Below are 54,612 nucleotides of genomic sequence, written 5' to 3'. Positions count from 1 at the left end.
CGCTGGTCGAGGCCAGGAGGTCGTCGACGATGTGCTGGCTCCGGCCGAAGAGGAAGTCCACGGTGGCGTCGCCGCGGCGGCTCGGGTCCCGTCGCCCGCCGTCCGCCTGCCAGAGCCCCCCTTGGGAAGCGGCGAGGACGGCCCGGGCGGCCGCGTCCCGACGCTCCTCCCAGTCCTCCGGCGAGCACTCGAACTGCAGGGTCAGCGTGTCGCCGGTCAGCGCCGACGGCATCGCCCGGACGTAGCCCCGGGCGCGGACGGTCGCGGTCGCCATCGTGCCGTCATCGGACACGACGAGGGCCACGCCGCGACGCTGCCCGGGCGCGAGGATCCCCCAGCCCGGGTGGGCCATCTCGACCTCCAGGGCGGGCAGCGCGCCGCGCTCGCGGGTCAGGGTCCCGCTGAGGATCTGGTCGTTGCCCTCCTCCATCGCCGTCGCGAGGTCGGCGTCGGTGATCGGGTCGAGGGCGTCCTCAAGCCAGACGAGGTGCTGGATGCTCATGTGCGGTCCACCAGGGTGAGGCCCCAGCCCTGCGTCCCGGAGCGCGTGTCGGTCGTCCCTGGACGGTAGTCGGTGACGACGCACGGGCGGATGGCCCGGTACTGCACGGAGACGTCGACGTCCTGGGCCTGCAGGAGGGTCACCACCTTGCCGGCGACGGTCACCGGGATGCGGGTCTTCTCGCCGTCGCGATGCGCCAACACGGCGTAGCCCCACGGCTTGGATGGGTCCGGGACGGGCGGCCGCCGCAGAACCACGCTGAGCATGCCGGCCGGGATGCGGGCGGCCTCGAACCGGGCGGAGTGGAGCTCGACGAGGTCCCTCACGTTGACGTCGTCGAGGGTCGGTCCCCAGCGCGTGCCGTCGGCCGACAGGGTAATGACGTGCCGGTGGTCGTCGCGCGGACCCTGGATGATGGGGCGTCCGTTCCACGAGCGGGCGGTCGTGTTCGACGCGAACCGGGCGTGCTCCTCCTGAATTCCCCAGTCGGCGCCGGCCGGGATGACGATCCCGGAGAGGCCGATGCGGAGGTGGCGGCGGTCCATGAGCGGCATCGTCAGCGTCCGAAACGTTGGAAGTCCCGCAGGGAGCGGGCGTACTCGTCGTCCGTCTGGCTGGCGTTGATGGTGCCGGCCCCCGGGATGTTGATGATGAGCGGGTTGCGGGGCGCGGCCTGGCCGCCGAGGTTGGGCTGCGGCATCGCCGCCAGGCGCGAGCGCTCGACCTCAGCCGCGACCTGGCGCGTCGCGTCGAGTTGCTGCTGGGCGATGGCCGCCTGCTGGGCCGACCACTGCGGCCAATCGGACGGCTGGTAGAGGCCCGCCCTGACCTGGATGCCGAACTCCTGCTGGGGGGACAGGGAGGCGTTGGCCTGCCGGATGGCCTGCTGCCCCGGCGAGTTGTCCCGGTCGTTGACCCACGATTCGAACTGGCCGATCCACCTATCGATGGCGGTCCCCTTGAGGACGCTCGCCAGGGCGGTTCCGCCGGCGACGCCGCCGATGATCGCCATGACCAACGGGTTGGCGGCGAGCCCCGCGATGGTGGCGAGCGCCGTCCCAAGCGTGCCGAAGGCAGCCGCCAGGCCGCTCACCGCGCCGGCCGCGCCAGTCGCCGCTCCGATGCCGGTGATGAGCCCGAGGGCGCCCCGGAGCAAGGGCATGAGTACCCGCATCGTTCCGGTGAACGTCAGTATCGCAACGAAGAAGACGATGCTCTCGAAGTTTAGGCCAGTAGTATAGCGCACGAAATCAAAGATCGTGTCGTAGACCTTCCTGAACCAACCCCAGGCTTCCTTGGCCGCGTCGGCCATGAACCAGAAGCCGTCGGCCAGTGGCTTCATCCAGGCAAAGTTGAAGGCCGTGTCCTTCTCCGGATTGCCGATCTGCTCCCAGACCTTGGCGATGTCCGCGCCCAGGAGCTTGAACCACGCGACCCACTCGTCGATGTACGCGCGCGCGGCCTTGAAGCCCTCCAGCATCCCGACGAGCATCTTGGCCGGGCCGGTGGAGACCGTCGCGTCGGTGCCGCCATTCCACACGGCCATGAGATCGCGCCACGCCAGCTTGGCGTACTCGACGACCTCGACGATGCCGTCCCGGATCGCGGTGAGCCACGGGAACCTGGTGGAGACGTTGTAGTCCTGGAAGGTCGAGAGATAATAGATGTCGGTGAAGAACTGCTTGACCAGCGTATAGGTGTAGGTGAGCCCGTTGCGCAGGGAGATGAGCCACGGGAACTCGACCACGTTCTGGTCCTGGCCCATGATCGTGTAGTAGGCCTCCCGCATCAGGCGGCCGGTGGCCATGGCGACCGTCCCAAGGATGATCAGGCCCTCGCGGACCGGCAGGAGCCAGCGGTTGGCGATGGAGCCGTCGTACTGGCGCCCCCCGAAGATCATGATGCCGATGTCGCGGGTCAGGCTGTAGAAGGTCTGGAACGCCATCCGGAACGCGTTCGCGATGGCCACGCGGTTGCGCCCGAGGTCGGTCGCCGCGGCCCCCAGCATGCGGGACACGTCCGGGCCGACGGCGGCCATGATCTCCAGGGAGACGCCCTTCCACGCCTGGGCCATGTCGTCGACGGCCTGCTTGTAGAAGCGCGCGCGAGTGAGATCCCCCTGCGTCAGGGAGGAGCCGAGCTCGCGCTGCCGGAGCCCCGTCTGTGCGAGGAGGTCCTCCTGCTCCATCAGCATCTTGAAGAACGGCACGAGCTTGCCCGTGTCGTCCTCGCCGAAAAGCTGCATCATCGCGCCGAGCTTCTCGGTCTGACCCAAGCCCTCAAGCTTCATCAGGACCGGAAACAGTAGTTCGTCAGTAGTCTTGAGTTGACCGTTCGCCTTCTTCAGGTCGATGCCCATCTGGGCGAAGACCTTGCCGATGTCGCTGTCGGGCGAGATCGCGGCCGAGCGCACCTGGCCCTGGAATTGGAGGAGCGAGGCTCTCAGGTCGTTGACGTCGATGTCCGCCTTCTTGGCGGCCTCGGCCACGATCTGGAACGTCGCCGGGTCGAGGCCCGTCGAGAGCGACGTGTTGTAGGTCTCGCGGGCGTAATCCGACCCCGTCGCCGTGGCCTTCCCCGCGAGGCCGCCGATGCCGGCGCCTGACGCCCCGCTGAGAAGTCCCCCGGCCGCGCCGCCGAGCGCGATCTTGCCGATGCCGCCGAGGGCAGCCCGGAGCTTGCTACCCATCGTGCCGAACGCGGTCGCGACCGTGCCTGCGGCCTTCACCTGGTCACCGAGGGATGTCGTGGTCGCGCGCACCTCCCGGCCGACCCGGGCCTCTGCGGCGACGCGGTCGACGGCGCCACGCGTGGCGGCCTGGCCCGCGGTCCTGGAAGCGCGCTCGGCGTCGCGGCGGCCGCGCTCCGCCTCCCGCTCGGCCCGCAGGTCGGCGGCCACGCGGGTGCGGATATCGGCGAGCTCGCGCCGGGCCTGCTCCCGGGCGCGACGCTCGCGCTCGCGCTGGATGCGGGTCTCGGCCGCGGCCTGGCGCGCGAGATCGGCCTGACGCTGGGCGGCCGCTGCAGCCTCGGCGGCGGCCGCCTCCCGGGACTGGCGCAGGCGTTCCACCGCGTCCCGGGCGGCCTGCCTCGCGGCCGCGCGCTGGGCAATCGAGGTGGCCCGCATGGCGGAGAGCGCGGTCCGGGCCGCGAGCTCGTCGGCCTGGGCTTGCGCCCGGAGGGCGGCGAGCCGTTGGGCGTCCGCCGCGGCCTGCTGCTGGGCGAGCTCGCGCAGGGCCCTGACGCGGGCGGCCACGGCCTGGGCGTCGGCGCGGATCTGTGCCTGCCTCGCGGCGGCGTCGGCACGGGCCTGGGCCTGGCGCTGCGCCCCCTCCTGCCGGATCAGGGCGACGCGGGCGGCGGCATCGGCGGCGTCGCGACGGGCCTGCTGGCTCGCGGCCTCGGCGGCGGCGCGTGCGGCGGCCTGCGCGGCCTGCATCTGGCGACGGCCCTGCCGGTCGGCCTCGGCCGCGCGAACGCGGGCCTGGCGGATCTCGTCCTGGAGGTTCCGCGCCGCGGCCCTGGCCCGGTCGGCCGCCTCCCGGGCCTGCTGCCTCGCGGCGTCCTGCGCCGCCCGGGCGAGCGCGGCCTGGATCGCGCCCATGCCGGCGGTCGGGCCGGCGACGGCTCCGGCGCGGCGGGCCGCGGCCTCGGACTCACGCTGGGCTTGGTTGGCCGATTCGCGAGCCAGCCGGATGCGGTCGGCCGCCTGCTGGCGGGCGATCTGGGACTGGCGCTGCGCGGCCTCCTGCGCGATGCGGACTTGGTTCTGGGCAGCCTGCGCCGCGGCCTGGACCTGGGCGCGCGCGGCCTCGGTCGACCGGCGGGCGGCATCCTGCGCGGCCGCGCCCGAGCGTCCGGCGAGGTCCCCGGCCTGGCGGGTGATGCGGGTGACGCGGCCGAGCGTCTCGGCGGTCGAGCGGAAGGCGGCCTGGACCGCGTCCAAGCCCACGACGGCGAAGCGGGTCCGGATATCGGCTACCTCGCGACGCACGGTCTCACTCCTCTCCGGTCATGGCGCGGACCCAAGCGGTCCACTTCTCGGGGGCGGCGCCCATCCCCATGCCCATCGCTTGCGCCATGCGGACCGAGGCCTCGTTCTCCCGGTGTCGCCGCAGGCGCATGCGGTACCGGACCGAGGCGATGCTCAGGTCCCATGCCGCCGGTCCCATCCGCTCCTCCAGGAGGAGGACCTCCTCGATCAGCGCTACGAGGAGGCTCAGCCGCGGGCGGCTCGGGCCTTCGGCTTGCTCGACTGCGCCGCCCGCCGGGCCTGCCGGTTCGAGTTGCTCGTCGGGCTGGTCCTCGCCTTCGAAGGCGTCGGGGTCGACGTAGTCGTCGCCTGGTCCTTCGCCTGGCTGGACGCCTGCATCACCGTCAGGGTCCGGCCCCTGATCTTGCGTCCCACCCGGGCGAAAAAATCCTCGGGGTCGGCGCCCCAGGTCCCTTCCTCGATGATGGCGAGGGCGGTCATGAGCTCCTCGTCGTCGCCGCCGAGGAGCCAGGCCTCGACCTCCTCGTCGCCCGGGAAGCCGATGCCGCAGGCGATGAAGGCCATGTTGGCGGCGGCCGCGTCGGATGCCTGGGCGTCGAGGTAGCCCTTGCGGTCGACCAGCGCGTCGAGGGCCTTCACGTCGTCGACCGTGGGCTCGCGCCCCTCGGCCTCGACCTGGTCGATGCCTTCCTTCGCCACCGCGATCTGGGCGCCGAGCACGTAGAAGCTCTTGGCGCACTCGAACCGGCCGAGCACGTACTGGCAGTAGTGCCCGACGGAGAGCGGGAACCACGGGACCTGCTTGCCGAACAGCGTGACGGTCCCGCCCGCCGCCGGGGAGACCCCGGCGATGGCGCGGAACTGGTCCTTGGTGAGGAGGTTGCGGGACATCCGTCAGACCTCAGACCAGGTCGACCATGTAGCCGTACTCCATGCCCGGGGGCTGGGAGTAATCGGCCTCCATGGTCGCCGAGGTGGTGACCTTGGTGATGTCGTTGCTGTCCGCGATCCAGGCGACGTCGCCGCTCTCGCCGCCGAAGTTGAGCGTCGGGATGACGATCTTGCGGTTGGTGCCGCGCAGGTTGTTCTGGCGGAGCACGAAGCGGCCGCGCAGGGACAGGAGCTGCAGGAGCTCGATGACGCTGCGGCCGGCCGAGGCGGCGACCGCCGGGGCCGAGAAGCTCACGACCACGTCCTCGTTGAGGGACGCCTCGGCCGGGAACATGATGACCTGGACGATGCCCGACTTGCTGTCGTGGCGGTACTGGGCGGGCGTGAGGGCCTCGCCGCCGACGGTGACCGAGGTGACGGAGGTGTTCACCAGGCCGGCGGACGCGGCCTCCTCGGCGGCGTCGTCGCCGGCCTTGAGCTCAAGCCACTCGTTGACCATGGCGCCCGGGAAGGTCTGCGACTTGGCGGCGACGATGGCCTGGGTGAAGGGGCGGACGTTGGCCATGTGGGACAGGCGCAGGCCGAGCACGTTCAGCGTGCCGAACTCGACGTCGACCATGCCGGTGAGCTCGGAGTAGTCGGTCGCGATGATCGGCCGGCTGGGGTCCTCGGGGGACCGGGTCTCGGTCTTGGTCTCGGACTTCTTGAACATGCAGGTCGCATGGCCGAAGGGGACGAGCGCGGTGGTGCCCTCAAGCTGGAAGGCGCACTGGCCCGACGGCTTGTTGAGGAGGCGGGCGTCGAGAGGCTTGAAAACGGCGGCCATGTTCAGACGAGCTCCGAGGTGTCGTTGAGGGGTTCGAACCGGTCGGGGGTGGCCTCGCCGGTGATGAAGGTCGCGACGAACGCGAGGTGGAAGCCGCCCTGGCTGCCGGCCTCGGACGCGAAGGTCTGCGGCTTGGCGCCGACGAGCTTGAAGTCGTCGATGGGCAGGCCGAGCACGTGCGGCCCGGAGAGGATGGCCCGCACCTGGTTGGCGAGCGCCCTGGCCAGACGGCTGAAATCGGCGATGCCGGCGTCGAGGATGACGAGGACGTCGACTTGGACGGTCCGCTCGATGAGGCGGTCGCCGCCCTCGTTCCCGAGGTAGGTCGGGGCGCTCTCGTCCCCGATGTCGACCGCGAGGGCCGGCAGATGGGCGGCCTTCACCGGGAACTGCTCGGGGCCGAGGACGCGCTTGGCCAGCGTCGCGTTCGCCTCCAGGGCGGCGCGGACGGCATCCTCAAGCTGGGTCAGGCAGTCGACGTCTTCGGACAACGGGCTCTCGCTGGCGTGCGAGAGGGAGTGTCAGGGGTCACCCGTGGCCAGTTCCAGGCCACGCCGACCGCCGGAAATGCGGCGGCCCGGGCCTGCGGGAGTCCCGCTAGTCGGCGACCGGCGGACGCGGCCGGACGGGCACGATGCGGTCCTCCGGCAGGTCGGGGTATAGCTCTCGGAGGAATGCCATCCGCTTCGCCCGGTAGCCTTCGGGGTCCAGCGCGAGGAGCGACATGCGCTTGATCTCGGCGTAGCGGCGGATGAGCAATATCGTGACCAGCAAGATCATGGTCAGGCCGAAGGCGCGGATGGTCCACGCCTTGGCGCCGAAGAAGACCGCCGCCACGTCGAGGGGCTGCCCCGCCGGGCGCCTGGCCCCCTCGATGACGAGGACGATCAAGTCGAGCGAGTACCCCATCAGGCTGACGATGATGTAAGCCGCGACGCCCCAGGTGAACATGGCCTGCTGCGCGATCATGACGGGGATGATCGCGCCCCTGTTGTAGGCCTCTACTTGCTCGTTGAGGGTTTTGACCTGGCGGTCGAGGGCCTTCTTGCTGGACGCCGCGTCATAGGACGACCACAGGGCCACGACGCGCGGCGTGAGGAGGTTGCCGATGACGCCAAGGGCCAGGCTGCCGATGATGGCTAAAGGGTAGGCGACGAGGAAATCCCACATGCGGGGACGATGCAGGGCGCGTCCGATGCCAGCAAGGGCAGCGGACCGCTGTCCACACTACTCGGGCGTGAGGCAGTACCTGCGCAGGCCGCCCGCGGGCCAATCCCTGGGCGTCCCCACCGTGTAGGCGGTGCCGTCCACGTCGACGACGTCGCTCCGGCGCAGCACCCCGGCCGCGGCCAGCGCGACGAGGGGACCGCCGCTGTCGGCATCGCCGGCGACGTAGACCGAGAGATTGTCCCCCTCGAAGGACACGTCCGCGCGCTGGGCAGCCACAAGCTGCAGGGTGACGCTGCCCGCGGTCGCGAGCGGGGAGCGCACGTGCCAGAGCTTGCCGTCCACGTGGACGAGGTCGCCGATCTCCACGCCAGGCGCGGCCGCCTCCTCGATGACGACGAGGCTCTCCGCGTCGAGCATGGGGACCTCCCCGTTCAGCCGGTCGCGCACGAGCTCGCGCCGCGTGAAACCCCCGCGTGTGACGACGGTCCCGTGGGCCACGGTCTCAAGGACGCACGCCTCGGACAGCGACGAGGCCGCCAGGGTCCGGGCGAGGACGAGCGCGAGGACGGAGGTCACGGGTGAGCCTGGACGTAGGCCTCCAGCGCCGCGACGCGTTCTCTTAGGTCCTGCAACGTAGTGGAGAGCAACAGGTTGTTATAGTTCTCATACACGCCAGAATAGATTGAAGAACCGTCGCGGTACAGCAACTGAGCGAGAACGTGCTGCAGGTCTTTGGCATAGAAGTACACGCCCTGGCCTGAGAGCGGCTGCGTATCGACGGAAACCTTTGCGGCGGGTACGAATTCGTTGGAAAGTTCGAGCGTGCCGAACGTGGCAGGCAGCCCGAACAGCGCCGCCAGGTCGCCGGTGAGGTCTGCGTTGCCTGGGACAGGATTGATGCCGCCCCAAACAAGCCGGAGCGCCACCGTCCCCTCCGGGAACGTCGCGACTTCGAGGTTCGTGGCAACGCTCCCGCCGACGACCGCCGCGCTGAACCGCAGGTCGTTGAAGGTCATTCCGGCGACGTAGGTGTACGTCGAGCTATGTCCGGGGTTTTCGACGCTGGTCGCGATTAGCTGCATCCCGTCCTGGATGGCGGGGAAGTAATCGGCAATCGGGACCAGATACGGGTCGGGTGCTGACGAGGTATTCGGACTGATGCTACCCGTGAAGTAGTTGTAATCGTAGCTCACAACGGACGTCGTCAGGTCGTCGAGCCTGTCGGCCGCACCATCGGACGCACCGCCCGTCGGGCGCGCCGCGAGCTCGGAGAGGGTCGCCCGGTCCTGGGCGAGCGTGAGATGCAGCGGCATGCCCCTGGCCGGGTCGTAGACGTTGGGCGTGGCCACGTCGTAGGGCAGCCCAAGCTCGGCATAACCCTCGTCGACCACGGCATCCCGGTAGAAGCCCACCCACTGGTAGACGGCGTCGGACGAGGCGCTGAGGTCGAGCAACTGGCCGGCGTTTCTCGCCGTGACGACGAGCTTGCCCTCGAACGCCTGTGCCACGACCGGCCGAGGCGCGCCGTCCTCCAGCCCGCCTAGCGGACCCTCGTTCAGCGCCTCGACGAGTGCGTCGAGCGACGAGATCTGGTCGAGCCCGACGAGCGTCAGCGTCACGTCGACCGTGGCGTCGAACCGTCCACGGACGGAGAGTATCAGCGGATCGGTGGGGCCTGGCGTCGACACGAAATTGTTTGAGGGCACGATGACCGCGAATGGGGGCAGCCCAGAGTTCGGGAGCCCTTCAAACGCAGGACGCGCCGCGAGCTCGGCGATGCCGCCCTGCACGGTCTCGGCCTGCAACCCGGTAACCGGGGCGAGCGCGACCTGCCCGGCGGCGGGGGCGGCCGCGGCGGACGCGGCGGGGACGAAGGTCTGCATGTCAGGCGGTCCCGTCCACGGTGGCGGCGGCGAGGATCTTGAGGGCGAAGTCGGCGTCGCCGAGGAGCCGGAGCACGGCCTGGCCGGCGTCCGTCACGGCGACGGTCCAGGTCCCCGCGCGCAACGGGAACATGACCGCCCGGGCCGCGGCGCCCTGGAGCGCACCGACCTGGGCGGCGTGTCCCGCGTAGAGGACGCGCCCTTCCGGGACGTCGAGCATGAAGAGGCTGCCCGCCTCGGCGACGATGCCGTCGAGCGCGACAGGGGCGTCCCCGTCCACCGGCAGGGAGTAGACCCGGCCGCCCAGCGGGAAGGCGTCGGCGGTCTCGGCCCGGGCGAACACGGCTCCGGCGATTACCTTGTCTGCCACGAGAAGCTCCTGTGAGAAGGGCCCGCCCGGGGTTCGGACGGGCCCTGATGTCGGCGCTGGTCGGGAAGCCGCCCTTACTTGAGGGGGGCGTGCGCCCTGAGGCTCTTCTGGCCGATGACCCGGACCTTGATGACGGCGCGGGGGCGAGCCATCAGGTTGAGGAAGCAAGCCTGCAGGAGGACCTCCTCTCCCTTGCCGTGACGGAGCGACTCCACGCTGGCGTAGAAGTCGAGGGGGTTGCCCCAGAACTCGGTCATGTCGGACGGGCCGGTGATCGACCGGGCCTGGCCGGCGCCGACGGGGGAGAAGTACATGAACTCGTCCGACACGAAGCCGTCGGTGGTTCCGTCGGGCTTGGTGTACCGGGCGCGCCCGTAGGACGCGAGGTCGACGCTCTCCGACATGCGCACGCCCTTGCGCTTGTCGATGGACTGCTGCTGCACGTTCAGCGGGTTCTGGGCCTGCGCCTCGACCTCCTTGTTCAGGCGGAGGTTGGCGTGGGCGTTGCGGCCGGCGATGGCCACGTAGCGGTCGGCCGCCATGGCGCCGAGCTCGTCCTCGGAGGCTTCCATGAGCTCGATGAACGCCTCGGTCGCGTTGAACTTGGCGTCCGTCAGGTCCCACTCCAACTCGATCTGCTCCTCGCCGAGGCGCTGATAGATGTCGAGGACGAGGGAGCCGTCGTCGTCGAGGACCTTGCCCTCAAGCCAACCCTTCGCGCGCTGGAAGCCCTTGGTGTGGACCATGGACTGGACCATCGGCATGACGATGCTGTCGCGGTAGGCCTGCAGCATGACGAGGTTGGTGCCGCCGGTCTCGCGGCGGTTGAGGACCTCGCGGTTGTGGATCGTATCCCGGAGCTCGTAGACCGGAATCGGGATCTTGACCGTGTGGCGCTTGGCGCGGTCCTGGGTGGCCGCCTCGCCGCCGCGGGCGGTCACGGGCACCAGGCGCACGGTGCCCTGCTCGATGTCGATCTGGATGTCCTCGGTCACGGAGGTGGTCTCCGTGGCGGGGATCAGGGTCTGGATGCCCGGGTCGACGTAGGGCATCTTGTTGACCGCATCGGTCATCGAGACGTTCGAGAACGGGTCGTTGCTGAACACGTCGGACATTGCCGTAGCTCCTGTTTCGGCCGCGCTCAGCGGGTCCGGAAGATGATGCCGCGGGCCTCGGCGGCCGCGACGATGACCGCGTGGATGGCGGCGGTCTGGTTGGCGTCCACGCCCTCGGGGAAGGCGATGCGGGACTCAGCGACCTCGGCCTCTCGGATGAGGAGGGCGCCGATCAGCTTCTCGCCCGGGGCGCCGCCGCCGACCTCGCCGACGAGGAATCCCGCGAAGACCTGGGCCCCGGTCAGGAGGCCCGCGCCGGCGGGGACGGCGGTGGTACCGGCCGCGGCGTAGGAGACCGTGACGGTGAAGGTGTCGCCCGCCGCGAAGTCGGTCGCGCCGTCGGCGATGGTGAAGTTGACCGGGCCGTCGAAGGCGGCGCCGACCTGGGCGATGCCCACGGGGACGCCGGCCGGGCTGGAGACCTCGAAGGTGCCGCCGTTGGCGGCCGGCTCGATGCAGATGACGGTGTAGGCGCCGGCCTTGGCCGAGGCGTCCGCGGTCAGGGCGCCGAGGGCGCCGTTGCCGACGTTGCCAGCCTTGGCGACCGAGGCGACCGACTGGGCGCCGGCCGGGAACGCCAGGGGGGTCGAGGCCTCGTAGTAGGTGACCGGGGCCACCTTCACGTTGCCGTAGGAGCGGTCGCCCACGGCGTGGAGGATGAACTCGGCGTCCTTGCGACGCTCGGAGATGCGGTAGGTCTCGACGGCCATCGGTCAGGTCCTCAGTTGGCGGCGGCCGCGCGGTGCGCGGCGTAGGCGTTGCGGGTCAGGAGGGGAGCCTCGGCGCGGCCGCCGCTCACCGGGGCGGCCGCGCCGAAGATCTCGCCGCCGGTGGTGGCGATGGCGGCGACGCACACGGACCGGAGCTCGGCGACGGTGGCGCCGGTGCCGGCGAGGGCCTCGAACTCCTTCGAGACCTTCTCGCCGCGGCCGCGGGCGACCTCCCGGAGGGCGGCGACGTGCGCGGTGCGCTCGGCGTCGGCACCGGTGACCGGGGCCTTAGGGGCGGCGGCGGCGCGGGAGGCCAGGGTGGCTTCGGCCTTCGCCAGGGCGGACCGGGCGGCCTCGACCTCGGCCGTGGCGGCCTCGACGGTCTCGGTGGCAGCGGGAAGGACGGGGGCCGTCACGACGGCGGCCGCCTCGGGCTCGGCCTCGGAACGCTGGCCGGCGGGGGGCGGGACGATCTTAGCTTGGGGCACGTAGGGCTCTCCGGAACGGATGCGGGCGGAAGGGTCGGCGGGCACGGGGACGACGCTCGCCTCGCGGGGGCGCCACTTGGTGATGGTCACCAGCGGGTCCTGGTTCTCGCGGACGGTCAGCGTCTCTTCGATGATGTCGAAGCCGCCGCTCATGCTGCGGAGGATGCCGTCGGCGATGTCCTGGGCGATTGGCTCGACGTCGGGGCGGCGGGACAGGCGCGCCCGGCAGTTGAGGGCCTCGCCCTCGACCTCGGCAGACTCGATGACGCCGATGACGCTCTCGATGTCCCAGTAGCGATGGGAGTTGAGGACGCTGGACCCGACGAGCTCGACGAGGCCGACGGCGCCGGCCATGTCGAGCTTCTCCTCGACCCGGGTGTAGGCGGGCCAGCGGTCGCCGTCGGTGAGGACGTAGCGGTAGGAGTTGCAGGACCGCGAGGTGAGGAGCGTGAACTCGAAGGTGCGGGCCTCGGCGTCGAAGGTGCCCGACGCCGGGGCGCCGTTGACGGCCGCCCGGGTGCGGATCTCGCCGGCGCGCAGGCCGCGCGTCAGCCGGTGGGCGACGGGCGCCTCGGCCTTGTCCTGGTCCTGGGTAGCGGCCTGCGGCACGCGGGGTCTCTCCGTGATCTGCGGAGAGTGTCCCCCCTCACCCGTGACCAGTTCCAGGCCACGCCGCGCGCCTCAGTCGTCGTCCCGGTCGATGGGCCCGTCCTCCGTGGAGGACGACTCGACGATGTCCCTCTCGCGGGATTCCTCCGCGATGGCCTCGGCGAGGATGCGGGCGGCGGCCTGCGCCTCCGGACCCCAGGCCGGGGCGCCGGTCTTGAAGCCGAGGGCCTGGTTCCGGGCCGCCGCCTTTGCGGCGCGACGGGCGCGGACCTCGGGGCGCATGCCGAACATGCTGGTGGTGACCGTGTCCGGGTCGATGACCTCGGCCTTGATCGCGCCGACCAGGCTGTTGAGCTCCTGCGACATGCGGGTGATCTGCATCGCCGGCCACTGCCAGTCGCAGAGGTAGGCCTCCCACAGCGGCCGCCCCGGGGGCGGGGTCCAGAGGCCGGTGGCGACGCAGGCGTCGACGAAGGACCGGCGCATCCGGTTGAGAACCTGGTGCTCGACCCGGGCGTGCTCGATGTCCGCCTTCCGGCGGAGCGAGATGCCGGCGAAGCTCATGGCCCGTTCGGTGATGGTCTCGTAGTCGCCGGTGACCTCGTGGACCGGCGTGCCGATGCCGGCGCAGACGTAGAGGAGGTTGAGGCGGATCGTGGGGCTGAAGTTCGGGTTGGCCGGGGGCGACCGCATGTTCATCTTCATCCCGGTCGGGGCGCGCCCGATCATCCCCGGGGACAGCATGATGCTGTCCATGAACTGCTGCTTCTCGGCCTCGCTCGGCCCGTCCTCGCCATCGGGGAGGTCCTCCTCGAACATGATGGACATGCAGGTCGCGTTGCGCGCGATGACGGCGTTGGCGTCCTCGAACTCGGCGTTCTTGAGGGAGCGCAGGACGCCGGCGGCGAGCGGCACCTCGGGGCGCACGGCGCCGGTCTCGGACGGGACGTGGAGGTGGTGGAACTCGTCGGCCGGGACGCGGGTCTGCCCGGGCACGCTCCAGCCATTGGGGTCGCGCGGGTGGCGCTGGTAGGGGTGGTAGGCGACGCGGCGCTCCAGCGCGTCGAGCTCGACGCCGTTCACGATGCGGCCGCCGCCGTCGAGGATGCGGTTGTGGCCGGTCGGCAGGAAGTGCGTGCCGAGGGACTGCCACTGCAGGGGGACGAGAAGCCCCGCCTCCGGGACGAAGGTCCCGTCCACCAGGCGCTTCGCGCGCCGGGCCCGGCGCCGGACCATGGCCTCGCCGTCGAGGCTGTAGTCCCGGTACAGGTCGTCCCGGAGCCACCCGCCGAGGTCGCTCACGCCGCGTGAGTCGAACTGCCCGGACGCGGCGCACCACAGGTCGTCGAGCTCGGGGAACTTGGACACCGGCACGGGGCCGGTCGACATCATGAGCTCGCCGGTCTTGTTGACCAGGCTCCGGACCCAATTGTCGTTGCGGTACTGGTGCCGGACGAGCCGCTGGCAGGGCCGGAAGAACTTGACCGCGTCGAAGGGGCCGAGCTCGGCGACCTGCGGAACGGACGAGCGCTGCGAGGCCGCCATGTAGGCCGGCAAGGTGCGGCCGGCGCCGCCGGTAGAGAAGCCGTCGCCGGAGCGCCTGCCTCCCGCAGCGAAGGCGCCGCGCAGGCCGTGGGCGACGCGCGCCAGGAGGCCCGGGGGATGGGCGGCCATGTCAGTAGCCCCCGTCGTACTGGACGAGGAAATTGCGCATCCTCAGGCGGCTGCGGTCGTTCCTCGGCGGGGGCGCGGGACGCTCGGTGCCACGGATCTCGGCGAGCCGGCAGCGCAGTTCCCAGATGATGAGGCGGCCCTTCTCGGCCGGGGTGAGGTTGGCGTAGCCGGACCCGTTGAAGCCCATGATCTCGGCGCCGGCCGCGATCTGGGTCTGGATGTGGTCGATGGACTTGAGGCACCGCGCCTCGTCCCATTCGGCGAACGTGTTCCAGGTCGTCATGTCACCATCCCCGGCCGAAGCCGTGCTTGACCCCGAACCGGCGCGGGGCGTTCCCCAGGGCCTGATCGGCGACCGGGGCCGGAACCGCCGCCCGGCCGCCGGCGCCGGAAATGCGGCGCACGCCGGCGAGCGGACGGCCCTCGTTCGGGAGAGGGTCCACCCCGGGGCGTGACCCGTTCAAGGCCACGGGAGCGAGCGCCGGATTTCCGGCGGGGACGGGGCGCGCCTCAAGCTTGATGGCGGACGCCTCGCGGACCCGGCGGCTCTTAGCCTTGCGCAGGCAGAGCGCGGCGTAGGCGTAGACGAGACAGTCGAGTGCCTCGTTCGAGGTGCCCGGCTTGGTGACGTCCCACCAGGTCCGGCCCTTGTCGTCGGTGTGCAGGCTCTCGGCCGCCAAGTGGTCCCACAGCGCGTCGCGGCGCAGGTGCTCGGGCGCGTGGATGCTCTCGGCCCCGCCGACCTTGTAGCCGAGGCGGCGGTAGACCGTGTCCTTGGCGCTCTGGGTGCCGATCGGCTGGAACTCGTAGCCCGACTTGGAGACGCTGGCCCGCTTGGTGATGATGGGCATGCGCGAGCCGTGGGCCTCGCGCCGTCCCTTCCCGGCGATGACCTTGCGCTTGCGGCTCTCGCGATGGTGGCAGAAGGCCAGGGCGCGGTTCATGTCGTAGCCGACGTCGACCACGACCGCCTCGGGGCGCAGGACCTCGCCGTCGGCGGTGACCCAGTCGCGGTCGAGCGCCGCCCAGACCGCCCGGGCCGCGTCGGGCGAGAACGGCTCCAGGTCCTCCATGACGGGCTTGCCGTCGCGGTCGACGCCCGGGACGCCGTCGATGACGACGCGGTCGAGGATCCACGACTCCTCCCCCTCGCCGTAGCCGACGAAGACGATCTCGTGCCGGGGCTTGCCGTTGCGGCCGCCCTCCTGGGTGTCGACGCCGGCGGTCACGGTGAGAACGCCGGCCGGCATGTGCCCGTCCGGATACGCCTCGCACCGGTCGGCGAGGGTGTGGGCGTCCACGGTGCCCGGACCCTCGGGCTGCCAGGGGCGCGCCCGCACCAGGTTCATGAAGGGCTGGCGCTGGTCCGGGTCCTTGATCTGGGCCTCGTTGTCCCGGACGATGTGCATCCACGTGCACTGCGGGTCGGTCGAGTAGGCCGCCCAAGCCCAGAGGCCGAGGTGCCCCTCCTCGCCGGTGGTGACCTGCGGGACGATATCCCCCGCATCCATCATCGAGACCTTGTCCGTCTCCTCGATGGCGCCACCGCAATGGGCGCACTCGTACCAGACGTCGTTCGGCCGGCCGGTGGCGTCGTCGCAGGTGTACCGCAGGCCCTTGCCCAGTCGGACGTCCCGGCTGTCGACGCGCTGGATGTCGTCCCAGAACTCCTGCACCTCGCCCGGGCAGCACGGGCTCGGCATCATGAAGAGGCCCTGATCGGACTTGGCGTACTCCTCCGAGGTCAGGCAGAAGCCGACGACGGTGGGGGTGCCGCCGACGTAGACGATGGGGTCGTTGAACTCCTGGGCCCGGCGCTTGATCAGGGCGAGCTTCGACCCCTCCCCCTTCTTGCCCGCGGTGCCGGCCTGGTACTCGGGGGACGACGCCTCGTCGACGGCGATGAACATGCCCTTCACGGCGCGCATCGAGCCGTTCGTCATGACGCCGCGAAGCTGGATGCTGGCGCCGGTCGTCAGGATGCGGTCCATCCACGCGTCCTGGACGCCCGAGCGGGTGTCGGCCCGGAGCAGGTGCGCGAGCTCCGGGCTCTCCGTGAGCATCGGGTAGAGCTTCTTGTCGTGGAAATCCTGGGCGTCGCCCTCGGTGCGCTCGTAGAACAGGGTGTCGGCGCCGACGTGGCCCGAGAAGAAGATGACGCCGCCGCCGTTGAGGAGGGACGAGCCGAACCGGGGCGGCTTGACGAAGTCCATCTGGCGAACGCCGGGCCGCTGCCAGCGCCGGGCGACGGCGGCCTGGATCGGGTTCAGGACGAGGGGCCCGGCCCGCTCCGAGATCGCGTAGGGCAGCCGGACGTTGTCCCGGAGCCAGTCGACGATGTCGACGTGCGGGTTCGGCACCAGGGCGTCGGCCGAGGCCGCGCTCCCGCGGTTGAACAGCGCCGTGCCCTTCGCCGAGATGTCGAGGTAGACCGCGTCGATGCCCGGCTCCTCGGAGACGCAGGTCGGGAGGACGAGGTCGGGACCGTGGTCGGAGACCTGCTTCAAGCGGCCGCCTCCGATGCCAAGGGCGCCGGCGCGGCCGCGGCGGACTCAGCCTCGGCCGCGGCGAACTCGGCGGCCTCCCGGATCTGGTTGGCCGCCTCGGCGAGGGCCTCGTAGCAGTAGCCCTTGGCGCTGCGGCGCCACTCGTCGACGCGCTCTTGGGGGAATCCCACCATGTCCCGGGAGAGGCGGTCGGGGATGGCCATGACGGTCTGGCGCAGGATGCCGTAGGCGCGCTGCATCGCGGCCTGCATGGGGGCCCGGTGCACCAGGGCCTTCTCGCTCTCGCCCATCCGGACGAAGCGGTCACGCGCCATGATGGCCTTGTAGGGGTCGGTGATCCCCATGAAGGAAAAGGCGCCGGTGACCGGGGCGTTCTTGATCGCGTCGGTGCGGATCTGCTCCTCGCGCCATGCGAGGTAGGCCCGGATGTCGACCTGGTAGGCGACGCCGTGGCGGCCGCCGCGGACCGTGGGCATGCCCTTCTGGACCCAGGCGCTCAGCGTGTCCCGGTGGACCCCTGTCAGGTCGGCGAGGTCGACGAGGGAGAACAGCCGGCCGAGCGCCGGATTTCCGGCGGGGGTCTGGTCGAGGTCGGCGGGCGTCGCGGCGTCGGTCATCGAAGGGTGCGTTCCGCATTCGGCGGACCCCTATCCCGCTGGCCGGTCTGGCCTTTCGCCCGATGCGAATGCGGAATGCGGAGCCCTCTCAAAAAAATTCACAAGTCGCGCGGACCTGGGGGCGAATGCCTCCCCGCAGGTTCTCCTGGCGTCCAGGGGACCCCATCCCCTCGGCCCGCCAGCTAGGCAGCGGGCCTCGCCTGATGCCCTCGCGTTCGAAGGATGGATGGTGGCCCGCCTCGGCATGCACGACCGTCATCGAGCCTCCCTGGGCTTCGGTCTCTCAGAGCTTCTTCATGGCCGGCCTCCGGGCAGCGGTGGCACCCCTCCCCCCATTGGGGTGGGTCGATGCCCGAGAGGGTGCGCGTGCGCCCGTCACCAGTTCCAGGCCACAACGGGAAGGAGCGGCCCCCTGGTGGAGGCCGCCCCTGCGGTAGGCTGGGATGGTGGCCCCGGGGTGCGCCCGGGGCCGGTGGGCTCAGTATCCCTTGTGCTGCCGGTCGTAGGCCAGCATCCCGATGGCCCGCTCCCGGACACGCCCGTCCCGGGCGACGCGGTCGGTGCCGGCGATGAGGTCGTAGCCGGCCTCGGGGGAGAGGGGAGCGTACCGGTCGTCAAGCTGGACGGCGGTGGCGACGGTGCGGGCGGCGGTCTCGACGGCCCAGTCGAGGTCGATGACGATGGTCTCGCCGCCGGCCTGGTACTCGAAGGGAGCCTCGAAGAAGTCCCAGTCCCCGGTGGTCGCGGCTTCGATGATCTTGGTGCTGTCGGTGTTCATCTTGATCTCCTGCGGGTCTGTGCTGCCGATGAAGGTATAGTGCCACATCTAAGCTTTATCTGCAACAGGCGAGCGCAAGTATTCTTCAATAAAGCGCACACGCGCCCAAGTATTCGCTGGCGCGCCTCGGGGCTGGCGCGACGGGCGCCGTAAATGCGGCGGCCGGCCTAGCGCTGGGAGCGGCGAGCCCGGGTCGCCATGTAGCCGATGGCGTCGGCGAGCTCGTCCTCCATGAGGGACGGGATCAGGGCGAGGGCCTCGTTGACGGCGCGGTCGTAGGGCTCCTGCATGACGGGCTGGTAGCTGGCCTGCTGGATCGCGACGAGGAGGGCCCGGGGCCTGCCGAGGTTCACGAGGATGCTCCGCCCGTTCTTGCCGACGGGGGCGCGGTCGCGGCCGGGGCGCGCGATGAAGCCCATGAGGCGGCTGCCCCCGACCTCGATCTCGCCCCGGTAGACGCCCCACCGGCCCGCGACGCGGCGCTTGGCGACGGTGCCGGAGGCCTCGCGGGCGAGCCTGGCGGCGACCCCGCCGGGCAGGTTGCCGTACCGGTTCCGGCTGATGCCCTGCGTCGCCTGCAGGTTCTTCCAGTGCGGCACGTAGATCTTGCCCGACGCCAGGCCGACGTCGCCCGGGCGGCGGACGTTGGGGTTGTCGCCCATCGCGTACTTCATGACGATGGACTGGTCTGACCGAGTGTAGAGGCTCGCCTCGACCGCGTCGCCGCGCCGGTTCAGGGCGCGCGTGTAGCCGAAGGCGCGCCGCATCCACGGCGTGGGGTTTTCGAAGGCCTCGTCGATGGCCGAGGTCGCACCCTTGCTGGCGGCCTTGGCGACCTCGGACGCCGTCCACGCGCAGGCCCGGCGGTAGCGGTCGAGCGAGGACTCGCTGATGAAGGCGTCCTGCCAGGCCGCGACCTGGTCGAAGATGTCGGAGGTGAAGTCGATGCCGGCCATGCCCGGGACGATGCATCCTCGGGCGTGGCGGGTTCCAGGCTACGCTGGGACGGGCTGGTATGGCAGAAGGAAGTCCTGGAGGTGCTCTTCCCATTCGCGAGCCGCGGGCGTCATCTCGCTCTGCCAGCCCGACGCACGATGGATCTCGTACTCCACGAGCCCGACCTCTACGACCTCCCAGTCCTCGGACGGCTCGTGGTACCGTATCCAGCCAGGGCCCTCACGGCGGTAGCGGCGTTCGTCAAGGATGATGTCCCCTGACGCGTCAACGCCCGCCGGGTCTAGGACCGCAGCGGGCGTCTTGTTCGTAGACGTGAGGTGCACGGCGTGAACGGGGCCATTGTAGCCCGCGCGGCCCCCGGCCACAACTTGCGCGGCCTCCCGATCAAGGCCGGTCGATGCGGAGATAGACCCGTACGAACCGCGAGGGTTATTTCCGGTCTGGGCAGGCTGCTTCCGGGGTCTGCCGACCTTAGCCTTGCCCTGCGGCCTGCCGATGGCGTTCACGGCGCGGGCCTCACGCATGGCCTTCTCGACCCAGGTCTTGGAGCCCATGCCGTCGAACCGGGCACGCGCCTCGAAGACGAGCTCGTCGACGATGACGCCGGCCTCGCGCCGCTCCAGGGCGTAGCGCCCGAACTCCAGCCTCGCTGCCTGTGTGACGCGGCGGTCCTTGGCCCCCGCCAGCCGCCGGTTCCTCTCGGCGCGCTTGGCCTCGCGGGCGACCTTGAGGGCCGGCGGGACGAGGAGGCGAAGGTCGAGCTCCGTGGCCTCCTCGACGGTCACGCCGTGGGCCTTCGCCATCAGCGCGGGGTTCGTGCGGTAGAGGGGGACGACGGGGCGGCCCATGTAGGTCACCGTCTTCCCGTCGGCCGCGGCCTTGGCCTTCCTGAGGACGGCGCCCATGAGCGTCAAGGCTCGGCGCTGCGTGAGGCCGCAAAGGGGGGCCAGGCGCTTGACCTCGTCGCGAAGGGCGTCCGGGGGTAGGAGCCACGAGGCGGCGACGGTCAGGTCGTAGAGCCAGAGGTCGCGCTGCCCCTTCTCGACGGGCCGTCCCTGGAACCTGGCGTCGAAAAGCTTCTCAAGGTCGGCCATGACGGCACGCTGGAACGTCTCGCGGGTGAGCTTGACCCGGGGTGCCGATGGCTGCCCTGTAGCCTCGCGCTCGGCCCGCTTGGCCGCCCTGGCCGCCCGCTTGGCCGCCTGCGCCTCGCGATGGGCGCGGACCTCCTCGGCCGTGTAGGGCAGGATCTCGGTCCGGAGAAGGCTGAACTCGTGGCGATGGACCTGGTCCACGTAGCGGGGCCAGATCACCTCGACGGGGCGTTGGTTGTTCGTCGTCCCCGGGACCCTGAAATTCATCGTGGCGGACATGGCCTTGATGTCCCGGCCCATGTCGACGAAGAGTTCGTTGAGGTGCTGCTGGCAGGCCTTCCAGACGGACAGGCAGCCGCGCTTCCCAAGGGCGGGCAGGCGCTCGTGGAGCCACAATGCGAGGAGCCCCTTGCCCGACGACATGATGAGGCTCGGGGCGGGGATGCCCTCCTCCTTGCAGCGTCCGAGCACGGCCTCGACCATCTCCGCTTGGGTACGGTTCCTGTAGGCGCAGCCCTTCTTGTAGAAGTCGATGTCCACCCATAGCGCGTTGAGGCTCGCCAGGTTCGACTGCGCCTTGCAGGGCCGGGTGCGGTAGTCGGACCCGTCCTTGAGGGGCCTCCCCTCCCGGAAGGAGTTGATGGTAACGAACCGCGGGCGGTGCCTCCGGACGACGTCGCGGATCTCGGAGCCCTTGGCACCGGCGTTGCGGGTCCGGTACTCGTCCGTCTTGACCTCCACGGAGTAGGCGAAGACGGCGACGGAGCGGCTGTCCTCCGGGTGGAACAGGGCGATGAAGTCGGCCCATACGAGGTGCCGGTTGTCCTTGCGCCCTAGTCGGAACCGCGGCTCCAGGTCGGCGTCGGATGGGCCTGGCACGGCCAGGGACGCCCCGTGGGGCTCGTCTACGATGGCTGACGGGTTCACGCCGGTTCCCCTGATGGGGCGTCCCGCGAGGCACCTCTACCCGCACGACGCCGAATTCGATGAGGGGATGATGCTTGGCGGCCAAGCCTACCGCAAGGGCGGCTGCGTCGAAGGACGGGATGACGGGTCCTTCCTCTCGGAGAGAGGGGGTCAAGGGACATGCTATAGTCCCGTACGGAACGCGAGGGTCGTGTTCCGACCGCCCATCGATTCGTTTTTCGGAAGCCGGTAGCGGAAGGCTTGACGGGGTCCGGAAGGATCGCCCCCTCTCGGTTCATACCGGACTATAGCATGTCCTTGACCCGCCTAGGCAGGCACTGCCGCTGGGACATGCCGCCGGGACCGCGAGGGGCACGACCCGACCGCCTCCCCCTGCCCATCCCGCCGCGACGCGCGCACGCTCTCCTCCATCGCCCCGGAGGTCCCCGTGTCCGCTGCCCTCGCCCTTGACGCCGCCCCGACCCTCGACCCGTCGCCGCCCCCGCCGTGCGTCGTCTACGACCGGTCCGGGGGCTACCGGGCCACGGTCACCCGCCACGCCGTCCGGCGGTTCGCCGAGCGGGTGCTGCACCTCGACGAGCTGCTTGAGGGCCTGACCGACCGCGAGGCCCTCGACGCCATGCGCGGCCTCAAGGTCGACGTCGAGGGCGTGCGCCGGTGGCTCGCCTTCTATGGCTATCCCGGCCCTCGTTGGGGCGCCAAGGGCGTCGTCGTCGGTCGCGTAGGCCTGGTGCTGCAGGGCCACCGGGTGGTCACCGTCGTCACCCGGGACTGACCTCCGTGGCCTGGAACGCGTGACGGGTGCGGTGGGAGGCTCAGGGCATCCCGGCCGCATCGGCGGCCTTGCCCGAGGGCTGCCCCGTGAGACTGGTCGACAACTGGAGGAGCGTGCTGGCCCACGCCTGGTCCCTCCGCCTCAGCGTCATCGCCACAGTGCTCTCCGGGGCCGAGGTCGCGGTCTCTGTGCTGTCCAGCAACCCGCCGATCCCGCCCGGCACCTTCGCCGTCGTCGCGTTCGCGGTCACCGCGGCCAGCGGCCTCGCCCGCCTCGTCGCGCAGGCGCCCATCTCGGGGGACCCCCGCTGATGTGGTCCTGGCTCCGCCGTCCGACCCCCGCCGCATTTCCGGCGCCCGCCGCCCCGGCCCGGGCGCCGACGCCCAAGGCCGGTTCCCGCATGAAGCGGAACGCCACGCTCGGGGCGGCCTGCATCTCGGTAGTCGGCGCCTTCGAGGGCCTCCGGACCACCGCCTACCCGGACCCCGCCACCCGCGGGAAGCCGTGGACGGTCTGCTACGGCGAGACCGACGGCGTGAAGGCGGGCGACCGCTACACGGTAGCCGAGTGCAAGGCGATGCTCGCCGCGTCGCTGGAGAAGTACGCCCTCGCGGTCGAGGGGTGCGTCAAGGCCCCGATGACCGACGGCGCCTACGCCGCCTACGTCTCCCTCAGCTACAACATCGGCACCGCCGGCTTCTGCCGGAGCTCGGTCGTCCGCCTGCACAACGCCGGCGAGACCCGCGCCGCCTGCGACGCCCTCCTCAAGTTCAACCGCGCCGCCGGGGTCGTCTTCCCCGGCCTCGTCCGCCGTCGCCAGGCCGAGCGCGAGCTCTGCCTCAAGGGGATCTGACGGTGTTCGCGCTCCTCCTCGGCCCGGCCGGTCGCTACCTCGCCGGCGCCGCCATCATCCTGGCGGTGCTCGCCGGGGCGTTCGCAGCGGGGGTCGCCTACGAGCGGCCCAAGGTCGAGGCGGCCGAGGCTCGCACCGCCGCCGCCAAGGCGGCGGCCGCCGCCCTCGCCGACGCCGCCCAGGCCAACGCAGACGCGGCCAAGCGGCTGGGCGAGGACCTGCGCCGACAGGCCGAGTCCTTCGCCAAGGACGCCGAGATCGCCCGGTTCGACGGGGACCGCGTCGCCCTGGCCCGCGAGGCGGCCGCCCTCGCCGCGCAGTCCTGCGCCGACCCGCCCGAGCCCCTCGTCGACGACCCCGTCCACCGTGCCCTCAAGGGCGAGCGCGTGTCCGAGGACGCCGACCTGCCGGGATCGCTCAAGGCCGCGATGGATGCCCTGCGCAAGCCGAAGGGGAAGGCGCGATGAGCCGCATCCTCGCCTGGAGCCTGGTGCTGCTCGGCGTCGCGATGATGCTGTGCGGGTGCGAGACCGTCCGGCACGTCGACCGCGTCGTCGTCGAGCGCCCGGCCGTATCCCCCGACCTCGTGCGGTGCCGCCCGGAGCCGGCGCCGCTTCCCCCTGGCGCCCGGCAGCGTGCCATCGCCCCCTACGTCCTCGACCTGGTGGAGGCCGGCGCCGATTGCCGGCGCAAGCTCGGCACGGTCGGACGCGCCATCGGAGCGACGCCATGACCTTCTCGTGGGACTTCAACCTCGGCCAGGTCATCCCCCTCGCCATCGCGGTCATCGGCCTGATCGCCGGCTACGTCACCCTCCGCATCCGGACCGGCGACAACGACGAGCGCACCAAGGGGCTCGCCACCCGCGTCGACGCCTACGGCACGGCCATCGCCGACCTACGGCTCCACGTGGAGAGCGTGTGCGTCAAGAAGGACGATCTGGAGAGGGTCGAGGACCGCATCAACCGGCGCCTCGACACGGTGGAGCACACCATCCGGAACACGTCGGCGACCATCCTGGCGGTTCTCGGCCGCCGCGACCACGGGCCTAACCCATGAGGCGGTTCTGGATCGGCTACGCCATCGTCGTCACCCTCTACCTGCTGGGCACGCTCGGCCTGTCGGCCGGCCCGGCGGTCGAGGCGGCGCTGTTCCCCGTCCGCGTCGACCAGCGCATCGCCGGGGTGACGCGCGCCGGCAATCGGATGTGCTTCGGCTGGTCGTCCATCAAGCTTCGCGACGGGACGACCGACGACCTCGACGTCTACGTCCACTCCCCCCGCCACCCGCACCGGTTCACGGCCTCGCTGTTCCGCGAGGTCGACGAAATGCCGTGGTCGACGTCCGGCGCGGCGCCCCTCGGCCCAGTCGACCGGCGCTATTGCCTGACCCTGCCGCCGAACGTCGAGACCCGCGACGACGCCCGCGTAGAGGTCACCCTCTGGTATCCGGGCTGGCTCGGGCTGTGGCGCGTCCCCCTGCGCCTGCCCGAGATCCTGTCGGTGGGTAGGTCATGACCGACGGCGTCGATGCCCGCGCCGCGTCCCAGGCCGTCATCGCCGCGGCGCGCGAGCTCGTGAGGTCCAGGCGCTGGTTCCTCGAACTGCCCCCCGACCGGCCGCTCCCCGACGACGTGGCGGCCGCCCTTGAACGGGCGCTCGCCGCCCTCGATGCCGAGGCCGACCATGCACCCATCTAACCTCCTCCTCGCCCTCGCCCCCTTGCTGCTGGCCCTTGCCGGTTGCGGAGACGGAAACGCCCGGGTGACCACCGTCGGGGACTGCGAGGTCGTGGTCGAGCGGTCGGTGTGCCTGCCGTCGATGCCGACGCCCCTCTGCTACGCCGAGGCGTTCGTCGCTGTGCGCAAGACGCCGGCATGCCTGAAGGCACCGTCATGACCGACGCCGCCCGCGCCAAGGACGACGCCAGGCTGTTCGCCCTCGACGCGCTGCGCGAGGCCCGTCGGATCTACGCCGGCGCCGGAAATCCGGCGAGCGGGCCGGACGCCTACTACCTGGCGACGTTCGCCCTGCTTGCCTGCGCCGCCCTGTTCCCTGAGCTCACCGTGGAGGAGACCCCGTGCTCACGTTCGGCATCAGCCTGAGCTCCGTCCCGGACATCCTCGTCGTCGCGGTCCTCGTCGCCCTGGTGCTGCCGCTCCGGAAGCCTGTCGGGGGGATCGCGCGGCGCCTCGTCGAGGGCCTGGTGCTGGGGGTGTCCCGGGCCGCGCTCGGCCTGCTCGTGGCCGTCGGCCTGCATGCGGCCTGCGCCCTGGCTGGGGCGGTCCTCGCCGCGGCGGCCGCCCCCGCACCCGCCGAGGCCGTCCAGCGGGACCGCAACCCGGAGCGCCCCGCCTAAGGGGTCCGTCGAGCACGGAAAAAACGAATCGCTAGGATTGGGAATACCGCGCCAGCCGGCTGCGCGGCTCCCGGCGGTGCGCGAACACCACACGGGAGCCTCCCCGACCACGGAGGACACCGTGAATCAGGTTGCCATCCAGTCTACCACCACATCCTCGCCCCGTCCCCAGGTGCCGGCTGTCGCCGCGCCCAGGCCCTTCGAGTTCGAGGGGTCCCGCTTCCGCAACGTCGACAGGGACGGCGAGCCCTGGTTCGTCGCGTCGGATCTTGCCGCCTGCCTCGGCTACCGCGACGCCGGCAACATGCTCCGGAACCTGGACGAGGACGAGAAGGGTACTCACTGTCTGAGTAGTGCCCTGACCGAGCTCCGCGTGGGCATCGTCTCCGAGGCCGGCGTCTACCACGCCATCAACGCGCGCCGGCAGGTCAAGAAGCTGCCCGACGTGGTGAAGGCGCGCATCCTCCGCTTCCAGCGCTGGGTGAACCACGAGGTCCTGCCGACTATCCGGCGGACCGGTTCCTACGCCCTCCCGGCGGCGCCGGCCGTGCCGGCCATCGACGTCCGGGACCCGGGCCAGCTTTCCCTGATCGCCCTCCAGCTTATCCAGGTGAACCAGGAGCTCTCGACCCGGCTCGCCACCACCGAGACCCGCGCCGTCGTCGCCGAGGCCGCCGTCGAGGCCGCCCGGCCCGCCCTCGACTTCATCGGCGCCCTCGTCGACAGCGAGGGGCTCTACGGCCTGCAGCAAGCCGGCAAGTCCTTGGGCCAGCGGCCCAACGGGTTCGTCAACTGGCTCTTGGAGCGGGGCGACCTGTACCGGCGGGCGTCCGGGCTGTGCGCCAGGCAGTACCTCATCGACCGGGGGATCATGGACGTGCGGTGGGAAGAGCACGGCGGGAAGCCTCGCCCCACGACCAAGGTCACCGCCAAGGGCATCGTGCACTACGCCAAGGTCCTCGGGATCAAGGCCCCCGAGCTCCCGCGCCAGGGCTACCTACCCGGCCTGTGAGCCGTGCGAGTAATCGGTAGCTACGGACGGTCCGCTACCGCGCGGGCCGGTTCCCTCAGGCGGCGAGGGCCCCGTCCCGGGCGGCCTCGGCGGCCTCCTCCCGGGCGCGGCGGGCCTGCCCTGCGGTCGCGTATTCCTGCCCACGCCAGTACCAGCGCTGCCGGAACCAGCCCCGGTCGGCGATGGGCTCGGCGAGGATCGCCCGGTAGTCCGCTTCGGCCCGGTCGGCTGGCGCCATGGCCTCCTCGATCAGGACCGTACCGTTCCCCCGTGCCTCCCGGTTGAACCGCTCCACGTAGGGCACCTCGTAGGCGAGCTCGCGCCGGCCATCGGCGTAGACGCGACCTGTCCGGGCCAGGAGCGGATGCCCGGGGGCAGCCTCCCTGAGGGCATCGAGGAGTGCCTGGCGTTGCGCCTGCAGCGCCAGCACGTTGCAGTTCAACCGGTGGATCGCCCGGTTCCCCTTCTCGATCTCCGCGTTCGCCTGGGCCTCGATGTGGTCCAGTGTGCGCCGGTACCCGTAGGCCTCGCCCAATCTCTCGAAATCCATGTCCGCCTCCACCCGCTAAATTCTACGTAGTGAGTCACGCCATCCCAGCGGCATCACGGAAGGTTTTGAACGACGTTCGAAACCCGACCATGGCCTACGTCTTAGCATGTCCGGATGAACGCTAAGTCAATGTGATCTCATGGAATAACACCATCCCTTGCTATCCTGTGGATGGGGCCGCCCAGACACGCCGAGACGCGGCCGCCCTTACGGCGGCCAACCGCACAGCCGAATTAATTGCTAAAAGAATATAATTCAGAGCCCTTGTGGATCGCGGCAGAATTGCTAAATCTTGCTTTACCAACCGGCCGGGATAGTCCAGCGGGCGGCACAAGGGATGCTCGACCATGAACGCGCACATCGCCGAGAACGGACGTACATTCGCCGCCGCAGCGCGGTCGGACCCGTGGTACCAGAACGCCCTCAGCCTCTACGGGATTACGCAAGCCACGGCCGACAAGATCGTGGCGATGGGAGAGGCCCTCGGCGACTACCGCATCTACGCCGAGCCCGGTCAGAACGGCGGCCTTGGCCTGTTCCACCCGAACCGCGTCTACGCGGTTGCCCCGGCCGAGGGCGGTGGCTGGGCCATCCTGCGTCCCCAGCACGATACGCCGCGCACCTATCCGACCGCCCTCAAGGCACTGCGTGCCGCGATCAAGGCCGCCAAGGTCCGTATCGCCTGATGCTCCGCCTCGGGGCCGGGCTCGCACCGGCCTCGCACGGAGCACCAGATGTCATCGCCCCGCTCCGGGCGCCCTCCCCATCCCTGGAGACCTGACCCGTGACCCTCGCCTTCATCGCCCTGGCCGCGCTGCTCCTGCTCGCGCTGGCCTTCGCCGCGGGCTCGCGCCCTGCCCTTGGTCCCGTCGACCGCGACGCCATCCTGGCCGACCTGATCGACGACGCCTTCGCCGCCGTCGAGGCCGGTGCCGCGACGCGCCCGCCTTTCCTGCCCCGGGAGGCCTGGCGCATCCTGACGGAATCCCACCCCACCGGCGAGCGCGCCATGGGAGACGTCGCATGACCATCGACGAGCTCGACGCCCTCTGCATGAGGGTCTACCGGACGCCCAAGTGGGCGTCCCTGCTGGCCATCGACCTTTCCAAGTCCGCCGGTCGCCCGGTCAGCCCGGCGCAGGTCAACCAGTGGCAGAGCGAGATCCGTGGCATCCCGCCGTGGGTCGAGGACGCGCTGCCGCTCGCGTTCCATGCCCGCTACATCCACTGGGGCTCGCTCGCCCGCGGCGCGCGCGAGGTCTCCGAGGAGCTCGCCGCCCGCATCGCGCTCGAACGGGACGCGGACCTCGACGACAAGCCCGACATGATGCCGGGCATGTGAGGGGGCGTGATGGGCCGCGATCCCCCTCCCCGCTGGAGCCCGCGCGAGGACCTGCCGGGGCAACTCGACCTGGTCGAGTACCTCGCCAGTGCCCCTCCGCCGGAGCCCCCGCACGCACCGACGGGCGACGCCGCGCCGCCCCTCGCCGAGGCACCCTCCTACTACGCCCTGTCGCGGATCGGCCGCGCCGTCCACGGAATGCTTTGGGAGGGGAAGATCGCCCCGCATCTCGGGAAAAACCCGCGCGAGGTCCGGCGTTGGCGGGATGGCGAGTGCGCGCCGTCAGCCCGAACGATGCACCTGGCCAGGCTTTGGGGACTGGGCGTCGCCGCCGATGTGCTGGCCGCGGCAGGGGAGCCTGACCTCGCCAAGGCCGTCCGTCGCCGGCGGGCCGTTATCAAGGCGGAGGCTGGCGAGCCTCCGCCACCCGCCCACCCTCAGAAGGGCGCCGGCGGCGCGAGTTGACCGACGCCGTGCATGTCTGTCCGGGCCAACCCGTTCCCGAGCGACGCCCTTGCCCGGTCGATGTCCTTCATGCGGGACGCGCTGTCCCGCAGGGCGAGGCCGGAGAGCCGGGCGGCTAGGCGGCCTCGGCGCCAGGCCGGTAGCCTCCGGAGACGAGAGAGCGGAGCGTCCGGATCTCGGCCCCCTGCGCCTCGACGGCCACCGTCAGGTCCCTCAGCGCCTCCACCAAGTCGTCCAGCCCCGAGCCCTCCTGCTCCGCCGGCGGAGCCAGCGCCGCCAGGATCGCCTCCAACAACGTGTCCTGCCGGTCGAGCCGCGCCAACAACGCTTCCATTCCCGTCTCCTGCCTGTGTGAGGGGTAGTCCCGCGAGCCTGGCCCTGACGGCGGCTGCGGGGATACGATTGCCGTCGGCGGCCTTCGACGCGGTCCCGACGAGACGGGTCACGAGGTGCGTCCCGCCGCCGGCATCCACGACCACCGGCCCGGCGCGCCCGGCGTGGAGGCGCAGGCCCCGGGCGGCGAGCTCGACCCGAAGGCCCTCCCCGTCGGTCGAGGCGTGCCAGGCGGCGAGCGCGGCCGCGCGCACGTTGCCGAGCTTGATGCCGGTCCGCTCCTGAACGAGGCGCTCCTGGGGGCTGAGCGGCGCGACCGGCCGCTCGATGCCGAGCATGCCGGCGGCCTCTAGCCATCGCGCGACCTCGGGCCTGCCGTCCGCGACGAGCTGATGCGCGATAGCCCGGGCGTGCTTGGACGGGACCGGCGGCAGGCCGAACTGATGCTCGACGATGCGGCTGACCTTCTCGCGTCGAATGTAGTCCCAGGCGAGATCTACGACCCCGCCGTCTCTCCGGACGAGGCCGTAGACGCGATGCTCGTGGCGCCTGGCGTGCTTAACGTGGACTGCCCCGCAATAGGGCTGCGAGGTCAGGCCGAACTCCTGCTCGAACAGATGCCACCACCGGCGGCGCGCGCCGTCGTTGTCCTCGATGGCCAAGTCCGGGTCGCAGTGGACGTGATAGCAAGGGCTATCCGTCCGGCCGCCGAGGCTCAGAGCGACGAGCTCGCGAACCTGCCCGACGAGATCGGGGGAGCCGAGGCCGCGGGGGGCGATGACCTCGACCGAATCGTTCTCCGGCTTAAGGAGGTGGCGGGCCAGGGCGTCGCCGCCCTTGCCCCTCATGGCGCCGCTGATCACGTGCGCCTCCCGACGAGGTCCTTCGCCCGGGACGCGGCCTGGCGCTCCTGGACATGCCGGACGAGCCGGTCGACGCCGGCGCCGATCTGCCGCCCCGCCTGCAGCAAGGCGACGGCGACCTGGGCCCCCTGGAGGGCGACCCGGCTGGCCACGGGATCGCCCGGCACGAGTGGCCCCGGGATGCCGTAGCCGGCCGCTTCGATGGCGGCCGCCAGGCGCCGTGCCTCGCGGCGCCGGACATGCGCGGGGAGCCGGTGGCCGCGGCGCATCTCGCGGTCGAGAGTGAAGCGAAGGTCTCTCATGACGGCCTCCGCTCGAAACCGATGACGATGGGCACGATGGTCTCACGCGCCCGCTGCAGGGCGGCGGTCGCATCGGCATGGCGGGACGGCACGGCGGCAAGGGCGACGGTCGCTTCGCCCAGGTCGCGGACCGCGCCTGCGAGGGCGGCCTGGTCTTCGGGGGCAACCCGGGGCCGCCGGCCCGACGCGGCGTCCGGGGCGGAGACGGTGCCGAGAGCGTCGAGCGCGCGCTGCCGGAGCCACGCAGAGTCGCTGATGCCCTCGCGCTGGGCCGCCGCCGCGATCTGCAGGCGCAGGTCGGGCGACAGCTTCACGCCGAGCACCTGAGCGAGCGTCGTTCGCACCGTCGGCGTAGGCCGCTTAGCCGGAGGCGTCTTGGGGTCCACGGGGCGGAGCCCCTGGCTAGCCGCGACCGGGAGGGGAGCGCTGGAGGGGCCACGTTGCCCCTCCATGGCTGGCTTAAACTCTGCCTCAGAACCGAGGGGCAACCCGAGGGGCAACGTATCTGGGACAACGTGCATAGCTCTACCTCAGCGCGTAGCGGTGGAGGGCGTGGTGTCGGCCAGCGGATCACCGTCTGGGATCGGAGGACTGTCGGCCTCGGCCTCCCGCTGGGCCTGCTTGGCGAGGGCGAACGCCGTTGCCCCGCCCCGCCCGCCGCTTTTCCGGCGCTCCTCGGCCTCCTTCCTCCTGGCCTCGGATCGGGCTGCCAGGGCGGCTTCGACGCTGGGCGGCATGTAGAATTCATCAGGCGGGGGCACGCGCGCCTCCTGATACTCGATGCGCTCCCGGGCGCGCTTGTCCCGGGCCGCCGCCCATAGATCGAGGTCGGCGAGCATCGCGCGTCGGAGGCGCCCCCGGTACAGGGCGTCGTCTGCGTACTCGCGTCGTACGTCCTGCGACGGGAGCGGCGTGCGGCTGTCGACGCACAGGGCCACGTAGGCCGCGAGCTCCGCGCCGAGGCTCTCGCGGGCGTCCGCGACGCTGTAGCTGCCCAGGCCGACGTCAGAGGAGCTTCGGTTGCCCCGCGCGTGTTGGAGCAGGCGCACGCTCGTGGCCGCCGGGGGCAACCGCCGGAACGGCAGCTTGGCCGGGTTGAACCGAATTACGGGGGCTGGTGCAGGGACAACGGTCGGGGCAACAGCCTTTTCCCGGGGTCGACGGCGGGGCAACGGAGGGGCAACCGCCGGCGCGGGCGAGAACCCTGCGAACCAAACGATGCTGCTGAAGACGCGACTGAGCATGGGCACCTCCAATCGGGGCGCGTCGTTGCGCCTCCATTAGGATTGTGCCCCTCGACCCCCGTTTCTCCTGGCCCCCGACACCTAAGCTTGGCTGCGGCGGATTGACTCCCCTGTCGAGGGGCAACCCCGTTCAGTTTCGCGTGCGCACAAGTGCTGACGTTTTCGCAAGCCGCTGATGACGCTCACGAAAAAGGGGGACCCCTTGTACCTCGGTCGGGGCGGCCCGGAGACCGCCCCGGAGAGGCCCTCAGGCCGCCCGGTCGACGGCCCAAGCGGCTCCCTCGTAGCCCGGAAGGGACCGAAGGAGAGCCGCCCGGATGACGCCCAGCCAGGCCAGCGCGTCGGACCGCGCCCAGCCATCGTGCTCGCAGGACTGGTACTCCAGGCTGTCGACGAGCTTGGCGGCCTCGACGATGGAAGGCACCGCCACGGCCTTGAAGACGTAGACCTCGGCGCGCCTGGTCGCGATCTCGATGGCGTCGACTTTGGCCGGGTAGAGGGCCGCGAAGCTCTTGCCGTTCTCCAGCCAGAGCACCCGCCCGATGTCCGTGGCGCTGTTCCTGTCCACGCCGTCGGCCCCGTAGTTGAGGGCGGCCGTGAGGATGGCGTCGATCTGAAATTTGCTGACGACGAAGGCCGACATGGTGCTCTCCCTCGGGCCGCCCGATGCGGCCTCGTGGGCGGCCTGGTGCCGGCCGTGTCGCGCCCCGCACGCGTAGCGCCGGAACGGAGAGGAGGACCCCCGTCAGGGGTTGCCGGGAGCGCGGCCGCGCCGGCGACGACCCGCCAATCGAGAGGCCGCCCGGAGCGTCCGCTCGGTGCCCTGTGCGAATCGGGGTGCGAGGGGGAGAATCGGTGCAGGCATCCACGCCGCGGGGGATCAGGGCATGGGACAACACCAGGACACCGACCTCGTGGCGGTGCCGCGAGCGCTCTTAACGGATGTTATCGCGACCCTTTGTGGCCCGGACGGCAACCCTCGCATCGTCCACGACCTGCGCCGTCACTTCGCCCTGCGGACGCCGTCGGGCCCGACGCTTGAGGCTGTCGAGCTCGCCGCCATGGAGCGCGCCATCGAGCGCATGGGCTGGCCCGAGATCGAGGCCTATCACGCCGAGCTGCGCCGGGGGCAGGACCACCGCGAGGATGCCGGCGGCTTCGTCATGCGAGCCATCCGACGTCTCTTCGGCATGCCCGCGCCCAGGCCGACGGTCGAGACCTACCAGGCCGCGGCGAGGGCCATGATCCGGAAGGCGGCATGAGCGTCACCGTCACCGCTCGCATGGGCAGCGTCCTCAACGCTACTGTCGAGCGGGACCGACCGGACGAATTCTGGTGGGTCGAGTGGATAGAGGGCATGCCGCTTGAGCCGGCGCGCATCTCGTTCCGGGGCAACCGACCTCACGGCATCTTGGAGATCGGCTCCGACTACGAGCAAGAGCTCTCCGAACGAGAGGTGCGGCTCGTCGAACAAGTGATGCCAGCCGGGCGAACCTGCGTGACGAACGCCGAGCCGACCGACGCGCAGGTCGTAGCTTTCGGAGATGCCTTCTACGGTGACCTCACGCAGTGGGGGAACTCAGAGCGCCAGCGGAACGGCATCGCCGACGGCGTGCGCCGGGGCCTACGTGCGGCCCTGGCCGTGGGTGCCTCCGGAAATTCGGCTGGAGCGTAGGTAGCGACCTATTCCGCCGCCACAGCGTTTTTACGGGGACGCCCTCGCGGCTTGCCTGTGGGAACGTAGCCGTTTTTCGAGTTCTTCGGTTCAGTAACCTGGGGCGGTATCTCGCCTGCTAAGTCGAAGGCTGGCGGCTCGTCCGACACGGCACGTCCGGGGGCTCCCTCGGCGCGGCGCTCCGCCATTGCTGTGTACTCGGGGTTCATGTCGCACAGGATGCCGTCCAGCTTCAGCCGGCGGCATACACCCGCGGTCGTTCCTGACCCGCACATTGGGTCGAATACGAGGTCACCCGGCTTGCAGGTCATCATCAGCAATGGTTCGTAGACTGCCTCAGGCTTCTGGGCGGGGTGCCCTGTCTGCTCGGCACGTCCGACGAAGCCCGTGAGCAGGGCGCTCTCGATGACGCTGGTCGGACCGGGCATGTATCGCAGCTTGCCTTTTTCCTTCAGCGCCTCCTGGGCGGCATTAAGGAAATGCTCCGGATAAAGCTTCGCGTCGGGCTTGCTGAAGTGCAGGCAAGCGTTTTGGCTCGACCGCCAACCGCGGATCACCGACGGGTTGTTCTTGTAGTACCAGGTCAGCCAGGCCACCAGTTTGTGTCCGGGCGGCATCCGCTTGACGAAGGGAGCGACGATCTCGGGGAAACCCCACAGGAAGACGTGGTCGCTGAACTCGGCGACGCCCTCCAGGAGCTTGAAGATGTAGTCCTCGTAGTCGTCGCGGACCCCGCCGACGCCCTTGTTGTACCAGGGGTCGAGCATTGTCACCCGCACGTGACGCCCGGAATCCTGCATCTCCGCGATGGACGCCTCGACGTCCTGCGGCTTCCACACCTCGATCAAACGCGTCACTCCTTGGGCCTTGTGGCCATCCCGAAATACGTAAGGAGGAACTGTAGCGCCTCCTCCTTCTGCTGTCGGTTGGCGTTTTGGAGGATCCCCAGGATGTTCATCTTGCCGGTGGTGCTGTCCCAGTAGTTCTTCTTCGTGACTTGGTGACGGGCGCATAAGGCCTGCCATGCATTCGGGTCGTCGGGATCGGCGGCCGGGTTGATGGAATGCGGGGTGGTGTGGTCAGCCGTCAACCGAACGGTGCCTCCGCCGATGGGGTCGATGTCCCCTGCCCGGAGCCCACACGGTTGGCCATCCTCGCGCCACTGGCAGCAGTTGCCCGCGCGCTTGAGGACTTCCGCCCAGGTCTTCGGTTTCGGCATCACCCGCTTGGCCGCAGTGGCGCGCCGGTCGGTCGAGGGCATCACGTATTCAGAGGCCGCAAGCTCCGGCCAGTCACGCTTCGCCAGTATGGTGTAGCCGGAGTCGGTCCTGAGCTCCGACAGGCGTTGGTGCCAGTTCTCTGGGATGAGGCCTGTTTCGGGGTTTGTGGCCGCCTTCTGGATCTGCTCGCGGGTGACCACCTTGCCGACGTTGGCCAGGAACAGCGCAAGGATGCGCTTGCTCACTGAGCTCTCGCCGTAACCAGTGGCAGGGTCGTCGGAATAGATTTTCGCCGTCGGTATCATGTGGCCAAGCTGGCCAAGACATGGTTAACGAAGGCTTTCGTCGGCTCCGGAAATTCGACGTCTGGTTACCTGCCGCCCCTACGTGCGCTTATTTGGAGTGCCTCATCTCCTGCCGAATTTCCGGCGCCCCTCCCGCCGTCGTGGGCCGAGGGCCTTCGCTAGGTCGGCCGGCTTGCTCGCCCTGATGAAGCCCGGGCGGCTTCGCCCCGCGGCCGAGGCGTCCGCGATGTCCTGCGCGAGCGACCGCCAGGCCGCGTCGCGTTCCTCGCCGGCCGCGGCGAAAACCAGGGCCTCGTCGAATCCGTAGGTCATGTCCGCGTCCTCCATTGACGAGAACATATGGAGAACAAATTCTCACGGGCAAGGCAACCCGGGAGACTCGGATGGACGACGGCGACGGACCCTCAAGCCTGGGCGCCTTCCCCTACCGCCGGGTGCGCGTCACCTGCGTATGGTGCCCCCGGCGCCGCGGCGACTACTGCGTCGAGAGGCTTATCGCCCGGCATGGTGCGGGCGTCTCCCTCGACGAGGTCCTCCGCCGGATCACGGCGACCTGCAGGTATCCGAAACCGTGGGGTCGGCGGGGGCCCAACAAGTACCACCCCTGGTGCCGCGCGCAGTTCAGCGACCTGGGCACGGGCAAGCCGCCCAACCGAAAGCGGTGACCGAACCGTCCAACCCTGAATGGCGTGGCATCTCAAACACACGGAACGCTAACGTGCAGCGGGAGAGGATTAGACAAGTCGATTGTGCGTCATCGAGTTTGTAAGTGTGACGCTATAACAATGAGGGTGCCGGGGATGGCAGTGGAAGCGGCTGAAAAGCTCCGGGAGGCGCTCGCCATGCTGAGAGGCGTCCTCGACCCCCACGGGGTCGGCGAGGCGGTCACCGTCCGCCTGCAGCACGACACCGGCATGCGCCTGGTCAGCACCCTTCTCAAAGGAGTGCCGTCGGACGAACTCCGCGAGGAGCTGACCCAAATAGACGCCGAGACCCGACAGGGGCGCGAGGTGTACGAGCTCAACCTCTACGGCATTCGCTTCGAGTGGCCCGGCCGCCGCGTGGATCTCGGGGATGGGAAGAGCCGCTACATCTGATGGCCGCCCCAGACCGGGGCCGACCGTCCTAGGGGCGGACGGGAGGCGGCCCGTCCCAGCACGGGATGCCATCGAAGATGGACCCGGCGCAGTTGAGCTTCATCTCCTCGATGATGTCCACGCACGGCCCGTCGACGTGGCACTGCGGACTGGAGGAGCCCGAGGTGAACATGCACCGCCGATGGATCGCGTCGGCGAGGTAGCGGCCCACCGTGCGCGTGCAGACCTTGTCCGTCCCCGGCTTGGCTGCGAGCGCCTTCCTAGCGGCCTTGAGGTAGACGGGGTCGCGGGCGTCCTCGATGGGGCGCCTCGGCCCGGCGGCGGCCGGCAGGGCCAGGGTGGCGATGACGATGGCGGCGGCGACGAGGGTACGCATGACGGTCTCCAGTCTGCTACGGGGTGGGCTTCGGGTACGTGCACGGGATGCCCTCGACGGCCCGGGAGCGGCACAGCCAATCGAGGCGCTCGACGATGCCGGCGCATGTCTCGCGCCCCTGCGGCTGGCAGCGGGCGTGGCTTCCGCCGGCGCCGTCGAGGCAGGCCTGCGTCAGGACCCCGGCGGCCCTGGCCCCCAGCCGCCTCCGGCAGAACGGCTCCCGGCCCGGCGCCGGCTTGAGCGCCACCGCCTTCCGGTAGGCCGCCACGTACTCGGCCTGCGTGAACTCGACCCGGTCCCCGGGCTTGGCTCCGGCACCGCCCGGGACGAGGACGGCGACCGCGATGGCGAGGGCTGCGAGGCGCATGGTGGTCTCCTGAGGCTGAGAGGTAGCAGGCCTGGCCCGGGCGCGAATCCCCCGCACCCCAGGATCCACAGGAGCAATTCGTGCGGTCGTGACCGACGCGTGATAGGGGCCACTCCACAAGCGGAGATTGCGTATGCAGAACGAGGCCAACGACCTCGAAGAGACCCTGGGCTACGCGGCGATGGTGATAGCGCAAGCGGACGCGCCGACCGCTTTGCTGATCGAGACCGGCTTCCACGACGGCTGCAGGCTATCAATGGCCATGAGGGAGGCCGGGCAGCCGATGCCGCAGCGGGTGAAGGCGTGCCTGCAACGCTTCGATGAGTGCCGGCGAAACGGGGACCACGCGGCCGCGGGATGGATGCTCGCCGCGGCGAAGACCCGATTGGAAAGGATGGACTTGGCCGGATCTGAGGAGCTCAAGGCCCTAGTGGACGCCACCCTCAAGGAGCTATCGCGCAAGGCCGGCACGACCCGTCACTGATCGACATCACGACAACAGCACCGCGCCCCAGCGCCTGTTGAAGGCGTCTAGCTTCCAGGTCGCGAGGTCCTCGACGCGATCCTAAAAGGAGCGTCTATCGTTTCTGGGACGACCGTTTGCCCTTAGGCGGCGTCTCGATGCGCTTGACCATGCTCTCGTCGTAGGCCGGAATGGACGCCCGGAGCTCGGCCTTCGAAGGCTGGGCCTCCCGCAAAGCGATATCAGCGCCGGCCGCACGCCGCTCCAGCACCGCCCGATGCGCCCTGTCTGCACCTTTGCTCATGGCATTCCCCGTATTACGGTCGCGCTAGCATGCTTGGAGAGGGCGGCCAGGGCAACCGGCAAGGTCACAGGCGCTTGGTAAGGTCAGCGAGCCCTTCGGCAATTTTGTCCAGGGCATCGATCTTCACTCCAGCATCTCCCGCCGCCTCAGCCTGGGCGCGCAGGGTGATGAGCGCGCGCTCGATCTTAGCGTCTGGAATGCCCTCCGCGAAGATCTTGAGGAAATTCTGCCAGTAGCGCGCCGGGATGCCGGAAAGCGCCTCCTGCATCAGCGCCACGATGAAATCGTCCATGATGCGGGACCGTGCAACACGTCCGAAGTTGCCACCTCCATCATGCACCGGCACGTCGTTGAAGCTGTCTCCCTTCACTGGGTAAGGCGCCTGATGCGCCGCAGGCGTTACCCTGGCGTCCGGACCCGTGGTCGGGCGCAAGTTCTCCCAGTAGTAGTTCCGCTGCTCGGCGGCGTGACGGGCCTCCTCTACGAACGGACGGAGCAGCTTGGGCGCGCCGGAGAGCACTTCGTCCAAGGTCCATGGATAGACCACGAGCAGGTCCTGCGGTGCGCATGCCAACGGAGAGGCCGTGTATCGGAAGGAGGGCTCGCCTTCCTTGGCGAGGATGAACCAGCCCTTGAGCTCGATGCCCATCAACACGCGGTCCGCCTCCGGCACTCCCGGGGCGGAGGTCTGAAGCCGCACGTCGGGAAAGACCTGTGCTTGTCGTACGAACGCGTATTGCTGGTACTTCCGCTCCGGGTCCCAGAGCTCACGGACGTCGTTCAGGGACTCTACGACACTCTGCTCGATGGCGGCGCCAAGCGGAGTGTTGAGCGTGAACAGGTCGGTCGCCGATATGCCGGCGATGCGCAGGCTCGTGCGGAACCGTGACGGAAGCGCATAGAGCGTGTTGCGGACCCGGTCGTAGAGGGCGCGATGCGGCCACGCCTTCGGATCGGGTCCGCCCATGCGGACAGGGCCGGCCGGTAAGGCCGGAGCCGCGGCTGGTCCAACTCCAGGTGCAGTAGGGGCACCTGCCGGAGGTCTGCGCGCTATCGGGCTCATGCCGTCCTCGTGAGCGGTAGCGTCTCGATCTCGTGCCGCACCCGAACGACCGCCGCCTCGAAGAATTCAGGATTGAGCTCGGCTGCATGTGCCTTCCGCCCATGTCGGACAGCGGCGACAGTTGCGGAGCACAGCCCCCCGAACGGCTCCCAGACCACGTCGCCAGCGTCGGTCGCGGCAAGAATTTGACGCTCCATGAGGGCGAGCGGCTTCTGGTTCGCGTGCAGGTAGCCGGTGCCGTGCAGCGCCTTCACGCGCTCGGACCCATGGACTGGAGGTTCGCGCCAGACGTTCGTCAGCGCGTGGACGTGGGTCCACTTCGCTCGCATCCGGTCCCAGGCCTCGGCGGCCGGCGCGGTCTTGCCGTCCAGGGAGAAGTAGGGGCGCGACGTCGGACGCCCGCGTTGGGTGCACCAACGTGCCATGGCGACTAGGGCGGACCCGGGCGGGAAGTACCAGACGTGGTCCTGGGTGAGGTACTTGCGCGTAGCGGCGTTCGCCACGCCGCAGGCCGCGTTCGACTGGTTCATAGGCAGGCCGGAGCGAAGCCACTCTGCCCTCACCCACTCTTTCAGGGAGAGCTCCTGGCCTCCCTCGGTCTGGAGCGTGGCCCGCCGGGTGTAGCGGACGGCGAGCTCCGTCACGACCGGCAAGCCGCGGATGGTGCGGGAGTTCACGTTGCCGGCGATGTGAGCGATGCCTTTGTCCCAGACGACCGTCTCTTCGTACTGCCAGCCATGGAGTTCCAGCGCCGGGTGGCTCTTGGCCCAGCCAATCTCCGAGTTCCAAAACCACAGGGTCGTGAACGGCTCCGCTCGACGTGCCCAAGCAGCCGCGTGCGGTGCGTAGAACTCCGCGAGGCCATCCGGCGAGACGGGCTCCCCGGGGTACTTGCCAAGCCCGTAGGGACCATCACTGATGATGCACGCAGGCGGAAGCCAGGCGTCGCAGGCCTTCAGACTGTCGCCTCTCGTAATCGAGGCCGCGCCCAGCCTGACGGTTGCATCACCGTCCTTGGCAATACCAACCCGTCCCTTGCCACGCATCAACGCTACTCTGCTCATGTCGGCTTGCAGCATGGCCCCAAAGCTTGACGATTCGGTCAATGCGCTCAGGCGTCGTTCTCACAGCAGATTTACCGTGGCCTGGAACGGGACACGGGGGCGGTGGGACGATGGCCTCGTGACGCCTTAAGGGGCAGTGCCAAGGCACCCTCCCCGCGTCGCCGACCACCCCGCCGGACCCCGTCCGAGTGGGGCGCTTTCACGTGGGTTTCCGACCCAGTTTCCGACCCAACGAAAAAGGGCCCCGCGAGGGGCCCTGATTTTCTTCAACCATTCCAGTGGGTTGGAATGGTGGGCGCGACAGGGATCGAACCTGTGACCCCTACCATGTCAAGGTAGTGCTCTCCCGCTGAGCTACGCGCCCCCGATGCGGTTCCGCCTCGGCGAGGTCGGGCGTATAGCGTCTGGCCGGCGGCCATGCAAGCCGAAGCCGGGCGAAACGCGCGTCGCTGCACGGCGGCGAAAAATGCGCTAAGGCCACCGGACCGGCGGCGGCCGGCCCCGTGGCGGGCAGCGGTGAGGAATGCGGTTCAACGTCGATTACGATCTGGGGCATGTTGTCCGGGGCTGGGTCGTCCCGGACAACCCGGTGGCGATCAGCCGGGTCGTCGTTGCCGTGGACGGGCGTCGCGTCGCCGAGGTGTCGGCCACCCACAGCGACGACGCGATCCGCCGGAACGGCTGGCACTCGACGGGACAATGCATCTTCGAGGTCACCGAAGCATCGGTCCCGAACCTGGCGTCGGTCCGGCGCCTGGAGATCTACGACGCCGAGACCAACGTCCTCGTGCATCGACGCGCCCCCCGCGACGGGCTCGTGCAGGAGCGGGTACTCCTCGTGAACACCAGCATCCGTCCGGAGGTCCCGATCCAGACGGCGATGTTCGACCATTTCCGGCAGAGCTATTTCGGGATCGGCGGGTTCTCCGAAGAGGTGATGCGGGTGGTGCTGGAAGGCCCCTGGCTGACCTCGTGCTTCCTCTCCGGCGCCCTGATCTATCCGCGCTACGAGGGCTCCCTGCAGCCGGATCGATTCCTGACGACCTGCCTCGTCCATGATCCCTTCGTGGAGATGGCGACCCGGATCCTGTGGCTGCGGAGCAAGGCGCTGACCGCCGCGGACCCGGCCCGCAACTGGCGCCTCGGCCGCCTCGCCGAGGCGGCCCTGTTCATGGCCGACCAGGATCTCGACGATCCGAAGAGCCTCAAGCGCCTGTTCCGGATGCTGCCGGAGCCGGCCTACCACCTCCTCTACAATCCGCTGACCCGGCAGTTTGGAACGAAGCTGCCCGACGACCGCCTGCATCCGGGCAATTCCATCGTCGCCATCGAGATCCTGGCCCGCGTCGGAATCGTCGGGCACCGGGACTTCTTCGAGGCCTTCGTCGCGACGGTCTTCGACCGGCTCGGCATCGAGGCGACGGTCCCGGCGCCCGAGCCGATCCCGGGGGAAGCGAACACCCTCGCCAATCAGCTGCGCGGCCTCAAGGTCGCCCGCGAGATGCTGGTCTTCGACGTCGCGATGACCGACGCGGTCCGCACCGCCGTCGCCAAGGGCTGGACCCTCTGAGCGTGGCATCCCCGGCATCGCCCTCCGCCACCCTGACCGACCGCCTCGGCCGGCGCGACACCCGCGCCTTCGCCCTCGATGACAACGGCTGGCGCCTCGACCTGGCGGATGTCGGGCTCGCCGGGGCCTGGGTGACCCTCCGCTTCACGGATCGCGGCAGCGAGGGGTTCGCCCGCGTCCTGATGAGCGCCGCGTTCGACGGCCCCGAGGGGCCGGCGACTCAGGCCCTGCCCGTCGAAGGGGAAGGCGGCGAGGACTTCGCCTGGACGGGCCGGCTGCCGACGGGCCTGCGGGCGCTACGGATGACGCGGCTGTCGCGGGACCGGCCCTTCGCGCTCGTCGCCTGCACGATCCGGCGTCGCGGCCGGGCCGCCCTCGTCGGGCGCGCGCTCCTGCGCCAACCCGCCCTGACCGCCCGGGCCGTCTATTGGCGCAGCTTGGGCCTGAAGGTCCGGGCCCGCGGCCTCCTCGCCCGCGCCCTCGCCCACCGCGCGGAGACGAGCTATCCCGCCTGGATCGCCCGGTTCGACACCTTGCGCGAGGCGGATCGGCAGCGCGTCCGCGGCGAGATCGCGGCCTGGGCCGAGCCGCCGCTGATCTCGGTGGTGATGCCGGTCTACGATCCCAGGCCCGCCGTGCTCGAGGACGCGATCCGCTCCGTTCGTGCGCAGCTCTACCCGAACTGGGAATTGTGCATCGCCGACGATGCCTCCACGAACCCGGTCATCCCCCGCCTCCTCGATCGCCACGCGGCGCGTGACCCCCGCATCCGCGTGGTGCACCGGGTGGAGAACGGACATATCGCCAAGGCCACGAACGATGCGCTCGCGCTGGCGAGGGGGCGCTTCGTCGCCTTCCTCGACCACGACGACCGCCTCGCCGAGACGGCGCTCTATCATGTCGCGGCCGCGATCCGGGCCGACCCGGACCTCGTCCTGCTGTACAGCGACGAGGACAAGATCGATTCCGGCGGACGACGCTTCGAGCCGCATTTCAAGTCCGGATTCGACCGGGAACTGCTCTACGGCCAGAACTACATCAACCACCTCACCGTCGCGCGGGCCGAGGCGCTCCGCGCGGTCGGCGGCCTGCGCCCCGGTTTCGAGGGCAGCCAGGACCACGACCTGCTCCTGCGCCTGACCGCCGGCCTCGACCCGGCCCGCATCCGTCACATCCCGAAGGTCCTCTACCATTGGCGGGCGGCGGGCGGCTCCGGCACCTTCTCGGATCGTGCCCTCGCCCGGTCCGAGGCGGCGCGCCTTCAGGCCCTGGCAGAGGTGGTGGCGCCCTTCGGCGGCCGGGCCGAGCGCGGGCCGCTCGGCTTCAACCGCCTGGTCAGGCCCCTGCCCGATCCCAGGCCGCTCGTCTCCGTCATCATCCCGACGCGGGACCGGGCCGAACTCCTCCGCGTCGTCCTCGACGGCCTGTTCACGCGGACCGATTACGCGCCGATCGAGGTCGTCGTCGTCGACAACGACAGCCGCGAGCCGGAGACGCGGGCGCTGTTCGCGACATACGGCGCCGATCCGCGCCTGCGCGTCCTGCCGGTGCCCGGCGCCTTCAACTTTTCGGACCTCTCCAACCGCGGCGCCGCGGCGGCGCGGGGCCGGATCCTGTTGTTCCTCAACAACGACATCGAGGTGGTCGAGCCCGGCTGGCTGGGTGAGCTGGTCTCGGTCGCCCTCGATCCGGAGGTCGGCGCCGTCGGCGCAAAGCTTCTGTACCCCGATGGGACCATCCAGCACGGCGGCATCGTTCTGGGCATCGGCGGCGTCGCCGGTCACAGCCACCTCGGACTCCCCGGCGACGATCCTGGCTACTTCGCCCGCATGGTGCTGTCGCAGGAAGTCTCGGCCGTGACCGGCGCCTGCCTCGCCATGCGCTCCGAGGTCTTCGCGGAAGTCGGGGGCTTCGACGCCGAGCTCCTCAAGGTCGCCTTCAACGACGTCGACCTCTGCCTGCGCATCCGAGAAGCCGGATACCGGATCGTGTGGACGCCCTACGCCTGCCTGGTCCACCACGAGTCCAAGAGCCGCGGCCCCGAGGATACGCCCGAGAAGCGCGCGCGCTTCGAGGCCGAGACGGCAGTGATGCGCCAGCGCTGGGAGCCGCAGCTCCTCGCCGACCCCTATTACAATCCCAACTTGTCCCGGGTCGCCGCCCATTTCCGGCTTTAAGGCTTCCGGGCGATATGTTGCGCTGCGGCACCAGGGCGGAAAAAGCGACAGCCCGAGCTTGGTCCCGCGGATGAGAATGGGGATTGCCACATTCGCCCCCGGCGCGGCGCCGAGCGCAGGCTAGCCCCCGCCTCGGCGATGCCCTGCGCAGGGCTGCGCAATAGCGATCATGCACTTCCCAGGCCTCGAGAAAGGTGAGCGGGCGCTGAGCGCCTCATCTCCACGCTTTTGCCCCGTGCCCGGTGCCTGAATTGCGGCGCTTATTGGGTGCGACTTGGCTCGAATTTTGAAAGCCTCGCGGGCATATCGTCCAAAACCGGACATCCCGACGCAGCAAGAGCCGACGAATACGTGCGGTGACCGGCCGGCCTCCTCATTCAGGCCGTGTTTCGGGGCCAGGGACGGGTTGGACACCGGGTTGGGGTCATAATAAGGGTGGTCGCGATTGTTCGCCGGCCGGCGAGCGATCTTGTCCCCCGTTCAAGAGCGTGTGCGAATCGAACGTGACAAAGCGTACAGACATCGCGATCATCGGCCGTTCCTGCCGTCTTCCCGGCGCCTCAAACGTCGACGGGCTGTGGCAGCTCCTGACCGAGGCGCGCTGCGCCGTCGGCCGCATCCCCGAGGATCGGTGGTCGCTGGAGCGCTTCGGCCACCCTCGCGCCCAGGAGCGCGGCAAGAGCTACACCTGGTCGGCGGGAATCCTCGACGACATCTGGTCCTTCGATCCGGCCGTGTTCGGCATCTCGCCCCGCGAGGCCGAGCAGATGGACCCGCAGCAGCGACTCCTCCTCGAACTCACCTGGGAGGCTCTCGAGGATGCGGGCCTGCGTCCGTCGAGCGTGGCGGGCAGCGGCATCGGCGTGTTCGTCGGCGCCTCCTCGCTGGATTACGGCAACCTGCGCGTGCTCGACACCGCCTCGGGCGATGCCTACGCCGCCACCGGCAACACGCTCTCCATCCTCTCGAACCGCATCTCCTACATCTTCGACCTGAAGGGTCCGAGCTTCACCGTCGACACGGCCTGCTCGTCCTCCCTCGTCGCCCTCGACAACGCGGTGGCGGCCATCGCCTCGGGCCGGGTCGACACGGCCGTGGTGGCCGGCGTCAATCTGCTGGCGAGCCCCTTCAACTTCATCTGCTTCTCGAACGCGCAGATGCTCTCGCGCACCGGCCTCTGCCAGGCCTTCTCGGCCAATGCCGACGGCTACGTCCGCTCCGAGGGCGGCGTCGTCCTGGTGCTGCAATCGGCCGAGGCCGCCGCGCGCAATGGCAACACGGTGCGCGGCGTGATCGCGGCGAGCGGGGTCAACTCGGACGGTCGCACCACCGGCATCTCGCTGCCCTCGGGCTACGCGCAGGGCGCGCTGCTGGAGCAGGTCTACCGCGAGGCCGAGATCGACCTCGACGCGGTCGCCTTCGTCGAGGCGCACGGCACCGGAACGCCCGTCGGCGATCCGATCGAGGCCGGCGCCATCGGCGGCCGGCTCGGGCGTCCGCGCAAGGCGCCCCTGCCGATCGGCTCGATCAAGAGCAATATCGGCCATACCGAGCCGGTCTCCGGCCTCGCCGGGCTGCTCAAGGCGAGCCTTGCTCTCGAGCACGACCTGCTCCCGCCGTCGCTGCACGCCGCCGAGCTCAATCCCGACATCGCCTTCGATGACCTCAACCTCGCGGTCGCCACGAAGCCGCTGCCGCTGCCCCGCGGACGCGCGGAGCGCTTCGCCGGCGTGAACTCCTTCGGCTTCGGCGGCACCAACGCCCATATCGTCCTGACCGACGCCAAGCCGGTGGCGCAGCCGGCGGCCGGCGAGACCCGGGCGCCCGAGATCCTGATGCTGTCCGCCCAGAGCCGGGCAGCGCTCAACGAGCTCGCGCTCGATTATGCCGATCGCCTCGATGGCGCGGAGCCGGCCGAGGTCGTGCGCGTCGCCGCCGCCGCCGCGCATCGCCGCGAGCGCCTGTCGGCGCGGCTCGCCCTGCCGCTGAACGCCGACGTCGCCACCGCGCTCCGCGCGGTCGGCGAGGCCGAGGACACCGATGCCGCGGTCGGGACGGCGGTGGACCGCGCCGCCGAGGTCGCCTTCATCTATTCCGGCAACGGCAGCCAATGGGCCGGCATGGGCCAGGAGGCCTATGCCGAGAACGCCGTCTTCCGCGAGGCCTTCGACCGGATCGACGTACTCTTCTCCAAGCTGTCCGGCTGGTCCCTGAAGGAAGCCCTGTTCGCGGACGACCTCGAGCTGCGCCTCGCCGAGACGCGGGTCTCGCAGCCCCTGATCTTCGCGATCTCGAGCGCCTCGACGGCGGCCCTGCGGGCGCGGGGCCTGAATCCGTCCTACGTCATCGGTCACAGCGTCGGCGAGATCGCCGCCGCCGAGGGCGCGGGCATCCTCAGCCTCGAACAGGCCGTGAAGGTCATCTTCCATCGCAGCCACCATCAGGAGACGACGCGGGGCCTCGGCACCATGGCGGTCCTGCTGGCGCCGGCGGAGGAGATCGAGGTCTTCCTCAAGGATTATCCGACCCTCGACATCGCCGCCTACAACAGCCCGAAGGCGATCACCGTCGCGGGGCCCGTCGACGCCATCGACGCGGCGATGAAGGCGCTGTCGCGCCGGCGTCGGCGCGGGCGCAAGCTCGACCTCGAATACCCCTTCCACGGCCGGCTGATGAACCCGACCGAGAAGCCGCTGCTGCGCGATCTCGCCGGGCTCAAGCCCCATGCCGGCACGACGGCCATGGTCTCGACGGTGACCGGCGACGTGCTCGCGGGTTCCGAGTTCGGGGCCGGCTACTGGTGGCGCAACATCCGCGAGCCCGTGCGCTTCTGCGAGGCGGTGCAGGAGGCGACCCGTCGGGGCGCCCGCATCTTCGTCGAGGTCGGCCCGCGCGCGACCCTACTCTCCCATGTCGGCGACGCGATCGAGCCGCTCGGCATCGAGACGGCGGGCGTCGGCGTGATGCATCGCAAGCCGGCCGGTGGCGATCCGATCGCCCGGGCCGTCGCCTCCGCCCTGGTCCAGGGCGCGGCCGTCGACGAAGCGACCGTGTTCGGCGAGAACCCGCAGGGTCCCGTGTCCCTGCCGCTCTACCCCTGGCAGCGCCGCAGCTTCCGGCTGGCCGAGACCACCGAGGGCGTCGGCGGCGTCGGCGTGCGCAGCTTCCACCCGCTCTACGGGTCCCGCGTCGCGGCCGACAGCCTCGATTGGCACGGCCATGTCGACATCGCGACGGTGCCCGAGCTCGACGACCACCGCATCGACGGCCAGGCGATCCTGCCCGGCGCGGCCTTCATCGAGATGGCGCTCGGCGTCGCCCGCGAGGCCCAGCGCAGCGACAGCGTCGCGCTCGCCGATTTCGAGATCCTGTCGCCGATGGTGTTCGGCGAGGATTCCCTGCGCGAGGTCAGCGTCCGGCTCTCGGGCAGCGGCAACGGCATCCAGATCCTGAGCCGTCCGCGCCTGACCCAGGCGCCCTGGCAGCTGCACGCCCAGGCCAAGATCGTGGACGGCACCTTCTCGGCGCCCGCCCCGGTCACGATCGAGGTGCCCGTGGACCATGCGGTCGCCGGCCCCGACCTCTACCGCCGCGCGGACGCGGCGGGCCTCGGCTTCGGCCCGAGCTTCCGGCAGGTGACCCTCAGCGCCCGCGTCGACGATACCACCATCGTCTCCGAGCTGGCGCCGGCCGAGCCGGACACGCGCTTCGGACTCGTTCCCGCCCGCCTGGACTCCTGCTTCCACGGTCTGATCCTGCTCTTCGCGGACCTGCTCGGCGAGAACGCGACCAAGGCCTACGTTCCCGTCCGCTTCGGCGAGATCCGCCTGGTCCGGCCCGGCGCCGTGATCGCGCGGGCGCAGATCCGGACGCGGCGCTGCAACGAGCGCAGCATCCTGGCCGACTTCACCCTGGTCGACGCCGAGGGCGAGGTCATCGCCACCCTGCGCGAGGGCCGCTTCCAGGCGCTGCGCGCCAAGTCCGACACGGAGCTCGCGGCCTACGCGATCCAGCAGCGCTCGGAGCTCGCGACCGAGCCCACCGCGATTCCCCTGGAGCGTCAGCCCAGCATCGCCGAGAGCCTGCGGCCGCAGGCGAAGCTGGCCCGCGCGCCGGCCGAGACGCCGCTCGCGCCGGGCCACCTTCTCCTCGAAGGCTGGGCGACCTCCCTCGCCTACCGGCTTGCCGAGGGCCTGCAGCGCTCCGGCAGCGTCGCCCTCGACGAGCGGGTGCCCGACGGGATGCGCCCCTGGCTGCTCAACGCTCTCTACGCCCTGGAGAGCAGCGGCCTCGCCAGCCTCGACGGCGAGCGCTGGATCCTGCGCAAGGACGTGTCGCTGCCCGCGCCCGACGAGATCATGCGCTGGATCGCGGCCGACCATCCCGAGCTCTCCGCCGAGCTCGTGCTGATCGCCGATATCGGTGCCGTCGCCAGCCGGCTGGTGGCGCGCGACCTGACCGCCGCGCCGACCCTGTCGCAGAACGCGCTCGACGCCTTCGCCCTTCGCAGCGCGACGGCCCGCGCCTCCGCCGACGTGATCGCCAGAATCGTCGAGGAGAGTCGGACCCGCCTGCCGCGCGACCGCGCCCTCCGGATGATGCAGGTCGGGTTCGGTCCGCTCTCCGCCCAGATCGCCGCCTTCGCCGACGGGGTGGAGGCGCAGCTGACCGTGTTCGAGGCGGACCGGCGTCTGGCCGAGCGCGCCCGCCTCGCCCTACCCCGCGGCGTCGTCATCGTCGAGGATGCCGCTGCCCTGCCCGAGAGCGGCTTCGACATCATCCTCGCCAGCAACGTGCTGCACCGGGCCGAGCGCGGCCTGCTCGGCCGGGTCGGCGATGCGCTGGCGACCGGCGGATTCCTGCTCGCGGTCGAGCCCGGCGCCTCCCTGTTCCGCGACCTCGTCTTCGGCCTCACGCCGGATTGGTTCGAGGCCGGCGCCGGCGACCTGCCGGTCGGGCGCCTGGAAGACATCACGGGCTGGCAGCGCCTGCTCAGCGATACCGGCCTCGTTCGCGTGGCGGTCGACCGGGCGGCGTCCGGCAATGGCGACGACCTCCTGCTCATGGCCGAGGCGCCGGTGCGCCCCCATCCGGCCGCGGGGCAGAGCTTCGCCTTCGTCATCGGCTCGCATGACGCCTTCGCCGCCGAGACCGCGTCGTCCCTGGCGACGCTTCTCGTCGCCGGCGGCGTCCACGTCTCGATCATCCTCGATTCCGAGCAATCCCTGCTCGAACTCGAGCGGGAGACCCCCGACACGGTGGTGTTCCTGGCCGGTGCCTTCGGCCGCGACGGCGCCGCCGCCGACCGCCTGCGCGACCGCTGCCTCAGCCTGAAGCGCTGCGTCGAGCATCTCGGCGCCCGCCAGACCCGGCTCTGGGTGATCTGCCCGGGCGCGACCCGCGACCTTGGCGAGGGCAGCGCCGTCGAGACCGGCGTCTGGGCCTTCACCCGCACGCTCGCCAACGAGGTCGCGAGCCTCGACGTGCGCCGGATCGACCTGTCGCCGGCGATGTCGTCGAAGCGCTCTGCCGAGCGCCTGCGCGACCTGATCCTGTCGGGCACCCCCGAGACCGAAATCGTCCTCGACGACGACCGCACCCGCGTGATGCGGTTCTCCCCCGGCCAGATGGCCCGTCGGCCCACCGCCGACGCGGTGCCGGCCGAGGCGGCGCGGCTCGAGCGCAGCAACACCGGGGGCCTCAACGAGATGCAATGGGGACCGGCCGAGCGCCGCGCCCCCGGCCGCGGCGAGGTCGAGATCGCGGTCGAGGCGACCGGCCTCAACTTCCGCGACGTGCTCTGGGCGCTCTCGATGCTGCCCGAGGAGATCCTGGAGGACGGCTTCGCCGGTCCGCGCCTCGGCCTCGAAGTCGCGGGACGCGTGCTCGCCGTCGGCCCCGGCGTGAAGGCCTTCAAGCCCGGCGACAGGGTCGTCGCCTTCGCACAATCGGGATTTGCCACTCACATCGTGGTGCCCGAGCTCGTCGTCGCCCCGAGCCCTCCCGGCGTCGGCGCGCAGGCCGCCGCCACCGTGCCGGTCGCCTTCCTCACGGCCTATTACGCGCTCGTCACCTGCGCCAAGCTGCGGCGCGGCGAGTGGGTGCTGGTCCATGGCGGCGCCGGCGGCGTCGGCCTCGCCGCGCTCCAGATCGCCAAGCTCAAGGGCGCCCGCGTCATCGCGACCGCCGGCTCCCGTGAGAAGCGGGCGCTGGTCAAGGCGCTGGGCGCCGAGCACGTGCTCGATTCGCGCTCGCTCAGCTTCGTCGACGAGGTCCGCCGCATCACCGGCGAGGGCGTCGGCGTCGTGGTCAACAGCCTGTTCGGCGAGGCGATGGAGCGCTCGCTCAACGTGCTGCGCCCCTTCGGCCGCTTCATCGAGCTGGGCAAGCGCGACTACGTCGCCAACACCCATATCGGCCTGCGCCCGTTCCGGCGGAACCTCTCCTATTTCGGCGTCGACCTCGACCAGGTGCTGCAGCACCAGGGCGAGGACGGGGCGCGGCTGTTCCGCGAGGTCATGGCGCTGTTCACAGAGGGCGGCCTGAAGCCGCTGCCGTTCCAGCCCTTCACCGCGGACGAGGTCTCCGACGCCTTCCGTCTGATGCAGCAATCGGGTCACGTCGGGAAGATTGTGATCGCGCCGCCGAAGCCCGGCAGCGTGATGGTCGCCCGCAAATCCGCCTTCGGAATCGCCGGCGACGGCGCCCACCTCATCACCGGCGGTCTCGGCGGCTTCGGTCTCGAGGCGGCGCGCTGGCTTAGCGATCGCGGCGCGAAGCACCTCGTCCTCGTCGGCCGCAACGGCGCGGCGACGCCCGAGGCCAAGGCCCTCGTCGCCGAGCTCACCGAGCGCGGCGTCACCGTCGATGCGCGGGCCTGCGACATCACCAGCCGGAAGGCGGTCGATCGCCTGCTCGCCGATATCGAGGCCGACGGCACGCGGCTCGCCGGCATCATCCACGGCGCCATGGTCCTCAAGGACGGGCTGATCGCCAATCTGGACGGCCCGAGCCTCGACGCGGTGATCCGGCCCAAGGTGATCGGCGCCGAGCACCTCGATGCGGCCACCCGCGAGCGGCAGCTCGATTATTTCGTGCTGTTCTCCTCGGCCACGACCTTCATCGGCAATCCGGGTCAGGGCGCCTACGTCGCGGCCAACGGCTTCATGGAAGGCCTGGCCCGCGAGCGGCGCCGTCACGGGCTGCCGGCGCTCGCCGTCGCCTGGGGCGCCATCGGGGACGTGGGGGTGCTGGCCCGCAACCGCGCCGTCATGGAGACGCTCGCCGGCCGCGTCGGCGTCACGCCGATGGACGCGCGCCGCTGCCTCGACCTCATGGCCGAGGCGCTGGAGGGACAGGGCGCGCAGCCGGACGACGCCGTCATCGCGATCGCGGCCATGCATTGGGGCAAGGCCCGCGAGCGCCTGGCCACCATGCGCTCGCCGAGCTACGCCGATCTCGGTTCCGACCAGCAGATGGAATCCGGCGCCGTCGCGGCGATCAACATCGCCGCGCTCCACAAGACGCAGGACATCGACACGGTTCGCAAGACGGTGTCCGACGCTATCGTCGAGGACATCGCCCGCATCCTGCGCCTGCCCAAGGACGACATCAGCCGCGTGCGTCAGCTCTCCGAGATCGGCCTCGACTCGCTGATGGGCGTCGAGCTCGGGGCGAGCCTGCAGGAGCGCTTCGCTCTCGACGCGCCGCCCTCGGGCATCTCCTCGGGCCTCACCGTGAACGAGCTGACCGAGACGCTGATCCAGTCGATCTCGGCGCCCGTCGACGAGGCGGCGGCGGCGGTGATGAGCCTCGCCCAGCGCCATGCCGGCGAGAGCGTCGACATCCGCGACCTCGAACCCTTCAACACGATGGTTGAACAGAACAGCCTCGAGATCAAAGAGATCCTGATATGACCGGACCCGCACGACCCGATGGCGGGCGCGCGGCGCTCGCAGGCTTCGTCACGAACCGCCTGGGACGCAACGCGGCCACGACGCGTCCCACCCCGCCCAAGCCGGCGGCCAAGAGCGAGGCCGGCGTGCAGCGCTTCGAGGCGCTACCGGGCTATCGCGAGCTCAAGCTCCAGCGCTCGGCCGCCGACCTCATCGGTCTCGGCAACCCGTTCTTCCGCATCCATGAGACCCGAGCCGGGGCGACGACGCGCATCGACGGCCGGTCCTTCATCAACTTCTCGTCCTACGATTATCTCGGCCTGAACGGGCACGCGGACATCAACGAGGCCGCCCGCAGCGCGATCGACACCTTCGGCACCTCGGCCTCCGCGAGCCGGATCGTCGCCGGCGAGCGCCCCGGACACCTGAGCCTGGAACGGGCGCTGGCGGCGCATTACGAGACCGACGGCTGCGTCGTGATGGTGAGCGGCCACGCCACCAACGTCACGACCATCGGCGCCCTCTTGGAGCCCGGCGACGTGATCTTCCACGACGCGCTGATCCACAACAGCGTCGTCACCGGGGCGCAGCTCTCGGGCGCCCAGCGCCGCTCCTTCGCCCATAACGACCTCGACGCGCTGGAAACCCTGCTCGGCGCGACCCGGCACGAGCACCGCCGCGCTCTGATCGTGGTCGAGGGCCTCTACAGCATGGACGGCGACGCGCCGGACCTCGCCGGGCTCGTCGCCCTCAAGGAGCGCTACAACGCCTGGCTGATGGTCGACGACGCGCACGGCCTCGGCGTGCTGGGCCGGAGCGGCGCGGGCCTGCACGAGCATTGCGAGGTCGACCCGAGCCAGGTCGACATCTGGATGGGCACGCTCTCCAAGACGCTCTCGACCTGCGGCGGCTACGTCGCCGGGCCAGCGCCGCTCATCGAGTACCTGAAGTGCACCGCGGGCGGCTTCCTCTACAGCGTCGGCCTGTCGCCGCCGCTGGCCGCCGCCGCCGAAGCCGCACTCGCCCTCATGCATGCCGAGCCGCATCGGGTCGAGCGCCTGCGCCAGAACGGCCAGCTCTTCCTCGCCTGCGCCAAGAAGCACGGCCTCGATACCGGCACGAGCCTCGGCCTCGCCGTGATTCCGGTGATCGTCGGGGATTCCCTGAAGTCGGTGACCCTGTCCGACCGCCTGTTCAAGCGCGGCATCAACGTCCAGCCGATCATCCATCCGGCCGTGCCGGAGCGGGCCTCGCGGCTGCGCTTCTTCATGACCTCGGAGCACACCCCCGAGCAGATCCGGGAGACGGTCGATGCCGTGGCCGAGGAGCTCGCGGAGATCGAGAAGGGCGGGTCGCTGATCGAGCGGCTGATGGCCAAGCGCAACGTGCGGGCTTGAGCGGCCGTCGCGGCACGCCTCAGGCAGCGCGTTCGCTCAGCGCCTCGAAGCCGAACGGCGTCTCCGCCTGCGGGACGCGCGCCGTGCTCACGCCACGGCAGACGCGGGCATTGGCGGTCGCCGCCGCGAGGAGCAGCACGGCCAGCACCTGATGAGCGAGGCCGGCCCAGAGCGGCACCGCGAGCAGCAGCGTCATGACCCCGAGCGCGGCCTGGGACAGGGCCAGCACGGCAAGCCCCGCCGCCCGACGCGCCGCGCCCGTCGCACGGGCGTCCAGCGCGTGCAGGAAGGCGACGAGCACGACGAGATAAGCCGTCAGCCGGTGGTTGAACTGCACCAGCGTCGTGTTGTCGACGAAGTTCTCGATCCAGGGCCGGACCGCGAAGAGCTCGCTCAGGGGCGGTACCAGGACGCCGTCCATGTCGGGCCAGGTGTTGTGGACGAGGCCGGCCTTGGAGCCGGCCACCAGCCCGCCGAGCCAGATCTGGAGCAGCACCAGCCCCATCAGAGCGTAGGCGCCCCGCCGCAGGCGGGCAGAAGCCGGCTCTCCAGGGCCGGGCCTCAATCCGACCGCGAGCCAGACCAGGCCCGCGAGGATGAGGCTCGCGGTGGTGAGGTGCAGCGCGAGCTTGAGGGGCGCGACCGCCGTCATGCCGGGCTGGAGCCCGGAGGCGACCATGATCCAGCCGATCGCGCCCTGAAGGCCGCCGATGAGCCCGAGGCCGAACAGCGCGATGCCGAGGCGGCGGTCGAGGGCGCCGCGCCACCAGAACCAGAGCAGCGGCAGGAAGAAGGCGAGCCCGATGAGGCGCCCGAGCATCCGGTGGCCCCATTCCCAGGCGTAGAGGACCTTGAAGTCGGACAGGCCCATACCCTGGTTCAGGATCTGGTATTGCGGGGTGCCGCGGTACTTCTCGAACTCCGCCGCCCAGGCCTCCGCCGAGAGGGGCGGCACGGCCCCCGTCACCGGCCGCCACTCGGTGATCGACAGGCCGGAGCCCGTCAGGCGCGTGGCGCCGCCCACCGCCACCATCGCGATAACCAGGAGGACGAGCAGGACGAGCCAGCGCCGCACGGTCCGGTGATCATCGGGAAGGGCCGTTGCGGCTGTGACCATCGCGGGGCGACCTGTCTTGCGGGTTCGAACCAAAGGGCGGAGCGCCGGGGGCGTCCAGCCCAGGGCGTGAGTTAGGCGGGGCGCGCGCACCGGGCAACGACCGGCGATGCCGCACCTGCCCCTTTGCGGCAGCGCGTGACGTTGTCATCGGCCGGGCGCATCCCTAGCTCACTTCCATAACGGGGCGTCGCCTTGCCGGCGTCCCGAACCGCGAAAACCCGAGGACGAGGCCGATGCGCCGCCGCACCCGCTCCCTGATCGGCACGATCGTGATGCTCGCCTTCATCATCGTTTATGCGCCGGTGGCGATGGCGCTCGCCGACAGCCGCATCGCGCAGACCCCCGCGCTCGTCCAGACGCTCCTCTACTGCTTCCTCGGCATCGCCTGGATCTTCCCGCTGATGCCGTTGATCAGCTGGATGCAGAAGCCCGATGCCGACGAGGCCGGCGCGCGGCGTGTTGATCCCTAGGGCGTCGTTCGAAGGGCAAAAGCGGCGGATGCCGGGATTTCGCCGTACTCGGACAGCAGAGACGGCGGACCTCCCCGAAGCTTCGTCAGCCGAAGGTCGCCAAAGCGCCTCATGCCCCGCCTCCGCACGCTCCTGATCGGCTCCGCCCTGCTCATCCTGCCCTCCCTCGCCGGCGCGCAGGGCACCCCGCGCTCGGCCTCGGAATGCGAGCGCCTCAAGAACGATCTCGCCTACAACCAGTGCCTGGCGATGTTCGGCCCCTCGGCCCGCGGCATGGTCGGCGACGGCAACAGCGTCGCCGCCGGCACCGCGGCGGTCGCCGCGATCCCGCCGAGCAGCGCCACCGGCATCCCGGTGACCGAAGAGCCCGTGCTCGACACGGGACGGCAGCGGGGCCGCCGCGGGCGCTACACGCGTGGCGGCCGCCAGACCGCGAGCTTCGACGTCGGCAGCGAGAGACGGTCGTCCCGGCGGTATCGGCGCCGGTACTAGGTCGGGAAGGCCGCACGCTGTCGGACGGCCCGATCCGACGGAACATCCCGAAGCCTCTTCAAACGAGACCTTCAGGCGAGAGGCCGGGCCGCCCGAGCAGGCGGTGGAGCCGCTTGACATCGGCGGGCAAGACGTCGCTGGGCAGATTGCCCGTCAAGGCCGCAAGCACCGCGGCGACCCTCCGATCGGATGTGCCCTTTGTCCGAGCACTCGCCACGTGATGGGGGAGGCCTCGCCGCTGCCCTACGGTCAGCGCATCCCAAGCCCGAGCCGCAGTCTCGTCGGATGACAACGCCCGCGCCAGACTGTCGGGCACGTCGACGGCGTCTTGGTCGGCGACCCGGAAGCGCAT

At 70.5% G+C, this 54,612-nt stretch carries 63 protein-coding genes and 1 tRNA gene (2 of these 64 only partly in view); 26 read left to right on the top strand and 38 right to left on the bottom strand.

The genetic code is table 11. The features are described 5' to 3' along the window. The 21 genes from MFF55_RS23540 to MFF55_RS23440 form a co-directional block, all read right to left on the bottom strand. On the bottom strand, positions 1–502 hold the beginning of the coding sequence (locus tag MFF55_RS23540; protein ID WP_238246542.1) for a hypothetical protein. It extends 1,556 nt beyond the left edge of the window; 502 of the gene's 2,058 nt are visible here — the first part of the coding sequence; its start codon is at positions 500–502; its stop codon lies beyond the left edge, outside the window. After that, positions 499–1,047, bottom strand: coding sequence for a hypothetical protein (locus MFF55_RS23535; protein ID WP_238246541.1), 549 nt, complete (start codon positions 1,045–1,047; stop codon positions 499–501). Before MFF55_RS23535 ends, MFF55_RS23540 begins: the two co-directional genes overlap by 4 nt. A gap of 11 nt (positions 1,048–1,058) precedes the next feature. Beyond that, entirely contained in the window at positions 1,059–4,496 is a 3,438-nt protein-coding gene (locus MFF55_RS23530; RefSeq protein ID WP_238246540.1) for a hypothetical protein, read from the bottom strand. A 4-nt stretch (positions 4,497–4,500) separates the two neighbouring features. Next, on the bottom strand, positions 4,501–4,674 hold the full coding sequence (locus MFF55_RS23525; RefSeq protein WP_238246539.1) for a hypothetical protein: 174 nt from the start codon (positions 4,672–4,674) through the stop codon (positions 4,501–4,503). Between the two features lie 47 nt (positions 4,675–4,721). Beyond that, positions 4,722–5,387, bottom strand: a complete 666-nt coding sequence (locus tag MFF55_RS23520) for a hypothetical protein (protein WP_238246538.1) — start codon at positions 5,385–5,387, stop codon at positions 4,722–4,724. A gap of 10 nt (positions 5,388–5,397) precedes the next feature. Next, positions 5,398–6,213 carry a hypothetical protein gene (locus MFF55_RS23515; protein WP_238246537.1) on the bottom strand — a complete coding sequence of 272 codons (816 nt, stop codon included), beginning with the start codon at positions 6,211–6,213 and terminating at the stop codon, positions 5,398–5,400. Positions 6,214–6,215: 2 nt separating this feature from the next. Continuing rightward, positions 6,216–6,704 carry a hypothetical protein gene (locus MFF55_RS23510; protein WP_238246536.1) on the bottom strand — a complete coding sequence of 163 codons (489 nt, stop codon included), beginning with the start codon at positions 6,702–6,704 and terminating at the stop codon, positions 6,216–6,218. Positions 6,705–6,810: 106 nt separating this feature from the next. Then, complete coding sequence (locus tag MFF55_RS23505) at positions 6,811–7,383, bottom strand: hypothetical protein (RefSeq protein WP_238246535.1); 573 nt, start codon at positions 7,381–7,383, stop codon at positions 6,811–6,813. Between the two features lie 57 nt (positions 7,384–7,440). Next, positions 7,441–7,959, bottom strand: coding sequence for a hypothetical protein (locus tag MFF55_RS23500; protein ID WP_238246534.1), 519 nt, complete (start codon positions 7,957–7,959; stop codon positions 7,441–7,443). Continuing rightward, the gene (locus MFF55_RS23495) at positions 7,956–9,266 is read right to left on the bottom strand and encodes a hypothetical protein (protein WP_238246533.1); all 1,311 of its coding nucleotides are present in this window, start codon (positions 9,264–9,266) and stop codon (positions 7,956–7,958) included. The genes MFF55_RS23500 and MFF55_RS23495 overlap by 4 nt, the downstream gene beginning before the upstream one ends. A gap of 1 nt (position 9,267) precedes the next feature. Then, positions 9,268–9,636 carry a hypothetical protein gene (locus tag MFF55_RS23490; protein ID WP_238246532.1) on the bottom strand — a complete coding sequence of 123 codons (369 nt, stop codon included), beginning with the start codon at positions 9,634–9,636 and terminating at the stop codon, positions 9,268–9,270. 74 nt (positions 9,637–9,710) lie between these two features. Next, a complete protein-coding gene (locus MFF55_RS23485; RefSeq protein WP_238246531.1) occupies positions 9,711–10,751 on the bottom strand; it encodes a major capsid protein in 1,041 nt (346 codons plus the stop codon). Positions 10,752–10,777: 26 nt separating this feature from the next. Further along, entirely contained in the window at positions 10,778–11,461 is a 684-nt protein-coding gene (locus tag MFF55_RS23480) for a hypothetical protein (RefSeq protein ID WP_238246530.1), read from the bottom strand. An 11-nt stretch (positions 11,462–11,472) separates the two neighbouring features. After that, entirely contained in the window at positions 11,473–12,558 is a 1,086-nt protein-coding gene (locus MFF55_RS26910) for an HK97 family phage prohead protease (protein ID WP_283206792.1), read from the bottom strand. 72 nt (positions 12,559–12,630) lie between these two features. Continuing rightward, entirely contained in the window at positions 12,631–14,232 is a 1,602-nt protein-coding gene (locus MFF55_RS23470; protein WP_238246529.1) for a phage portal protein, read from the bottom strand. 1 nt (position 14,233) lies between these two features. Next, the gene (locus MFF55_RS23465; RefSeq protein ID WP_238246528.1) at positions 14,234–14,515 is read right to left on the bottom strand and encodes a hypothetical protein; all 282 of its coding nucleotides are present in this window, start codon (positions 14,513–14,515) and stop codon (positions 14,234–14,236) included. 1 nt (position 14,516) lies between these two features. Then, positions 14,517–16,739, bottom strand: a complete 2,223-nt coding sequence (locus MFF55_RS23460) for a terminase gpA endonuclease subunit (protein WP_238246527.1) — start codon at positions 16,737–16,739, stop codon at positions 14,517–14,519. After that, a complete protein-coding gene (locus MFF55_RS23455; protein ID WP_238246526.1) occupies positions 16,736–17,356 on the bottom strand; it encodes a hypothetical protein in 621 nt (206 codons plus the stop codon). The genes MFF55_RS23460 and MFF55_RS23455 overlap by 4 nt, the downstream gene beginning before the upstream one ends. Positions 17,357–17,834: 478 nt before the next feature. Then, positions 17,835–18,134: a hypothetical protein gene (locus MFF55_RS23450; protein ID WP_238246525.1), complete on the bottom strand. Its 300-nt coding sequence runs from the start codon at positions 18,132–18,134 to the stop codon at positions 17,835–17,837. Positions 18,135–18,301: 167 nt separating this feature from the next. Further along, positions 18,302–19,090 (bottom strand): hypothetical protein, encoded by a 789-nt coding sequence (locus MFF55_RS23445; protein WP_238246524.1) that lies wholly within the window; start codon positions 19,088–19,090, stop codon positions 18,302–18,304. 39 nt (positions 19,091–19,129) lie between these two features. Further along, on the bottom strand, positions 19,130–21,112 hold the full coding sequence (locus tag MFF55_RS23440) for a hypothetical protein (RefSeq protein ID WP_238246523.1): 1,983 nt from the start codon (positions 21,110–21,112) through the stop codon (positions 19,130–19,132). 427 nt (positions 21,113–21,539) lie between these two features. On the opposite strand from MFF55_RS23440, the gene MFF55_RS23435 reads away from it, so the two are divergent. From MFF55_RS23435 to MFF55_RS23380, 12 genes are all read left to right on the top strand, one after another. After that, positions 21,540–21,887 (top strand): hypothetical protein, encoded by a 348-nt coding sequence (locus tag MFF55_RS23435; protein ID WP_238246522.1) that lies wholly within the window; start codon positions 21,540–21,542, stop codon positions 21,885–21,887. Positions 21,888–21,973: 86 nt separating this feature from the next. Next, positions 21,974–22,198: a DUF7940 domain-containing protein gene (locus tag MFF55_RS23430; RefSeq protein WP_238246521.1), complete on the top strand. Its 225-nt coding sequence runs from the start codon at positions 21,974–21,976 to the stop codon at positions 22,196–22,198. A gap of 89 nt (positions 22,199–22,287) precedes the next feature. After that, positions 22,288–22,740: a lysozyme gene (locus MFF55_RS23425; protein ID WP_238246599.1), complete on the top strand. Its 453-nt coding sequence runs from the start codon at positions 22,288–22,290 to the stop codon at positions 22,738–22,740. A 2-nt stretch (positions 22,741–22,742) separates the two neighbouring features. Then, complete coding sequence (locus tag MFF55_RS23420; protein ID WP_238246520.1) at positions 22,743–23,207, top strand: hypothetical protein; 465 nt, start codon at positions 22,743–22,745, stop codon at positions 23,205–23,207. Further along, positions 23,204–23,473, top strand: coding sequence for a hypothetical protein (locus MFF55_RS23415; protein WP_238246519.1), 270 nt, complete (start codon positions 23,204–23,206; stop codon positions 23,471–23,473). The genes MFF55_RS23420 and MFF55_RS23415 overlap by 4 nt, the downstream gene beginning before the upstream one ends. Beyond that, a complete protein-coding gene (locus MFF55_RS23410) occupies positions 23,470–23,799 on the top strand; it encodes a hypothetical protein (RefSeq protein WP_238246518.1) in 330 nt (109 codons plus the stop codon). Before MFF55_RS23415 ends, MFF55_RS23410 begins: the two co-directional genes overlap by 4 nt. After that, positions 23,796–24,257, top strand: a complete 462-nt coding sequence (locus MFF55_RS23405) for a hypothetical protein (RefSeq protein WP_238246517.1) — start codon at positions 23,796–23,798, stop codon at positions 24,255–24,257. The genes MFF55_RS23410 and MFF55_RS23405 overlap by 4 nt, the downstream gene beginning before the upstream one ends. Beyond that, positions 24,254–24,439, top strand: coding sequence for a DUF5956 family protein (locus MFF55_RS23400; protein WP_238246516.1), 186 nt, complete (start codon positions 24,254–24,256; stop codon positions 24,437–24,439). Before MFF55_RS23405 ends, MFF55_RS23400 begins: the two co-directional genes overlap by 4 nt. After that, positions 24,426–24,638: a hypothetical protein gene (locus MFF55_RS23395; RefSeq protein ID WP_238246515.1), complete on the top strand. Its 213-nt coding sequence runs from the start codon at positions 24,426–24,428 to the stop codon at positions 24,636–24,638. The genes MFF55_RS23400 and MFF55_RS23395 overlap by 14 nt, the downstream gene beginning before the upstream one ends. After that, entirely contained in the window at positions 24,617–24,844 is a 228-nt protein-coding gene (locus MFF55_RS23390; RefSeq protein ID WP_238246514.1) for a hypothetical protein, read from the top strand. The genes MFF55_RS23395 and MFF55_RS23390 overlap by 22 nt, the downstream gene beginning before the upstream one ends. After that, complete coding sequence (locus MFF55_RS23385; RefSeq protein ID WP_238246513.1) at positions 24,820–25,098, top strand: hypothetical protein; 279 nt, start codon at positions 24,820–24,822, stop codon at positions 25,096–25,098. The genes MFF55_RS23390 and MFF55_RS23385 overlap by 25 nt, the downstream gene beginning before the upstream one ends. A gap of 121 nt (positions 25,099–25,219) precedes the next feature. Beyond that, positions 25,220–26,110, top strand: coding sequence for a phage antirepressor (locus MFF55_RS23380; protein ID WP_238246512.1), 891 nt, complete (start codon positions 25,220–25,222; stop codon positions 26,108–26,110). 55 nt (positions 26,111–26,165) lie between these two features. Here MFF55_RS23380 and MFF55_RS23375 read toward each other — a convergent pair whose 3' ends face one another. After that, positions 26,166–26,660 (bottom strand): DUF4823 domain-containing protein, encoded by a 495-nt coding sequence (locus MFF55_RS23375; RefSeq protein ID WP_238246511.1) that lies wholly within the window; start codon positions 26,658–26,660, stop codon positions 26,166–26,168. 347 nt (positions 26,661–27,007) lie between these two features. Here MFF55_RS23375 and MFF55_RS23370 point away from each other — a divergent pair, with 347 nt between their 5' ends. From MFF55_RS23370 to MFF55_RS23355, 4 genes are all read left to right on the top strand, one after another. After that, on the top strand, positions 27,008–27,346 hold the full coding sequence (locus MFF55_RS23370; RefSeq protein WP_238246510.1) for a hypothetical protein: 339 nt from the start codon (positions 27,008–27,010) through the stop codon (positions 27,344–27,346). A gap of 98 nt (positions 27,347–27,444) precedes the next feature. After that, complete coding sequence (locus tag MFF55_RS23365; RefSeq protein ID WP_238246509.1) at positions 27,445–27,687, top strand: hypothetical protein; 243 nt, start codon at positions 27,445–27,447, stop codon at positions 27,685–27,687. Further along, complete coding sequence (locus MFF55_RS23360; RefSeq protein WP_238246508.1) at positions 27,684–28,001, top strand: hypothetical protein; 318 nt, start codon at positions 27,684–27,686, stop codon at positions 27,999–28,001. The genes MFF55_RS23365 and MFF55_RS23360 overlap by 4 nt, the downstream gene beginning before the upstream one ends. Positions 28,002–28,010: 9 nt before the next feature. Beyond that, a complete protein-coding gene (locus MFF55_RS23355) occupies positions 28,011–28,466 on the top strand; it encodes a hypothetical protein (protein WP_238246507.1) in 456 nt (151 codons plus the stop codon). Here MFF55_RS23355 and MFF55_RS23350 read toward each other — a convergent pair. The 5 genes from MFF55_RS23350 to MFF55_RS23330 form a co-directional block, all read right to left on the bottom strand. After that, positions 28,439–29,662: a relaxase/mobilization nuclease domain-containing protein gene (locus MFF55_RS23350; RefSeq protein WP_238246506.1), complete on the bottom strand. Its 1,224-nt coding sequence runs from the start codon at positions 29,660–29,662 to the stop codon at positions 28,439–28,441. The genes MFF55_RS23355 and MFF55_RS23350 overlap by 28 nt on opposite strands. Next, entirely contained in the window at positions 29,659–29,964 is a 306-nt protein-coding gene (locus MFF55_RS23345) for a hypothetical protein (protein ID WP_238246505.1), read from the bottom strand. The genes MFF55_RS23350 and MFF55_RS23345 overlap by 4 nt, the downstream gene beginning before the upstream one ends. Continuing rightward, a complete protein-coding gene (locus MFF55_RS23340) occupies positions 29,961–30,308 on the bottom strand; it encodes a hypothetical protein (protein ID WP_238246504.1) in 348 nt (115 codons plus the stop codon). The genes MFF55_RS23345 and MFF55_RS23340 overlap by 4 nt, the downstream gene beginning before the upstream one ends. 186 nt (positions 30,309–30,494) lie before the next feature. Continuing rightward, the gene (locus tag MFF55_RS23335; RefSeq protein ID WP_238246503.1) at positions 30,495–31,013 is read right to left on the bottom strand and encodes a hypothetical protein; all 519 of its coding nucleotides are present in this window, start codon (positions 31,011–31,013) and stop codon (positions 30,495–30,497) included. A gap of 442 nt (positions 31,014–31,455) precedes the next feature. Then, on the bottom strand, positions 31,456–31,851 hold the full coding sequence (locus tag MFF55_RS23330; protein ID WP_238246502.1) for a hypothetical protein: 396 nt from the start codon (positions 31,849–31,851) through the stop codon (positions 31,456–31,458). A 244-nt stretch (positions 31,852–32,095) separates the two neighbouring features. Here MFF55_RS23330 and MFF55_RS23325 point away from each other — a divergent pair, with 244 nt between their 5' ends. Beyond that, positions 32,096–32,470, top strand: coding sequence for a hypothetical protein (locus MFF55_RS23325; RefSeq protein ID WP_238246501.1), 375 nt, complete (start codon positions 32,096–32,098; stop codon positions 32,468–32,470). Continuing rightward, positions 32,467–32,883, top strand: a complete 417-nt coding sequence (locus MFF55_RS23320) for a hypothetical protein (protein ID WP_238246500.1) — start codon at positions 32,467–32,469, stop codon at positions 32,881–32,883. The genes MFF55_RS23325 and MFF55_RS23320 overlap by 4 nt, the downstream gene beginning before the upstream one ends. An 8-nt stretch (positions 32,884–32,891) precedes the next feature. Here the strand turns inward: MFF55_RS23320 and MFF55_RS23315 are convergent, their stop codons facing one another. The 3 genes from MFF55_RS23315 to MFF55_RS23305 form a co-directional block, all read right to left on the bottom strand. After that, a complete protein-coding gene (locus tag MFF55_RS23315; protein WP_238246598.1) occupies positions 32,892–33,722 on the bottom strand; it encodes a DNA methyltransferase in 831 nt (276 codons plus the stop codon). Positions 33,723–33,736: 14 nt separating this feature from the next. Then, on the bottom strand, positions 33,737–34,348 hold the full coding sequence (locus MFF55_RS23310) for an HNH endonuclease (RefSeq protein WP_238246499.1): 612 nt from the start codon (positions 34,346–34,348) through the stop codon (positions 33,737–33,739). A 162-nt stretch (positions 34,349–34,510) separates the two neighbouring features. Continuing rightward, a complete protein-coding gene (locus MFF55_RS23305; protein WP_238246498.1) occupies positions 34,511–34,720 on the bottom strand; it encodes a hypothetical protein in 210 nt (69 codons plus the stop codon). A gap of 488 nt (positions 34,721–35,208) precedes the next feature. Here MFF55_RS23305 and MFF55_RS23300 point away from each other — a divergent pair, with 488 nt between their 5' ends. Further along, complete coding sequence (locus MFF55_RS23300; protein WP_238246497.1) at positions 35,209–35,505, top strand: hypothetical protein; 297 nt, start codon at positions 35,209–35,211, stop codon at positions 35,503–35,505. Between the two features lie 28 nt (positions 35,506–35,533). On the opposite strand, the gene MFF55_RS23295 is transcribed toward MFF55_RS23300, so the two are convergent. Together MFF55_RS23295 and MFF55_RS23290 are read right to left on the bottom strand one after the other, a co-directional pair. Then, positions 35,534–35,881, bottom strand: coding sequence for a hypothetical protein (locus tag MFF55_RS23295; protein WP_238246496.1), 348 nt, complete (start codon positions 35,879–35,881; stop codon positions 35,534–35,536). A 16-nt stretch (positions 35,882–35,897) separates the two neighbouring features. Further along, entirely contained in the window at positions 35,898–36,248 is a 351-nt protein-coding gene (locus tag MFF55_RS23290) for a hypothetical protein (RefSeq protein ID WP_238246495.1), read from the bottom strand. Between the two features lie 133 nt (positions 36,249–36,381). On the opposite strand from MFF55_RS23290, the gene MFF55_RS23285 reads away from it, so the two are divergent. Further along, positions 36,382–36,732 (top strand): hypothetical protein, encoded by a 351-nt coding sequence (locus MFF55_RS23285; RefSeq protein WP_238246494.1) that lies wholly within the window; start codon positions 36,382–36,384, stop codon positions 36,730–36,732. Positions 36,733–36,826: 94 nt separating this feature from the next. Here the strand turns inward: MFF55_RS23285 and MFF55_RS23280 are convergent, their stop codons facing one another. The 4 genes from MFF55_RS23280 to MFF55_RS23265 form a co-directional block, all read right to left on the bottom strand. Next, entirely contained in the window at positions 36,827–37,015 is a 189-nt protein-coding gene (locus MFF55_RS23280; RefSeq protein WP_238246493.1) for a hypothetical protein, read from the bottom strand. Positions 37,016–37,079: 64 nt separating this feature from the next. After that, a complete protein-coding gene (locus tag MFF55_RS23275; RefSeq protein ID WP_238246492.1) occupies positions 37,080–37,982 on the bottom strand; it encodes a hypothetical protein in 903 nt (300 codons plus the stop codon). A gap of 92 nt (positions 37,983–38,074) precedes the next feature. Beyond that, positions 38,075–39,157 carry a DNA methyltransferase gene (locus MFF55_RS23270; protein WP_238246491.1) on the bottom strand — a complete coding sequence of 361 codons (1,083 nt, stop codon included), beginning with the start codon at positions 39,155–39,157 and terminating at the stop codon, positions 38,075–38,077. A gap of 274 nt (positions 39,158–39,431) precedes the next feature. Next, a tRNA-Val gene (locus MFF55_RS23265) sits at positions 39,432–39,506 on the bottom strand. A 159-nt stretch (positions 39,507–39,665) separates the two neighbouring features. Here MFF55_RS23265 and MFF55_RS23260 point away from each other — a divergent pair. The 4 genes from MFF55_RS23260 (at position 39,666) to MFF55_RS23245 (ending at position 52,181) form a co-directional block, all read left to right on the top strand. Next, positions 39,666–40,712 (top strand): hypothetical protein, encoded by a 1,047-nt coding sequence (locus tag MFF55_RS23260; protein WP_238246490.1) that lies wholly within the window; start codon positions 39,666–39,668, stop codon positions 40,710–40,712. A gap of 2 nt (positions 40,713–40,714) precedes the next feature. Further along, positions 40,715–42,889: a glycosyltransferase family 2 protein gene (locus MFF55_RS23255; protein WP_373874856.1), complete on the top strand. Its 2,175-nt coding sequence runs from the start codon at positions 40,715–40,717 to the stop codon at positions 42,887–42,889. A 503-nt stretch (positions 42,890–43,392) separates the two neighbouring features. Further along, on the top strand, positions 43,393–50,805 hold the full coding sequence (locus MFF55_RS23250; RefSeq protein WP_238246489.1) for a type I polyketide synthase: 7,413 nt from the start codon (positions 43,393–43,395) through the stop codon (positions 50,803–50,805). Then, positions 50,802–52,181: an aminotransferase class I/II-fold pyridoxal phosphate-dependent enzyme gene (locus MFF55_RS23245; RefSeq protein WP_238246488.1), complete on the top strand. Its 1,380-nt coding sequence runs from the start codon at positions 50,802–50,804 to the stop codon at positions 52,179–52,181. Before MFF55_RS23250 ends, MFF55_RS23245 begins: the two co-directional genes overlap by 4 nt. Before the next feature lie 19 nt (positions 52,182–52,200). Here MFF55_RS23245 and MFF55_RS23240 read toward each other — a convergent pair whose 3' ends face one another. Further along, positions 52,201–53,298 carry a COX15/CtaA family protein gene (locus tag MFF55_RS23240; protein WP_238246487.1) on the bottom strand — a complete coding sequence of 366 codons (1,098 nt, stop codon included), beginning with the start codon at positions 53,296–53,298 and terminating at the stop codon, positions 52,201–52,203. Between the two features lie 233 nt (positions 53,299–53,531). Between MFF55_RS23240 and MFF55_RS23235 the strand changes: the two genes are divergently transcribed. Then, a complete protein-coding gene (locus MFF55_RS23235; RefSeq protein WP_238246486.1) occupies positions 53,532–53,768 on the top strand; it encodes a DUF2842 domain-containing protein in 237 nt (78 codons plus the stop codon). Positions 53,769–53,879: 111 nt separating this feature from the next. Then, positions 53,880–54,260: a hypothetical protein gene (locus tag MFF55_RS23230; protein ID WP_238246485.1), complete on the top strand. Its 381-nt coding sequence runs from the start codon at positions 53,880–53,882 to the stop codon at positions 54,258–54,260. Positions 54,261–54,318: 58 nt separating this feature from the next. On the opposite strand, the gene MFF55_RS23225 is transcribed toward MFF55_RS23230, so the two are convergent. Continuing rightward, positions 54,319–54,612, bottom strand: partial view of a YdeI/OmpD-associated family protein gene (locus MFF55_RS23225; protein WP_238246484.1) — the 3' portion only. It continues 288 nt past the right edge of the window; the window shows 294 of its 582 coding nt (coding positions 289–582); the start codon falls outside the window, past its right edge; the stop codon is at positions 54,319–54,321.

It is taken from the genome of Methylobacterium iners (assembly GCF_022179305.1).
Lineage (GTDB): Bacteria > Pseudomonadota > Alphaproteobacteria > Rhizobiales > Beijerinckiaceae > Methylobacterium > Methylobacterium iners.
Note: the sequence above shows the minus strand (reverse complement) of the source record. Positions and strands in the feature narration are given on the sequence as shown.

Coding starts and splice junctions, on each gene's coding strand:
- MFF55_RS23275 (WP_238246492.1), bottom strand. CDS start 37,982: ATGGGCGGACCCGATCCGAAGGCGTGGCCGCATCGCGCCCTCTACGAC.
- MFF55_RS23525 (WP_238246539.1), bottom strand. CDS start 4,674: ATGGGACCGGCGGCATGGGACCTGAGCATCGCCTCGGTCCGGTACCGC.
- MFF55_RS23415 (WP_238246519.1), top strand. CDS start 23,204: ATGAGCCGCATCCTCGCCTGGAGCCTGGTGCTGCTCGGCGTCGCGATG.
- MFF55_RS23465 (WP_238246528.1), bottom strand. CDS start 14,515: ATGACGACCTGGAACACGTTCGCCGAATGGGACGAGGCGCGGTGCCTC.
- MFF55_RS23290 (WP_238246495.1), bottom strand. CDS start 36,248: ATGCGCCTCGCAGCCCTCGCCATCGCGGTCGCCGTCCTCGTCCCGGGC.
- MFF55_RS23285 (WP_238246494.1), top strand. CDS start 36,382: ATGCAGAACGAGGCCAACGACCTCGAAGAGACCCTGGGCTACGCGGCG.
- MFF55_RS23395 (WP_238246515.1), top strand. CDS start 24,426: ATGCACCCATCTAACCTCCTCCTCGCCCTCGCCCCCTTGCTGCTGGCC.
- MFF55_RS23360 (WP_238246508.1), top strand. CDS start 27,684: ATGACCATCGACGAGCTCGACGCCCTCTGCATGAGGGTCTACCGGACG.
- MFF55_RS23235 (WP_238246486.1), top strand. CDS start 53,532: ATGCGCCGCCGCACCCGCTCCCTGATCGGCACGATCGTGATGCTCGCC.
- MFF55_RS23520 (WP_238246538.1), bottom strand. CDS start 5,387: ATGTCCCGCAACCTCCTCACCAAGGACCAGTTCCGCGCCATCGCCGGG.
- MFF55_RS23270 (WP_238246491.1), bottom strand. CDS start 39,157: ATGCTGCAAGCCGACATGAGCAGAGTAGCGTTGATGCGTGGCAAGGGA.
- MFF55_RS23295 (WP_238246496.1), bottom strand. CDS start 35,881: ATGCGTACCCTCGTCGCCGCCGCCATCGTCATCGCCACCCTGGCCCTG.
- MFF55_RS23495 (WP_238246533.1), bottom strand. CDS start 9,266: ATGCAGACCTTCGTCCCCGCCGCGTCCGCCGCGGCCGCCCCCGCCGCC.
- MFF55_RS23470 (WP_238246529.1), bottom strand. CDS start 14,232: ATGGCCGCCCATCCCCCGGGCCTCCTGGCGCGCGTCGCCCACGGCCTG.
- MFF55_RS23345 (WP_238246505.1), bottom strand. CDS start 29,964: ATGAGAGACCTTCGCTTCACTCTCGACCGCGAGATGCGCCGCGGCCAC.
- MFF55_RS23450 (WP_238246525.1), bottom strand. CDS start 18,134: ATGAACACCGACAGCACCAAGATCATCGAAGCCGCGACCACCGGGGAC.
- MFF55_RS23375 (WP_238246511.1), bottom strand. CDS start 26,660: ATGGATTTCGAGAGATTGGGCGAGGCCTACGGGTACCGGCGCACACTG.
- MFF55_RS23425 (WP_238246599.1), top strand. CDS start 22,288: ATGAAGCGGAACGCCACGCTCGGGGCGGCCTGCATCTCGGTAGTCGGC.
- MFF55_RS23330 (WP_238246502.1), bottom strand. CDS start 31,851: ATGTCGGCCTTCGTCGTCAGCAAATTTCAGATCGACGCCATCCTCACG.
- MFF55_RS23280 (WP_238246493.1), bottom strand. CDS start 37,015: ATGAGCAAAGGTGCAGACAGGGCGCATCGGGCGGTGCTGGAGCGGCGT.
- MFF55_RS23355 (WP_238246507.1), top strand. CDS start 28,011: ATGGGCCGCGATCCCCCTCCCCGCTGGAGCCCGCGCGAGGACCTGCCG.
- MFF55_RS23515 (WP_238246537.1), bottom strand. CDS start 6,213: ATGGCCGCCGTTTTCAAGCCTCTCGACGCCCGCCTCCTCAACAAGCCG.
- MFF55_RS23230 (WP_238246485.1), top strand. CDS start 53,880: ATGCCCCGCCTCCGCACGCTCCTGATCGGCTCCGCCCTGCTCATCCTG.
- MFF55_RS23260 (WP_238246490.1), top strand. CDS start 39,666: ATGCGGTTCAACGTCGATTACGATCTGGGGCATGTTGTCCGGGGCTGG.
- MFF55_RS23305 (WP_238246498.1), bottom strand. CDS start 34,720: ATGACCTACGGATTCGACGAGGCCCTGGTTTTCGCCGCGGCCGGCGAG.
- MFF55_RS23505 (WP_238246535.1), bottom strand. CDS start 7,383: ATGTGGGATTTCCTCGTCGCCTACCCTTTAGCCATCATCGGCAGCCTG.
- MFF55_RS23240 (WP_238246487.1), bottom strand. CDS start 53,298: ATGGTCACAGCCGCAACGGCCCTTCCCGATGATCACCGGACCGTGCGG.
- MFF55_RS23405 (WP_238246517.1), top strand. CDS start 23,796: ATGAGGCGGTTCTGGATCGGCTACGCCATCGTCGTCACCCTCTACCTG.
- MFF55_RS23410 (WP_238246518.1), top strand. CDS start 23,470: ATGACCTTCTCGTGGGACTTCAACCTCGGCCAGGTCATCCCCCTCGCC.
- MFF55_RS23455 (WP_238246526.1), bottom strand. CDS start 17,356: ATGACCGACGCCGCGACGCCCGCCGACCTCGACCAGACCCCCGCCGGA.
- MFF55_RS23485 (WP_238246531.1), bottom strand. CDS start 10,751: ATGTCCGACGTGTTCAGCAACGACCCGTTCTCGAACGTCTCGATGACC.
- MFF55_RS23535 (WP_238246541.1), bottom strand. CDS start 1,047: ATGGACCGCCGCCACCTCCGCATCGGCCTCTCCGGGATCGTCATCCCG.
- MFF55_RS23300 (WP_238246497.1), top strand. CDS start 35,209: ATGGCAGTGGAAGCGGCTGAAAAGCTCCGGGAGGCGCTCGCCATGCTG.
- MFF55_RS23390 (WP_238246514.1), top strand. CDS start 24,617: ATGCCTGAAGGCACCGTCATGACCGACGCCGCCCGCGCCAAGGACGAC.
- MFF55_RS23400 (WP_238246516.1), top strand. CDS start 24,254: ATGACCGACGGCGTCGATGCCCGCGCCGCGTCCCAGGCCGTCATCGCC.
- MFF55_RS23370 (WP_238246510.1), top strand. CDS start 27,008: ATGAACGCGCACATCGCCGAGAACGGACGTACATTCGCCGCCGCAGCG.
- MFF55_RS23325 (WP_238246501.1), top strand. CDS start 32,096: ATGGGACAACACCAGGACACCGACCTCGTGGCGGTGCCGCGAGCGCTC.
- MFF55_RS23480 (WP_238246530.1), bottom strand. CDS start 11,461: ATGGCCGTCGAGACCTACCGCATCTCCGAGCGTCGCAAGGACGCCGAG.
- MFF55_RS23245 (WP_238246488.1), top strand. CDS start 50,802: ATGACCGGACCCGCACGACCCGATGGCGGGCGCGCGGCGCTCGCAGGC.
- MFF55_RS23320 (WP_238246500.1), top strand. CDS start 32,467: ATGAGCGTCACCGTCACCGCTCGCATGGGCAGCGTCCTCAACGCTACT.
- MFF55_RS23445 (WP_238246524.1), bottom strand. CDS start 19,090: ATGGCCGGCATCGACTTCACCTCCGACATCTTCGACCAGGTCGCGGCC.